Annotated in this window: 57 protein-coding genes and 1 pseudogene (1 of these 58 cut by a window edge); 26 read left to right on the top strand and 32 right to left on the bottom strand. The window is 68.7% G+C overall.

The features are described 5' to 3' along the window. On the bottom strand, nt 1-560 hold the 5' portion of the coding sequence (locus tag AC3WRN_RS04785) for a serine hydrolase (RefSeq protein WP_492622117.1). The gene continues 1,114 nt to the left of window position 1, outside the view; 560 of the gene's 1,674 nt are visible here — the first part of the coding sequence; the start codon lies at nt 558-560; its stop codon lies beyond the left edge, outside the window. A gap of 154 nt (nt 561-714) precedes the next feature. Here AC3WRN_RS04785 and AC3WRN_RS04780 point away from each other — a divergent pair, with 154 nt between their 5' ends. Beyond that, nucleotides 715-1,509: a phosphatase PAP2 family protein gene (locus AC3WRN_RS04780; RefSeq protein ID WP_492622116.1), complete on the top strand. Its 795-nt coding sequence runs from the start codon at nt 715-717 to the stop codon at nt 1,507-1,509. Next, nucleotides 1,506-2,339 (top strand): DUF72 domain-containing protein, encoded by an 834-nt coding sequence (locus tag AC3WRN_RS04775; protein ID WP_492622115.1) that lies wholly within the window; start codon nt 1,506-1,508, stop codon nt 2,337-2,339. Before AC3WRN_RS04780 ends, AC3WRN_RS04775 begins: the two co-directional genes overlap by 4 nt. A gap of 84 nt (nt 2,340-2,423) precedes the next feature. On the opposite strand, the pseudogene AC3WRN_RS04770 reads toward AC3WRN_RS04775, so the two are convergent. Next, a pseudogene (locus AC3WRN_RS04770) lies at nt 2,424-3,982 on the bottom strand (POT-type proton-dependent oligopeptide transporter). Between the two features lie 160 nt (nt 3,983-4,142). Here AC3WRN_RS04770 and AC3WRN_RS04765 point away from each other — a divergent pair. Genes AC3WRN_RS04765 through AC3WRN_RS04755 form a run of 3 tightly spaced genes read left to right on the top strand, consistent with a single transcriptional unit; the run spans nt 4,143 to nt 5,259 of the window. Beyond that, nucleotides 4,143-4,556 (top strand): guanyl-specific ribonuclease, encoded by a 414-nt coding sequence (locus tag AC3WRN_RS04765; protein ID WP_492622114.1) that lies wholly within the window; start codon nt 4,143-4,145, stop codon nt 4,554-4,556. Then, nucleotides 4,553-4,993 carry a barstar family protein gene (locus AC3WRN_RS04760; protein WP_492622113.1) on the top strand — a complete coding sequence of 147 codons (441 nt, stop codon included), beginning with the start codon at nt 4,553-4,555 and terminating at the stop codon, nt 4,991-4,993. Before AC3WRN_RS04765 ends, AC3WRN_RS04760 begins: the two co-directional genes overlap by 4 nt. 20 nt (nt 4,994-5,013) lie before the next feature. Continuing rightward, nucleotides 5,014-5,259 carry an RNA-binding S4 domain-containing protein gene (locus AC3WRN_RS04755; protein ID WP_492622112.1) on the top strand — a complete coding sequence of 82 codons (246 nt, stop codon included), beginning with the start codon at nt 5,014-5,016 and terminating at the stop codon, nt 5,257-5,259. Nucleotides 5,260-5,382: 123 nt separating this feature from the next. On the opposite strand, the gene AC3WRN_RS04750 is transcribed toward AC3WRN_RS04755, so the two are convergent. Beyond that, the gene (locus AC3WRN_RS04750) at nt 5,383-6,198 is read right to left on the bottom strand and encodes an arylamine N-acetyltransferase family protein (protein ID WP_492622111.1); all 816 of its coding nucleotides are present in this window, start codon (nt 6,196-6,198) and stop codon (nt 5,383-5,385) included. 130 nt (nt 6,199-6,328) lie between these two features. On the opposite strand from AC3WRN_RS04750, the gene msrA reads away from it, so the two are divergent. Next, on the top strand, nt 6,329-7,033 hold the full coding sequence (gene msrA, locus AC3WRN_RS04745) for a peptide-methionine (S)-S-oxide reductase MsrA (RefSeq protein WP_492622110.1): 705 nt from the start codon (nt 6,329-6,331) through the stop codon (nt 7,031-7,033). 112 nt (nt 7,034-7,145) lie between these two features. Then, nucleotides 7,146-8,993, top strand: coding sequence for an ABC transporter ATP-binding protein (locus tag AC3WRN_RS04740; protein ID WP_492622109.1), 1,848 nt, complete (start codon nt 7,146-7,148; stop codon nt 8,991-8,993). 104 nt (nt 8,994-9,097) lie between these two features. Here AC3WRN_RS04740 and AC3WRN_RS04735 read toward each other — a convergent pair whose 3' ends face one another. Genes AC3WRN_RS04735 through AC3WRN_RS04720 form a run of 4 tightly spaced genes read right to left on the bottom strand, consistent with a single transcriptional unit; the run spans nt 9,098 to nt 12,116 of the window. Continuing rightward, a complete protein-coding gene (locus AC3WRN_RS04735) occupies nt 9,098-9,934 on the bottom strand; it encodes a DUF3037 domain-containing protein (protein WP_492622108.1) in 837 nt (278 codons plus the stop codon). After that, nucleotides 9,931-10,674, bottom strand: a complete 744-nt coding sequence (locus AC3WRN_RS04730; protein ID WP_492622107.1) for a HipA family kinase — start codon at nt 10,672-10,674, stop codon at nt 9,931-9,933. Before AC3WRN_RS04730 ends, AC3WRN_RS04735 begins: the two co-directional genes overlap by 4 nt. Nucleotides 10,675-10,684: 10 nt before the next feature. Then, nucleotides 10,685-11,854: an AlbA family DNA-binding domain-containing protein gene (locus AC3WRN_RS04725; RefSeq protein WP_492622106.1), complete on the bottom strand. Its 1,170-nt coding sequence runs from the start codon at nt 11,852-11,854 to the stop codon at nt 10,685-10,687. A gap of 19 nt (nt 11,855-11,873) precedes the next feature. Then, on the bottom strand, nt 11,874-12,116 hold the full coding sequence (locus AC3WRN_RS04720; protein WP_492622105.1) for a hypothetical protein: 243 nt from the start codon (nt 12,114-12,116) through the stop codon (nt 11,874-11,876). Between the two features lie 318 nt (nt 12,117-12,434). On the opposite strand from AC3WRN_RS04720, the gene parE reads away from it, so the two are divergent. The 5 genes from parE to AC3WRN_RS04695 all read left to right on the top strand — a co-directional run bounded on the left by parE (nt 12,435) and on the right by AC3WRN_RS04695 (nt 17,040). Continuing rightward, the gene (parE, locus tag AC3WRN_RS04715) at nt 12,435-14,324 is read left to right on the top strand and encodes a DNA topoisomerase IV subunit B (protein ID WP_492622104.1); all 1,890 of its coding nucleotides are present in this window, start codon (nt 12,435-12,437) and stop codon (nt 14,322-14,324) included. A 104-nt stretch (nt 14,325-14,428) separates the two neighbouring features. After that, on the top strand, nt 14,429-14,986 hold the full coding sequence (locus AC3WRN_RS04710; protein ID WP_068090479.1) for a sigma-70 family RNA polymerase sigma factor: 558 nt from the start codon (nt 14,429-14,431) through the stop codon (nt 14,984-14,986). Further along, nucleotides 14,983-15,708, top strand: coding sequence for an anti-sigma factor (locus tag AC3WRN_RS04705; protein ID WP_492622103.1), 726 nt, complete (start codon nt 14,983-14,985; stop codon nt 15,706-15,708). Before AC3WRN_RS04710 ends, AC3WRN_RS04705 begins: the two co-directional genes overlap by 4 nt. A gap of 132 nt (nt 15,709-15,840) precedes the next feature. Then, complete coding sequence (locus AC3WRN_RS04700) at nt 15,841-16,419, top strand: fasciclin domain-containing protein (protein WP_407071420.1); 579 nt, start codon at nt 15,841-15,843, stop codon at nt 16,417-16,419. Nucleotides 16,420-16,518: 99 nt separating this feature from the next. Continuing rightward, nucleotides 16,519-17,040: a 3-hydroxyanthranilate 3,4-dioxygenase gene (locus AC3WRN_RS04695; RefSeq protein ID WP_492622102.1), complete on the top strand. Its 522-nt coding sequence runs from the start codon at nt 16,519-16,521 to the stop codon at nt 17,038-17,040. A 67-nt stretch (nt 17,041-17,107) separates the two neighbouring features. Here AC3WRN_RS04695 and AC3WRN_RS04690 read toward each other — a convergent pair whose 3' ends face one another. Beyond that, nucleotides 17,108-17,659, bottom strand: coding sequence for an NUDIX hydrolase (locus AC3WRN_RS04690; protein ID WP_492622101.1), 552 nt, complete (start codon nt 17,657-17,659; stop codon nt 17,108-17,110). A gap of 162 nt (nt 17,660-17,821) precedes the next feature. Here AC3WRN_RS04690 and AC3WRN_RS04685 point away from each other — a divergent pair, with 162 nt between their 5' ends. Further along, nucleotides 17,822-19,306, top strand: a complete 1,485-nt coding sequence (locus tag AC3WRN_RS04685) for an amino acid permease (RefSeq protein WP_492622100.1) — start codon at nt 17,822-17,824, stop codon at nt 19,304-19,306. Nucleotides 19,307-19,375: 69 nt separating this feature from the next. Beyond that, nucleotides 19,376-20,854 (top strand): amino acid permease, encoded by a 1,479-nt coding sequence (locus AC3WRN_RS04680; protein WP_492622099.1) that lies wholly within the window; start codon nt 19,376-19,378, stop codon nt 20,852-20,854. A gap of 411 nt (nt 20,855-21,265) precedes the next feature. On the opposite strand, the gene AC3WRN_RS04675 is transcribed toward AC3WRN_RS04680, so the two are convergent. Next, entirely contained in the window at nt 21,266-21,598 is a 333-nt protein-coding gene (locus AC3WRN_RS04675) for a high-potential iron-sulfur protein (protein ID WP_492622098.1), read from the bottom strand. A 165-nt stretch (nt 21,599-21,763) separates the two neighbouring features. On the opposite strand from AC3WRN_RS04675, the gene AC3WRN_RS04670 reads away from it, so the two are divergent. Genes AC3WRN_RS04670 through AC3WRN_RS04655 form a run of 4 tightly spaced genes read left to right on the top strand, consistent with a single transcriptional unit; the run spans nt 21,764 to nt 24,750 of the window. Continuing rightward, complete coding sequence (locus tag AC3WRN_RS04670) at nt 21,764-22,414, top strand: methylthioribulose 1-phosphate dehydratase (RefSeq protein WP_492622097.1); 651 nt, start codon at nt 21,764-21,766, stop codon at nt 22,412-22,414. Further along, complete coding sequence (locus AC3WRN_RS04665; RefSeq protein ID WP_492622096.1) at nt 22,411-22,974, top strand: 1,2-dihydroxy-3-keto-5-methylthiopentene dioxygenase; 564 nt, start codon at nt 22,411-22,413, stop codon at nt 22,972-22,974. The genes AC3WRN_RS04670 and AC3WRN_RS04665 overlap by 4 nt, the downstream gene beginning before the upstream one ends. Nucleotides 22,975-23,033: 59 nt before the next feature. Further along, nucleotides 23,034-23,720, top strand: a complete 687-nt coding sequence (gene mtnC, locus AC3WRN_RS04660) for an acireductone synthase (protein WP_492622095.1) — start codon at nt 23,034-23,036, stop codon at nt 23,718-23,720. A 19-nt stretch (nt 23,721-23,739) separates the two neighbouring features. Further along, on the top strand, nt 23,740-24,750 hold the full coding sequence (locus AC3WRN_RS04655) for a C13 family peptidase (protein ID WP_492622094.1): 1,011 nt from the start codon (nt 23,740-23,742) through the stop codon (nt 24,748-24,750). 6 nt (nt 24,751-24,756) lie between these two features. Here the strand turns inward: AC3WRN_RS04655 and hisIE are convergent, their stop codons facing one another. The 9 genes from hisIE to AC3WRN_RS04610 form a co-directional block, all read right to left on the bottom strand. Further along, the gene (gene hisIE / locus AC3WRN_RS04650) at nt 24,757-25,383 is read right to left on the bottom strand and encodes a bifunctional phosphoribosyl-AMP cyclohydrolase/phosphoribosyl-ATP diphosphatase HisIE (protein WP_492622093.1); all 627 of its coding nucleotides are present in this window, start codon (nt 25,381-25,383) and stop codon (nt 24,757-24,759) included. A gap of 104 nt (nt 25,384-25,487) precedes the next feature. Continuing rightward, nucleotides 25,488-26,357, bottom strand: a complete 870-nt coding sequence (hisF, locus tag AC3WRN_RS04645; protein WP_492622263.1) for an imidazole glycerol phosphate synthase subunit HisF — start codon at nt 26,355-26,357, stop codon at nt 25,488-25,490. Then, nucleotides 26,350-27,078 carry a 1-(5-phosphoribosyl)-5-[(5-phosphoribosylamino)methylideneamino]imidazole-4-carboxamide isomerase gene (gene hisA, locus AC3WRN_RS04640; protein ID WP_492622092.1) on the bottom strand — a complete coding sequence of 243 codons (729 nt, stop codon included), beginning with the start codon at nt 27,076-27,078 and terminating at the stop codon, nt 26,350-26,352. The genes hisF and hisA overlap by 8 nt, the downstream gene beginning before the upstream one ends. Further along, nucleotides 27,075-27,665: an imidazole glycerol phosphate synthase subunit HisH gene (gene hisH, locus AC3WRN_RS04635; RefSeq protein ID WP_492622091.1), complete on the bottom strand. Its 591-nt coding sequence runs from the start codon at nt 27,663-27,665 to the stop codon at nt 27,075-27,077. Before hisH ends, hisA begins: the two co-directional genes overlap by 4 nt. Before the next feature lie 109 nt (nt 27,666-27,774). Beyond that, nucleotides 27,775-28,839 (bottom strand): bifunctional histidinol-phosphatase/imidazoleglycerol-phosphate dehydratase HisB, encoded by a 1,065-nt coding sequence (hisB, locus tag AC3WRN_RS04630; RefSeq protein WP_492622090.1) that lies wholly within the window; start codon nt 28,837-28,839, stop codon nt 27,775-27,777. An 88-nt stretch (nt 28,840-28,927) separates the two neighbouring features. After that, on the bottom strand, nt 28,928-29,995 hold the full coding sequence (gene hisC / locus AC3WRN_RS04625) for a histidinol-phosphate transaminase (protein ID WP_492622089.1): 1,068 nt from the start codon (nt 29,993-29,995) through the stop codon (nt 28,928-28,930). Further along, nucleotides 29,992-31,290 carry a histidinol dehydrogenase gene (gene hisD, locus AC3WRN_RS04620; RefSeq protein WP_492622088.1) on the bottom strand — a complete coding sequence of 433 codons (1,299 nt, stop codon included), beginning with the start codon at nt 31,288-31,290 and terminating at the stop codon, nt 29,992-29,994. Before hisD ends, hisC begins: the two co-directional genes overlap by 4 nt. Before the next feature lie 28 nt (nt 31,291-31,318). Further along, a complete protein-coding gene (gene hisG / locus AC3WRN_RS04615) occupies nt 31,319-32,212 on the bottom strand; it encodes an ATP phosphoribosyltransferase (protein ID WP_068090511.1) in 894 nt (297 codons plus the stop codon). Then, nucleotides 32,209-32,544 carry a YerC/YecD family TrpR-related protein gene (locus AC3WRN_RS04610; RefSeq protein ID WP_068090512.1) on the bottom strand — a complete coding sequence of 112 codons (336 nt, stop codon included), beginning with the start codon at nt 32,542-32,544 and terminating at the stop codon, nt 32,209-32,211. Before AC3WRN_RS04610 ends, hisG begins: the two co-directional genes overlap by 4 nt. Before the next feature lie 289 nt (nt 32,545-32,833). On the opposite strand from AC3WRN_RS04610, the gene AC3WRN_RS04605 reads away from it, so the two are divergent. Then, a complete protein-coding gene (locus tag AC3WRN_RS04605; protein ID WP_492622087.1) occupies nt 32,834-33,847 on the top strand; it encodes a hypothetical protein in 1,014 nt (337 codons plus the stop codon). An 84-nt stretch (nt 33,848-33,931) separates the two neighbouring features. On the opposite strand, the gene AC3WRN_RS04600 is transcribed toward AC3WRN_RS04605, so the two are convergent. The 5 genes from AC3WRN_RS04600 to AC3WRN_RS04580 all read right to left on the bottom strand — a co-directional run bounded on the left by AC3WRN_RS04600 (nt 33,932) and on the right by AC3WRN_RS04580 (nt 36,490). Continuing rightward, entirely contained in the window at nt 33,932-34,093 is a 162-nt protein-coding gene (locus AC3WRN_RS04600) for a 30S ribosomal protein THX (protein WP_015447337.1), read from the bottom strand. Between the two features lie 65 nt (nt 34,094-34,158). Then, complete coding sequence (locus AC3WRN_RS04595; protein WP_492622086.1) at nt 34,159-35,103, bottom strand: cation diffusion facilitator family transporter; 945 nt, start codon at nt 35,101-35,103, stop codon at nt 34,159-34,161. Nucleotides 35,104-35,161: 58 nt separating this feature from the next. Further along, nucleotides 35,162-35,596: a MerC domain-containing protein gene (locus tag AC3WRN_RS04590; RefSeq protein ID WP_492622085.1), complete on the bottom strand. Its 435-nt coding sequence runs from the start codon at nt 35,594-35,596 to the stop codon at nt 35,162-35,164. Between the two features lie 97 nt (nt 35,597-35,693). Then, entirely contained in the window at nt 35,694-36,206 is a 513-nt protein-coding gene (locus tag AC3WRN_RS04585; protein WP_492622084.1) for a transcriptional repressor, read from the bottom strand. Further along, on the bottom strand, nt 36,203-36,490 hold the full coding sequence (locus AC3WRN_RS04580; protein ID WP_492622083.1) for a hypothetical protein: 288 nt from the start codon (nt 36,488-36,490) through the stop codon (nt 36,203-36,205). The genes AC3WRN_RS04585 and AC3WRN_RS04580 overlap by 4 nt, the downstream gene beginning before the upstream one ends. Before the next feature lie 101 nt (nt 36,491-36,591). On the opposite strand from AC3WRN_RS04580, the gene AC3WRN_RS04575 reads away from it, so the two are divergent. The 5 genes from AC3WRN_RS04575 to AC3WRN_RS04555 all read left to right on the top strand — a co-directional run bounded on the left by AC3WRN_RS04575 (nt 36,592) and on the right by AC3WRN_RS04555 (nt 44,671). Then, nucleotides 36,592-37,269: a response regulator transcription factor gene (locus AC3WRN_RS04575; protein ID WP_492622082.1), complete on the top strand. Its 678-nt coding sequence runs from the start codon at nt 36,592-36,594 to the stop codon at nt 37,267-37,269. Nucleotides 37,270-37,274: 5 nt separating this feature from the next. Beyond that, nucleotides 37,275-38,660: a HAMP domain-containing sensor histidine kinase gene (locus tag AC3WRN_RS04570; protein ID WP_492622081.1), complete on the top strand. Its 1,386-nt coding sequence runs from the start codon at nt 37,275-37,277 to the stop codon at nt 38,658-38,660. A 163-nt stretch (nt 38,661-38,823) separates the two neighbouring features. After that, nucleotides 38,824-39,990, top strand: coding sequence for an efflux RND transporter periplasmic adaptor subunit (locus AC3WRN_RS04565; RefSeq protein ID WP_492622080.1), 1,167 nt, complete (start codon nt 38,824-38,826; stop codon nt 39,988-39,990). A gap of 32 nt (nt 39,991-40,022) precedes the next feature. Then, the gene (locus AC3WRN_RS04560) at nt 40,023-43,214 is read left to right on the top strand and encodes an efflux RND transporter permease subunit (protein WP_492622079.1); all 3,192 of its coding nucleotides are present in this window, start codon (nt 40,023-40,025) and stop codon (nt 43,212-43,214) included. Beyond that, nucleotides 43,211-44,671, top strand: coding sequence for an efflux transporter outer membrane subunit (locus tag AC3WRN_RS04555; RefSeq protein ID WP_492622078.1), 1,461 nt, complete (start codon nt 43,211-43,213; stop codon nt 44,669-44,671). The genes AC3WRN_RS04560 and AC3WRN_RS04555 overlap by 4 nt, the downstream gene beginning before the upstream one ends. Nucleotides 44,672-44,683: 12 nt before the next feature. Here the strand turns inward: AC3WRN_RS04555 and gltX are convergent, their stop codons facing one another. The 3 genes from gltX to AC3WRN_RS04540 form a co-directional block, all read right to left on the bottom strand. Beyond that, on the bottom strand, nt 44,684-46,084 hold the full coding sequence (gltX, locus tag AC3WRN_RS04550; RefSeq protein ID WP_492622077.1) for a glutamate--tRNA ligase: 1,401 nt from the start codon (nt 46,082-46,084) through the stop codon (nt 44,684-44,686). A gap of 72 nt (nt 46,085-46,156) precedes the next feature. After that, on the bottom strand, nt 46,157-46,489 hold the full coding sequence (locus AC3WRN_RS04545) for a hypothetical protein (protein WP_068090539.1): 333 nt from the start codon (nt 46,487-46,489) through the stop codon (nt 46,157-46,159). A gap of 41 nt (nt 46,490-46,530) precedes the next feature. Further along, nucleotides 46,531-46,968: a DUF4399 domain-containing protein gene (locus tag AC3WRN_RS04540; protein WP_068090543.1), complete on the bottom strand. Its 438-nt coding sequence runs from the start codon at nt 46,966-46,968 to the stop codon at nt 46,531-46,533. 112 nt (nt 46,969-47,080) lie between these two features. Between AC3WRN_RS04540 and AC3WRN_RS04535 the strand changes: the two genes are divergently transcribed. Together AC3WRN_RS04535 and AC3WRN_RS04530 are read left to right on the top strand one after the other, a co-directional pair. Continuing rightward, entirely contained in the window at nt 47,081-48,241 is a 1,161-nt protein-coding gene (locus tag AC3WRN_RS04535; protein ID WP_492622076.1) for a glycosyltransferase family 4 protein, read from the top strand. Next, complete coding sequence (locus tag AC3WRN_RS04530; protein ID WP_068090546.1) at nt 48,210-48,773, top strand: phosphatase PAP2 family protein; 564 nt, start codon at nt 48,210-48,212, stop codon at nt 48,771-48,773. The genes AC3WRN_RS04535 and AC3WRN_RS04530 overlap by 32 nt, the downstream gene beginning before the upstream one ends. Nucleotides 48,774-49,199: 426 nt before the next feature. Here the strand turns inward: AC3WRN_RS04530 and accD are convergent, their stop codons facing one another. The 6 genes from accD to truA all read right to left on the bottom strand — a co-directional run bounded on the left by accD (nt 49,200) and on the right by truA (nt 54,608). After that, on the bottom strand, nt 49,200-50,069 hold the full coding sequence (gene accD / locus AC3WRN_RS04525) for an acetyl-CoA carboxylase, carboxyltransferase subunit beta (RefSeq protein ID WP_492622075.1): 870 nt from the start codon (nt 50,067-50,069) through the stop codon (nt 49,200-49,202). A gap of 51 nt (nt 50,070-50,120) precedes the next feature. After that, nucleotides 50,121-50,921 (bottom strand): tryptophan synthase subunit alpha, encoded by an 801-nt coding sequence (trpA, locus tag AC3WRN_RS04520; protein WP_068090550.1) that lies wholly within the window; start codon nt 50,919-50,921, stop codon nt 50,121-50,123. Next, nucleotides 50,918-52,129 carry a tryptophan synthase subunit beta gene (gene trpB, locus AC3WRN_RS04515; RefSeq protein ID WP_068090552.1) on the bottom strand — a complete coding sequence of 404 codons (1,212 nt, stop codon included), beginning with the start codon at nt 52,127-52,129 and terminating at the stop codon, nt 50,918-50,920. The genes trpA and trpB overlap by 4 nt, the downstream gene beginning before the upstream one ends. Nucleotides 52,130-52,195: 66 nt before the next feature. Next, nucleotides 52,196-53,200: a cupin-like domain-containing protein gene (locus AC3WRN_RS04510; RefSeq protein ID WP_492622262.1), complete on the bottom strand. Its 1,005-nt coding sequence runs from the start codon at nt 53,198-53,200 to the stop codon at nt 52,196-52,198. A 5-nt stretch (nt 53,201-53,205) separates the two neighbouring features. Then, nucleotides 53,206-53,829 carry a phosphoribosylanthranilate isomerase gene (locus AC3WRN_RS04505; RefSeq protein WP_492622074.1) on the bottom strand — a complete coding sequence of 208 codons (624 nt, stop codon included), beginning with the start codon at nt 53,827-53,829 and terminating at the stop codon, nt 53,206-53,208. After that, nucleotides 53,826-54,608 carry a tRNA pseudouridine(38-40) synthase TruA gene (gene truA, locus AC3WRN_RS04500; protein ID WP_068090558.1) on the bottom strand — a complete coding sequence of 261 codons (783 nt, stop codon included), beginning with the start codon at nt 54,606-54,608 and terminating at the stop codon, nt 53,826-53,828. Before truA ends, AC3WRN_RS04505 begins: the two co-directional genes overlap by 4 nt. Nucleotides 54,609-54,698: the final 90 nt, after the last annotated feature.

Raw genomic sequence — 54,698 nt, 5'->3', positions numbered from 1 at the left:
TGCGCCAGCCGCTCGACCACTTCCTTCGTGCTGTACGACGTCGGCGGCCAGTACAGCAGGTCGCCCGCGCCGAGGCTGAGGCCGCTGCGATGCGCCAGCAGGTCGCGGATGCGCATCTCGTGCGTCACGTACGGGTCGGACATGCGGAACCACGGCAGGTGATCGATCACCCGGTCGTCCATCTTCAGCTTGCCGGCGACCGCCAGCTGCTGCAGCGCGGCCGCGGTGAACGCCTTGGTGTTGGAGGCGATCGCGAACAGCGTGTTCGCGTCCACCGGCGCGGGCTTGCCGATCTCGCGCAGGCCGAAGCCCTGCTCCAGCACCACGTGGCCGTCCTTGACGATCGCCACCGCGATGCCCGGCACGTCGAAGGTCTTGCGTGCGCTGTCGACGTAGGCAGCGAAATCCTGCAGCTGCGCCGGCAGCAGCGGCCTCGCGAAATCGCCGGTCGAGACCGGCGGCGGCGACTTCGCGGCCGGCGCCTGCGCCGACACGGCGGTGGCGGAAACGAACAGCGCGCAGCACAGCGCCAGGCGCAGGGAGATGGGTCGCTGGGACATCGAAAGCTCCGCGGGTGGCAGTCGCGCCACTATCGCGGCAAACCGGGTGCGGGACCAGCGCTGGAAGTCATGGCCGGCTCGACGCCACGTGCGGCAACCCCGATCATGGCGCCATCGTGCCGCACACCACGGCCGCGCCCGACCGAGGAGACCGATGGATCCCACGCTGGAATGGATCGCCGCGCACGCCCTGCGGCTGTGGGCGCTGCTGCTGTTGCTGGTCCTGCTGGCCGGCGACCTCGCCTGGCGGCGCAACGCGCGCTGGCATCGCCACGCGCTCGCCCGCGGCGATGCGCCGACCGTGCTGCGCTGGCAGGTCGGGCTGATCCTGCTGCTGGCGCTGGCCCTGCTGTTCCTCGCCATCGCCTCCGCGGTCGCCGGGCAGCCGGCCGGCGAACTGGCGCGCTTCGACACCGGCCTGGCCGAGAACCTGCACGCGCAGTTGCCGTTGCCGGCGCTGCGCGGCATCGCCGTGGCCACCCATCTCGGCGACCTGCTGTGGGTGGCGCCGGCGGCGACGGTGGTGGCCCTGCTTCTGCTGTTGCGCCGGCACGGGCGGCTGGCGGGCATCTGGGCAGTCGCCCTGCTCGGCATCCTGCCGATCAACGGCGGCCTCAAGGCGCTGTTCCAGCGGGTGCGGCCGCTGCACGACCACGGCTACATCGTCGAGCGCGGCTGGAGTTTCCCCAGCGGCCATGCGTTCGGCTCCGTCGTGTTCTACGGCATGCTCGCCTACGTGCTGCTGCGCCTGCTGCCCCCGCGCTTCCATCGCGTGGTGATCGCCGCCGCGGTGCTGCTGGTCGGCGTGGTCGGGATCAGCCGCATCCTGCTGCAGGTGCACTATTTCAGCGACGTGGTGGCCGGCTACGCCGCCGGTGCGTCATGGCTGGTGCTGTGCATCGGCGCTGCCGAACACTTGGGCAAATCGACGACGGAGCGGCACGCATGAACGACCTGTTCGCCCCGACCCGCCGCGACGGCCCGCAGATCCGCGTCGGCATCGGCGGCTGGAACTACGCGCCGTGGCGCGACAATTTCTACCCGGCCAAGCTGGTGCAGCGGCGCGAGCTGGAATACGCCAGCCGCCAACTGCGCGCGATCGAGATCAACGGCACCTACTACGGCGCGCAGAAACCGGCCACCTACGCCAAGTGGGCGGCCGACACGCCAACCGGCTTCATCTTCTCGCTGAAGGCGCCGCGCTACATCACCGAAGGCAAGCGGCTGGCCGACACTGGCCACGGCATCCGCGGCTTCGTGCATGGTGGACTGGCCGAGATGGGCGACCGGCTGGGGCCGATCCTGTGGCAGTTGCCGCCGTCGCGGTCGTTCGACGCCGACGACCTCGCCGCCTTCCTCAACCTGCTGCCGCGCGAACTGGACGGCCAGCCGCTGCGTCACGTGCTGGAGGTACGCCACCCCAGCTTCATCGACGCACGCTACGTGGCACTGGCGCGCGCGCAGCGCGTGCCGACCGTGTTCACCGACTCGCCCGACTACCCCTCGCTGGCCGACCTCACCGGCGACTTCGCCTACGCGCGGCTGATGCGCAGCGAGGACGGCAACCCCGCCGGCTATGCACCCGCCGAACTGGACCGCTGGGCCGGCCACGCGCGCGCCTGGGCCGCGGGCAACGACATCGCCGAGTTGCCGCACGCCGCCGCGCTGCTACCGCCAGGGCCGCCGCGCGACGTGTTCGTGTTCTTCATCAGCGCCGCCAAGCACCGCAACCCGGCCGCGGCGATAGCCTTGCAATCGCGCGTCGACGCGCCTGCCTGATTGTAGGAGCGCACCCTGTGCGCGATGTTTTCCGTTACGCGGCGAAAAGCTATCGCGCACAGGGTGCGCTCCTACAAGTGATCGTCAGCCCGGGCGGTAGTTGTCCACCTCGCGATAGCGCCGCGCGTACAGGCCGAACGCCAGCGCGGCAAGCAACGCGAAGGCAGCGAAGAAGAACATCTGGAACGCGGTGACGCTGAGCCCCGAGCGCGCGATCGAGCCGGTTACCGCGTCGTTGCGCACCGCCGCGTTGGCCAGCAGTACCCACAAGTTGCCGACCGTGGTGGTGAGGTTCCAGAAACTCATCACCACGCCCTTCATCGAGGCCGGCGCCTGGCTGTAGGCGAACTCCAGCCCGGTCGCCGAGACCAGCACCTCGCCGAAGGTGAGCAGCGCGTACGGCAGCACCTGCCACACGATCGACAACGGGTCGCCGCCGTCGATCACCACCTGCAGGCCGCCCACCACGATCCAGGCCACGCCGCTGAACGCGATGCCCGCGGTCATCCGGCGCAGCGCGGTGGGCTCGTAGCCGAGGCGGCGCAGCAGCGGATACAGCACCAGGTTGTTGAACGGGATCAGCAGCATCACCAGCAGCGGGTTCAGCGCCTGCATCTGCGCGGGGTGGAACCACGCGGGCATGCTCATCTCGCCGCCCTGCACCACCCAGGTCGAAGCCTTCTGGTCGAACAACGAGAAGAACGGCGTGGTCAGCGCGAAGATCACCAGCACGCGCAGCACGTTGCGTGCGCCGTCCACCGCTGCGTCCGGATGCAGGCCGCGGGCCCGCTCCATCTGCAGCCAGGCACCGCCGCCGACGCCGCCGATCAGCGCCACCAGCGCGAGGCAGGCGACGATCACGAAGCCGAGCGAGCCGATCAGGCTGAAGCCGCCCAGCGCCACCAGCACGCCGGCGGCCGCGATCCACAAACCGGGCCGCGCCTGCCCGGGCCGGCGGGTCAGCAGTGCGGTGCGCAGCACCTGCGAGAACGCGTCGGGGTCCGGTGGCGGCGGCGACAGCATCACGTATTGCCGGCGGCCCAGCCAGAACACCACCGTGGCGATGAACATCAGGCCGCCGGGAATGCTGAACGCCACCGCCGCGCCGAAGTGGTGCAGGAACAGCGGCATCAGCAGCGAGGCGAAGAACGAGCCGAAGTTGATGATCCAGTAGAACGCGTCGAACACCACCTTCGCCAGGTGTTTGTTCGACCGGTCGAACTGATCGCCCATGAACGACGCCACCAGCGGCTTGATGCCGCCCGCGCCCAGCGCGATCAGGCCCAGGCCGGTGAAGAAGCCGAGGCGGTTGTGCTCGAAGATCGCCAGGCAGGCGTGGCCGAGGCAATACACCAGGCTCATCCACAGCACGGTGTGGTACTTGCCGAAGAAGCGGTCGGCCAGCCAGCCGCCGAGCAGCGGGAAGAAGTACACGCCGATCACGAAGGTATGGAACACGTCCTTCGCCGCCAGCGTGCGCTGCCCCTCGGGCATATACAGCAGCAAGGTGGTGATCAGGAACGGGGTGAGGATGTTGCGCATCCCGTAGAAGGAAAAGCGCTCGCAGCCTTCCCTTCGTTGCCGATGATGTACGCGATCTGCCGCGGCAGGCGGCCCGCGGTGCGCTCGGGGTTGGTGTTCATGCTCGACTCCGGATCGGGGCGACGCGGTCTCGGCGTCACGCGACCCCGCAGTGTGCGCAATTTCTTGCGATCGCGGAACCCCGAAACCTCAGCCCGATCGCACCGCCGGCCGCCGTCGCCCTGCTAAGCTCGCGCCGCATCCATCCACCTACGAGTCTGCATGCGCCCACTCAAGCCGCTGATCCTGCTGGCAATCATCATCGTTGCGTTGGCGCTCTGGAACCGCCACGGCAGCACGCCGCAACCCGGGATCGCGCCCACCGCCAGCGCGTCCAGCCAGGCATCGGCCACGGCCTCCCCGGCGGACGCGTTGCCGCCCGAGGCGCACGACACGCTGGAGCGAATCGCCCGCGGCGGCCCGTTCGAGCACAGCCAGGACGGCGCCGTGTTCGGCAACTATGAAGGCCTGCTGCCGAAACAGCCGCGCGGCTACTACCACGAATACACGGTGGCCACGCCGGGCGCGCGCAACCGCGGCGCGCGGCGCATCATCACTGGCGGCACGCCGCCGGTGGTGTGGTACTACACCGACGACCACTACCGCAGCTTCCGCCGCCTCGAGGCGGCCCGATGAACGCGCACGGCTTCGACCTCGACCTGACCCGCTCCAGCCAGAACGGGGTGTACTTCGTCGGCACCGACGACCTGGACCGGCTGGCCCGCGCCGCCGCGCGCGAGGAACTGCGCGTGTGCCGCACCGACCTGGCCGGCTGCCACGGCAAGGACGAACTGCTGCGCCGGCTCGCCGCATCGCTGCAGCTGCCCGCCACGTTCGGCCACAACTGGGACGCGCTGGCCGACTGCCTGCGCGATCTCGGCTGGATGCCGGCCTGGGGCTACGTGCTGCTGTTCGACCATGCCGACCAACTGCTGCAGGCTGCGGAGGCGGACTACAACACCCTGCTCGGCATCCTCGACGACGCCGCCACCTTCAGCGGCGAGCGCGACCTGCCGTGGTTCGCGTTCCTGGCGCTGCCCGACAGCGCTTTCGACGAACACCTTGCCGCCTGATTCCCGCACCCCGGACACCCATGCAAACCATCGACTTTGAACTGGAAGGCGACTACGTCGAACTCAACATGCTGCTCAAGCTGGTCGGCCTGTGCGACAGCGGCGGCGCCGGCAAGGCGATCGTGGCCAGCGGCGCGGTGCGCGTCGACGGCGCCATGGAGCTGCGCAAGACCTGCAAGATCCGCGCGGGCCAGGTGGTCGGCATCGACGACGTGGAGATCCACGTGCTGGCTGATCCCCACCCTGCCGACACGCGCCTCGGGTAGGAGCCCGCTCGCGGGCGATGCCCTGCTTTTGCGAATCCCGGCTTTCAACAGACGAATGTCTGGTCATCCCGGCTGCAAGAGCATCGCCCGCGAGCGGGCTCCTACCTTTCCCGGCGATACGGGTCAGCCCGGCAATTGACCCAGGCGCCGGTCCAGCGCCTCGCCGGGCGGCAGGCGCAACAGGAACTCTTCTTCCAGCGCGTGGCGGATGTCGGCCACGCCATCCAGTACGTACCGCTCGGGCTCCTGGCCGAGCCGGCGCACGGTGTACTCGTGGTTGAGCAGGCTCATGCGCCGGTCGGCGGTGGTGCGCGCCACGATCAGGTTGCTCGGGAAGCGCGACGCCGGGTGCGTGGACACGTAATGGTTGGCCACCACGTAGTCGATCATCCGGCTGGGCCGCAGGTCGAAACGGTACAGCGTCAGCCACTGTCCACGCACCAGCGACTGCAGGCGCCAGTCGCCGTCGCGCACGACCAGCCGGAACGGTTCGTGGCCGGTCGGCTGCTCGATGTCGGCCTGCAGGCGCAGGGCGCCGGTCAGCACCTGGTTGCCGAAGCCGACGTCCGTCAGCCAGCTTTCGCCGCCCAGATCGACGCGCAGCAGCATGTGGGTCTGCGCGGTGACGGCATCTTCCGGGTGCTGCCACAGCACGCGTGCGATCAGCCCCGACACCTCGAAGCCGATCGTCCGCAGCGCCGCGGCGAACAGCAGGTTCTGCTCGAAGCAGTAGCCGCCGCGGCCGTCGTGCACCAGTTTCCGCTCCAGCGCCGGCGTATCCAGTTCGACCGGCAGGCCCAGCAGCGGGTTGAGGTTCTCGAACGGGATCGCGGCCACGTGCGCCACCGCCAGGCCGCGCAAGGTGGCCACGTCGACGGCAACGTCGCCGCGCCAGCCGATACGCCCCAGATAGGCGCCCAGGTCGATGGAACCGTGCATTCCGTGCTCCTTGAAGGTCGACTGGCCGTGATGGTACCGGGCCGGTCGATGCGGTACAGGTAACCGGTGGCACACGGCCGGCGAAGGACAGGTATCGGACCACCCGATGACCATTCCGGCGAGGCGCAGCATGATCCGTCGCAGCACATTCCAGGTCCTGTCGCTGGCCGCCCTGCTGATGCTGGGCGCGAGCGCGTGCCAGCCGGTGTCCGCCGCCAGCGGCGCGCTCCCGGCGCCGACGGTCGATGCCCCGAAGGCCACCGTCCACGGCGAGCAGGTCGCGGTGCTGGCCGGCGGCTGCTTCTGGGGCGTCGAAGCGGTGTTCGAGCACGTCAAGGGCGTGCATGAAGTGATCGCCGGCTACTCCGGCGGCAACGCCGCCAGCGCGCATTACGGCGAGGTCAGCGACGGCGATACCGGCCACGCCGAATCGGTGCAGGTGCACTACGACCCGGCCGAGGTCAGCTACGGCACGCTGCTGCAGGTGTTCTTCTCGGTCGCGCTCGACCCCACCGAACTGAACCGGCAGGGCCCCGACGTGGGCAGCCAGTACCGCTCGGTGATCTTCTACGGCAACGACGAGCAGAAACGCATCGCCGGCGCGTATATCGCGCAACTCGCCGCGGCCAAAGCCTTCCCCGCGCCGATCGTGACCCAGCTGGTGCCGCTGCAGGCGTTCTACCCGGCCGAGGCGTACCACCAGCACTATTTCCAGCACCACCCGGACAACCCGTACATCGTTTTCAACGACGCGCCAAAGGTGGCGCGCCTGCAGCGCTTGTTCCCGACGCTGTACCAGCCGGACCGGCAGGTCGTGGAAGTCCGGCTGCACTGACTTGCCCGCACCGACATGCCCGGGGCGACACGCCCCGTCTTGCGCGAAGCGGCACAGCCCCCATCTCGGGAGTTCCGCGCAAGCTGCGCCGACGACCTGACGACGTCACCACGTGCCGCCCCACCATTCCGCCGAACCCGCCGAATCGACCGAACTCACCCGCAGTTTCCTGGGCGTGTTCCGCTACAGCGGGCGCGCGCTGGAACTGGTGTGGAGCACCAGCCAACCGCTGACCATCGCGCTGGCGCTGCTGACCCTGGTGGCCGGCCTGCTGCCGGCCGGCGTGGCGTACGTCGGCGCGCACATCGTCGATGCGGTGGTGAATGCCAGCAAGGCATGGACCGCCAGCGGCCGTGCCTCGTTGCGGCCGGTGTTCGAATGGGTGGCGCTGGAAGGCGTGCTGGTGGCCGCGCTGGCCGGTGCGCAGCGCGGGCTGTCGATGTGCCAGTCGCTGCTGCGCGCGCAACTGGGGCAACGCGTCAACGTGATGATCCTGGAGAAGGCGCTGACCCTGCAGCTGGCGCACTTCGAGGATTCGGAGTTCTACGACAAGCTCACCCGCGCCCGCCGCGAGGCGTCCAGCCGGCCGCTGTCGCTGGTGACGCGCACCTTCGGGCTGGGCCAGAACGCGATCTCGCTGCTCAGCTACGGCAGCCTGCTGCTGCAGTTCTCGCCGTGGGCGGTGGCCGTGCTGCTGCTGGCCGGGCTGCCGGCATTCTTCGCCGAGACGAAATTCTCCGGCGACGCGTTTCGGCTGTTCCGCTGGCGCTCGCCGGAAACGCGCATGCAGCTGTACCTGGAAACCGTGCTGGCGCGCGAGGACCACGCCAAGGAAGTGAAGCTGTTCGGCCTCGGCCCGCTGCTGCTGGGCCGCTACCGCGGCATCTTCGACAAGCTCTACCGCGACGACCGCGACCTCACCGTGCGCCGCGAGAGCTGGGGCTTCGGGCTGGGCCTGCTCGGCACGCTCACGCTGTACGGCGCGTATGCGTGGATTGCCGCCAGCACCGTTGTCGCGCGCATCACGCTGGGCCAGATGACGATGTACCTGATGCTGTTCCGCCAGGGCCAGTCGGCGGTGTCGGCGATGCTGTCGGCGATCGGCGGCATGTACGAGGACAATCTGTACCTGTCGACCCTCTACGAATACCTGGAAACCCCGGTGCCGCCTTCGCTGGGTGTCGCGCAACGCGGCGCAAAACCCGACGACGGCATCCGCTTCGAGCATGTCGGCTTCACCTACCCCGGCGCGAGCGAGCCCACGCTGCACGACATCAACCTGCACATCCGCCCCGGCGAATCATTGGCCCTGGTCGGCCAGAACGGCTCGGGCAAGACCACCTTGATCAAGCTGCTGACCCGGCTGTACGCGCCGGACAGCGGCCGCATCCTGCTCGACGGCACCGACCTGCGCGAGTGGGACGAGGCCACGCTGCTGCAGCGCATCGGGGTGATCTTCCAGGACTTCGCGCGCTACCAGATGCGCGTGGGCGAGAACGTGGGCGCCGGCGACGTCAGCCACTTCGAGGACGCAGCGCGCTGGCGCGAGGCCAGCGACAAGGGCATGGCCAGCGAGTTCATCGACAGCCTGCCGGCCGGCTTCGAGACCCAGCTCGGCAAGTGGTTCCGCGACGGCCGCGAACTGTCCGGCGGGCAATGGCAGAAGATCGCGCTGGCCCGCGCCTTCATGCGCTCGCGCGCCGACATCCTGGTGCTGGACGAACCCACCGCAGCGATGGACGCCGCCGCCGAGGCGACCATCTTCGAACACTTCCGCGAACTGGCCGGCAACCGCATCGCGATCCTGATCTCGCACCGCTTCTCCACCGTGCGCATGGCCGACCAGATCATCGTGATCCAGGACGGCCGCATCGTCGAGCACGGCAGCCACGAGCAGCTGATGGCGCTGGGCGGCCACTATGCGCAGCTGTTCTCGCTGCAGGCGCAGGGCTACCGCTGAGACCTCAGGTCGAACCCGCCATTGGCGGGCCCCACCGCAATGTACCGCATGCAATAGCTGGGGCTCAGCGTGACAGGAATGCAGGACGAACGTTGGTATCAGCCTCAGTTTTCAACCGCACCAGTGGCAAACGCTGTGATGGCGGCCGTGTCCAAGATCGCAGCAGTCTTCATCCCGTTCTTGTGCAGGTCGCCAATAATTTCGTCGGCGGCCGTACGAGCACGATCAACCCTTGCGTCCGGCATCTTCACCGCGAACAACATGGCATCAGGAAGCAGGTTATGCCGTTGCATGCGCTGCACCCGATCCACCCAGCGGCCACCAACCTCGTACACAAGATTCGGCACATCCTTGGCGAGATCGATGGGCTTGATGGCTAGCTGTGCTCGCCCTTCGCGCTTATGCACAAAGGGTACGTGGATGTGTAGATCCTCGTTGCCGATGTCGCCTTCCTGGAAATACTCCCGCAGGTTTGCCTTACGCAGTGTTTCGCGAACACCACGAATCAGTATCTGATCGTGATATGCCTTGTTGGCAAAATCTCTTTCCACCACAGTAGCGAACAGCTGGTTCAAGGTGTCCACAGGCTGCTCGGCAAGAATCACTCGGGTCTCGCCAAAGCGCAGCAGTGCCTCACGTGGCCGAGTTAACCCTGCAAAAGTTTGTTGCACGAAACTCTGGTTTCCCGTACCTCGCTCTTGTACCAGCTCGCTAAGGCGATCCAACTCATCTTTCAGATAACCCATCGCCTCGCGGTAGATGCGTCGATCCAACTGTTCAAAGAACCCGGTGATGCGACCGGTCTTCTTGACCGGCATCAGACGCGCACCGAAGTAGCCCGTCGCCGGGCATGCCAACACCACGCCGACATTGGCGAACTCGCCCGTTTCTGCATAGGGCAGAAAGCGGATGATCGCGTATTGGCAGGCGAACCTGTTCATGGTGCTAGCCTCCAGAAATCTTCGTGTCTGCAGCGGTTCAGTGACGCCAGTACGGCGTCTGGGTCGAAGTTTGTAGGAACCGTGCGTTCCTCATCTGCGAACCACCACTCGTCAGGGACATTCTGGCAGGCAGCGGGCCAAGCTGCCAGCGCCGCATGCAGTCGCTCGGCATACGACAATCGCTCCACAAGGTCTTGAAATACCTTCGGAACCTCTTGGTGAAACACATGCGTCACGCTGAACGACTGAACGCTGAATTCATGATCGAACGCCACATTGTGGTCGATCACCACCAGCTGCTTCGTATCGGCGTCCCACAATAGATTCGGGTTGCCACTGAGAGAAGTCAGCGTTCGATCCGAATTGCGCACCCACCAGTCAAACATCAGCACGTCACGCTGCAGCTGCGCAGGCACGTCGCCAAGATGCGACATCGACAATTCCTGTGTATGCGCCACAACCCGCGAACCAAAGGCTGGTTCCGCACCAAGCTCCCCTCCTTCCGAAAAAAGTTCGACCAATGATTGCGGTGCCTCCACGATGGCGAATGGCGGCACCGGCAGACCAAACGCCAGCGCCAGATGCCCCGCCAACCACTCGCACAGCAAACTGCTTCGTCCAGCGCCACGACCCTTCACGTAGTACAAGTTGCCGTCATCACAGCGACACAGAAACGGGCGTGTCACGCCTTGCTCGCTGCGCTCCAATATCTCGACAACTTGCAACGGTTCGATAGACATGGCCTGAATCTCAGCGCCCAAACCAGCGGCCATGCTGATCGTAGTTAAAGGATCGCTCGTAGCCGAAGGCGTTCCAGACCATGTCGAATATCGGCCGCATGGCCTCGGCGGGATCCACTACCCAGTCTTCGAGCAAAATCTCTGGGATAACTAGCGCATCGCGGTCTGCGTATTGATCTCTGTCCACTCGTCGATTCACTGCAAACCGATGGCCCGTAACTCCTAGAAGCGTAAGGAAGACATAAGCAGGCGGCGCTATCCCGAGTCCCTGCATGGCTGGGAGGTAGGCCTTCAGTGCGTCAAGGATGTCCTTCTCGTAGTCAACGCTCGGAATGACTTTTTCGCCTTCCCACTCCTCCCAGACCTGGACAGCCTCAACGATACCGCTGTGGAATAAGAGCGTATGCGCATCTACTTTTCCATCGTGCACAGGCCTGTAGGTAAGACGCCCATCGAGATTGAATCGCTGACTGAAACCACCACCTCCTGGGGGCGCAAATTGCTGCAGCAACTGCAGCTGCTGTTGCGAGCGTGATGTCACGTCGAGGCACACATCACTCGTCAGGCTTTGCAACGGCACTACGTGCAAAACGACCCGCGCGCCATCCGCTAGTGGGACGGGCGCATCCCCACTGCCCAGCAGCAAGAGTCGCCCTGCTCGAAAGGAGCGTATGCGCTCAGCTACTGATTCAGAGAGCGTGAACGCCCGCCGCAGTTCGCTGACATCCAACGGATAGGCACCGGCCGCATTTCGCCCATAAAAGTGGGCATGTCCGCCCACCGCAACTCTATGCGGAGCGTTCCAACTCTTGGCGACGCGCACGACCAACGCGTGGTTGCCTTCGGCTATTGAAACGAACTTGTACCGGATGCCCATCAGCCTCGGCTCGACACCATTGGCGCACAGCTGCTCCAGACGCTGCAGCACGAGGTCGGTGGAAGCGATCGTCAAAGGAACGAGTTGCGTCGGGATACCCTCCGGTGCGTCCATGCCGTAGATCAATTCGCCACCTTGTGTATTGGCAAAAGCAGTTACCGCCCTTAGAAACTTCTTGGCCCCGCTATCATTCGCTTCTGGCAGCTCCCGCTTGTACTCAAGCTGCCTGCTCTCGGGCGCGCCCGCTTCGATCAGCTGCCGCAAATCCGTCTCGGTAACTTCGTCGATAGGTTTGCCGATCACGGAGTGGCTTCCTTGGGAGTCAGACAAACAGGCGTTCGAGGGTGGAGGGCAGCAAGGCGGCGTTGGCTGCACAAATGGCAGTGGCGTAGGCAAAACGCAGCCCCGGCATCTCCGCATACTCGCGCGCCTGCTGAACACCATTCTCGGCCGGCAGGCCGATTTTCTTGGCTTCGACTATGGCAATCGGGAAGTTCCGGCGCAGGTAAAGGATGTAATCCGCTCGCCGCCGCTTGCCGCAACGAGGCTTGCCGCCGACCAACACGATGCGCCCGGAAGTGATGGCGCGCTGTTCGCCAATGGCGTGCGGGGACGTACCACCCTGACCGCTGCAGGCCCGGGGTCACGTACTCACGGCAAGTATCTGCCTCAGTCACTACCGGATTCAGCTTTTCTTCCATGCTCATCGCTCCGCCCGCACCAGGACTTGTGTTTGCGCAATTCCTGGGCCAACGCCCCATTTGCAGTGCTGGAACTCTGTCACGTAGGTCAATGGATCGCAACTTGAGAGACAGCCCGCGGCTTGACCCTGCCTGCCCGCGCGCCCCATGCTTCGCCGTCTTGAACCATCCGAAACACACGCATGAGCAGTCGCTACAACGCCGCCGATATTGAAGTCCTCTCCGGCCTGGATCCGGTCAAACGCCGCCCCGGCATGTACACCGACACCACCCGTCCGAACCACCTGGTGCAGGAAGTGGTGGACAACTCGGTGGACGAGGCGCTGGCCGGCCACGCGAAAACCATCGAAGTGGTACTGCACGACGACGGCTCGGTGGAAGTGAGCGATGACGGCCGCGGCATGCCGGTGGACATCCACCCGGAAGAAGGCGTCTCCGGCGTCGAGCTGATCATGACCCGGCTGCATGCGGGCGGTAAGTTCAGCGGCAAGAACTACAACTTCTCCGGCGGCCTGCATGGCGTCGGTGTGTCGGTGGTCAACGCGCTGTCCGACCGGGTCGAGGTGACGATCCGCCGCGACGGCTCCGAATACCGGATGGTGTTCGCTCACGGCGACAAGGTCAGCCCGCTGGAAGTGATCGGCACGGTGCCGAAGCGGCGTAGCGGCACCACCCTGCGCTTCTGGCCGGAAGCGAAGTATTTCGACTCGCCGAAGATCTCGCTGCCCAAGCTCAAGCACCTGCTGCGCGCCAAGGCGGTGCTGTGCGCGGGCCTCAACGTGAAGCTCACCGACGCGGCCTCGGGCGAAGTCGTCGAGTGGCACTACGAGGACGGCCTGCGCGACTACCTGCGCGGCGAACTCGACGGCATCGAGGCGCTGCCGAACGAGCTGTTCGTGCACCACATGGCGCGCGACGTCGAAGGCCTGGAGGTGGCGCTGGCTTGGCTGCCGGAAGGCGAGCTGGTGCAGGAGAGCTACGTCAACCTGATCCCCACCGCGCAGGGTGGCACCCACGTCAACGGCCTGCGCTCGGGCCTCACCACCGCGGTCCGCGAGTTCTGCGACATCCGCAACCTGCTGCCACGCGGCGTGAAGCTGGCGCCGGAAGACGTGTGGGAGCGGCTGTCGTTTGTGCTGTCGGCGCGGTTGCAGGATCCGCAGTTCGCCGGCCAAACCAAGGAGCGGCTGTCCTCGCGGCAGACCGCCGGCATGGTCGAGAACGTCATCCACGATGCCTTCAGCCTGTGGCTCAACCAGAACGTGGAGATGGGCGAGCGGATCGCCCAGCTGGCGATCGAGCGCGCCAGCGCGCGGCTGAAGGCCGCCAAGCAGGTCGTCCGCAAGAAGATCACCCAGGGCCCGCAACTGCCCGGCAAGCTGGCCGACTGCACCGCCACCGACCTCAGCCGCACCGAGCTGTTCCTGGTCGAGGGCGATTCGGCCGGCGGCAGCGCCAAGCAGGCGCGCGACAAGGAGTTCCAGGCGATCCTGCCGCTGCGCGGCAAGATCCTCAACACCTGGGAAGTCGAATCGACCTCGGTGCTGGCCTCGGAGGAAGTGCACAACCTGGCCGTGGCGATCGGCTGCGACCCGGGCAAGGACGACCTGTCCGGCCTGCGCTACGGCAAGGTGATCATCCTCGCCGACGCCGACTCCGACGGCCTGCACATCGCTACCCTGCTGTCCGCGCTGTTCCTCAGGCATTTCCCGAAGCTGGTCGGCGAGGGCCACGTGTTCGTGGCGATGCCGCCGCTGTTCCGCGTCGACGTGGGCAAGCAGGTGTTCTATTGCCTCGACGAAAGCGAGAAGGAAGCGATGCTGCAGCGGATCGAGCGCGAGAAGATGAAGGGCGCGATCAGCACCACCCGCTTCAAGGGCCTGGGCGAGATGAACCCGCCGCAGCTGCGCGAGTCCACCATCCATCCCGACACCCGCCGGCTGGTGCAGCTCACCGTGGACGACGGCGACGGCACCGCGCGCATCATGGACCTGCTGCTGGCGAAGAAACGCGCCGGCGACCGCAAGTCCTGGCTGGAAGAAAAGGGCGACCTGGCGACACTGGAAGTCTGAATGACCGGGCCGCTTGCCGCCGTCCCACGCAGCCCTCATGCTGACGGCATGACGCTCCCCGCCCAGCCTGCCCATGGCCTTCCCGAAAGCGGGGCCGCAAACCCGTGAGCGCCGGCAGCCCCGCCGCACGCGAGGAACTCAACGAGCTGTTGATTCGTGCGGGCCGCGGCGACCAGCAGGCATTCGCGGCGCTGTACCAACGCACCTCGTCGAAATTGTTCGGCGTGTGCCTGCGCATGCTGCGCGAACGCGGCGAAGCCGAAGAAGTGCTGCAGGAAACCTATATCGCGGTGTGGCGCCGCGCCGCCAGTTTCGACGACGGCAAGGCGAGCGCGATCACCTGGCTGGTAACGCTTGCGCGGAACAAGGCGATCGATCGGCTGCGCCAGCATCGCGAGGAACAACTGGACCCGCTGCAGCTGGAAGAAACCGCCGACGGCCAACCCACGCCGGCCGCCGACGCCGAAACCAGCCAGGAGCACCAGCGCCTGCAACGATGCCTGGATGCGCTGGAGCCGCGCCAGCGCAGCGCCGTGCGTGAAGCCTTTTTCACCGGCGCGACGTATAACGAACTGGCGGCGCGCTGCCGGATACCGCTGGGCACCATGAAAAGCTGGATCCGCCGCAGCCTGCTGCAATTGCGCACGTGCCTGGAGCAATGAACACACCCGCCGACCACCGCGACGACGACCTGCGCCATGCCGAGTACGTGCTCGGCGTGCTGGATGCCGCTGCGCGCGCAGCGGTGGAGCGGGAAATCCGCGACGACCCGCAGGCCGCCGCCGCGGTCGCCGCGTGGCAACGCCGTCTGGCGCCGCTCGCCGACGAAGTCGAGGCGAGCACTCCGGCACCTTATGTCTGGGCACGGATCCACGATGCGCTGCAGCTCGCCGCGCCGGCGGCGCCACGACCGCGCCCCAGCCTGTGGAACAACCTGCACCTGTGGCGCTGGCTCGGCCTCGGCGCCAGCGTGGTGGCGGCGGCCAGCGTGGTGGTCATGCTGGTGCAACCGCACCGGGCGGCCGTGCCAACCACGACCCGTGCCGGCTACATGGCCGCTGCCATCGAACAGGACAACGGCGTCACCGGCTGGACCGCCACGATGGACCTGCAGCACGCAAGGATGATCGTGGTGCCGGCCACACCGGTTGCGCTTGCGCCGGGACGCACGCCCCAGTTGTGGCTGATCCCGCCGGGGGAGAAGCCCATTTCGCTGGGGGTGATCGCGCGCGACAGACCCACGTCCATCGCGTTGCGCGCCGATCTGCTCGCGCGCCTCGATACCAGGGCCCTGCTGGCCGTTTCGGTGGAACCGAGCGGCGGCTCACCCACCGGCCAGCCCACCGGCCCGGTGGTGGCCAAGGGCGCGATCGGCGGCGCCTGACCTCACGGTTGCGCACCGGGCCGTCGCCGGCTGCGTCTTTTTTCGTTCCGCCTGCATCCGGCGACATCGCCGCCCCGTATCTCCATGCGCTTCCGATCCGCGAAGCGGACACCACTGGAGAACACAATGAAGATCCAACAGCACATGCACACCCTTGCCATCGGCCTGGCGCTGGCATTGACCGCGGCGGCCGTGACGCCGATCGCCATGGCCGGCCCGATGAGCATGGAGAAAACCGTCATGGTCGGTGGCGCGGCCATGTACCCGTCGAAGAACATCATCCAGAACGCGGTCAACTCGAAGGATCACACCACCCTGGTCGCCGCGGTGAAGGCCGCCGGCCTCGTCGACACGCTGTCGGGCCCCGGTCCGTTCACCGTGTTCGCGCCGACCGACGAGGCGTTCGCCGCCCTGCCCGCCGGTACCGTCGACAACCTGCTGAAACCGGAGAACAAGGCCACGCTCGCCAAGATCCTCACCTACCACGTCGTGGCCGGCCGCCTGACCGCGCACGACCTGGCGGCCAAGGTCGCCGCCAGTGGCGGCAAGGCCAGGCTGAAGACCGTCGAGGGCGACTGGATCACCGCGAGCAGGGACGGCGACGGCTGGGCGCTCACCGACGACAAGGGCAACGTCGCCCACGTCAGCATCGGCGACGTGATGCAGTCCAACGGCGTGATCCACGTGATCGACAAGGTACTGATGCCGTAGGCCCGGCATGTCGCCAGCCGCCCGGCTTCCCGCCAGGGCGGCTTTTTTTGCAGTTGCGGCAGCGCTATGGTGTTCGCCACTTTTCCGGGAACCGCCACCATGGCCTTGCTGCCGCCCATCGACCTGCAGCGCTGGATCGACGAGCACCGCCACCTGCTGAAGCCGCCGGTGGGCAACAAGTGCATCGTCGACGGCGACTTCATCGTCATGATCGTGGGCGGTCCCAACGCGCGTAGCGACTACCACCACGACGAAGGCCCGGAGTTCTTCTACCAGATCGAGGGCGAGATGGTGCTGAAGGTGCAGGACGAGGGCCACGCGCGCGACATCCCGATCCGCGCCGGCGAGATGTTCTACCTGCCGCCGCGCGTGCCGCATTCGCCGCAGCGCATGCCGGCGTCGATCGGGCTGGTGATCGAGCGCCGCCGCACCGCCGGCGAAAAGGACGGCCTGCTGTGGTTCTGCGAGCGCTGCAACCACCAGCTGTACGAGGAATACTTCGTGCTCGACAGCATCGAGCACGATTTCCCGCCGGTGTTCGACCGCTTCTACGGCTCGCGCGAATCGCGCACCTGTAGCGCCTGCGGCCACCTCAACCCCGCGCCGGCGAAGTACCTGTAGGAGCGCAGCCTGTGCGCGATGCTCTTGGCTCTGATCAACATCAGAGCATCGCGCACAGGGTGCGCTCCTACAGCAAGCGCCCCAGCCACTTGCGCGCCATGCGCCGCAACGAGGGGTCGAGGCCGTCGTCGGCAGCCACGTCTCTCACTGCCCGCCACGCCAGCGCACGGGATTCCTGGTTGATCGTGAAGCGCTCGTCCGCTCCCGCGCGCACCACATGACGCACGTCGTAATGCCAGTGTCCAGGTTCGTTCGCACGGGCCGCGATGCGGTGCCGGTCGAGGTCGAAGACGCCGCCTTCGATGCGCAGGCCGGCCACGCCGGTTTCCTCCTGCGCCTCGCGCAATGCCACCCGCGCCAGGTCCGCGTCGCCATCGGCATGGCCGCCCGGCTGCAGCCAGCGATCCAGCTTGCGGTGGTGCATCAGCAACACGCGCTCGCCATCCGCACTCACCAGCCAGGCCGAGCCGGTGAAGTGGCCCACGGCATGGCTGCGTTCGAACACCGCTGCATGCGAGGCGAGGAAAACATCGAAGTCGGCAACCACCTCGAACTCCTCCGGATGGCGTGCGAGATAGTCGTCCAGCGCAGCGGCAAGTGGGGGAAGAAAGGGAGGCATGACTTGTGGCAGGGGCTGCGGGGAACCTCGCCTATTCTAGCTGCATCGCAACTTGTACCCCTCCAGACGCTCCGCTATGGTTGGCCGTCCGTCGGCTCTCGCGTCCATCTTCGTCGCGTTTTCGTTCGAGCGCGACGTCGTCGTTTCCCGGGGAGCCACTGCATGCTGTTCAAGCGCATCAAGCCGATCGATCAGATCATCGCCACGGCCGAGAAGAAGAGCCTCACCCGCCAGCTCGGCGCCTTCCAGCTCACCATGCTCGGCATCGGCGCGATCATCGGCACCGGCATCTTCGTGCTCACCGCGGAAGCGGGCCAGAAGGCCGGCCCCGGCATGATGGTTTCCTTCGTGATCGCGGCGGTGGTCTGTGCGCTCGCCGCGCTCGCCTACGCCGAGCTGGCTTCGATGGTGCCGGTGGCCGGCTCGGCCTACACCTATACCTACGGCGTGCTCGGCGAGAGCGCCGCCTGGGTGGTGGGCTGGGCGCTGGTGCTGGAATACACCATCGCGGCGAGCACGGTCTGCGTGGGCTGGGCCGGCTACGTCAACGGACTGCTGGCCCATGCCGGCTATGGCCTGCCCACGTTCCTGCGCGTGGGACCCATGGACGGCGGCAGCTTCAACCTGCTGGCCTGCCTGATCGGCCTGGCCGTCACCTTTCTGCTGGTGATCGGCACCTCGAAGTCGGCCAAGGTCAACACCGTGCTGGTGCTGATCAAGATCACCGCACTGATCGTCTTCATCTTCATCGCGCTGCCGGCGGCGAAGGATCCGAACTTCAAGCCCTTCGTTCCCAATGGCTGGGGCAGCCCGATGGGTGGCCTCGGCGTGCTCGGCGCAGCAGCCTCCATCGTCTTCGCCTACATCGGTTTCGATGCCGTCTCCACCGCGGCCGAGGAAACCAAGAACCCGAACCGCAACATCCCGATCGGCCTGATCGGCTCGCTGGGCGTGTGCACCGTGTTCTACCTGCTGGTGAGCTACGCCGCGGTGGGATCGGTGGGGGCGCAGCCCATGCTGGGCCCGGACGGCGTGGCGCTGCAGCCCGGCACCCCGGAATTCGCGGCAGCCTGCCAGAGTTCGCAGGCACTGGTGTGCAGCAAGGAGGCGCTGGCCCACGTGCTGCGCCTGCTCCATCACGACCAGCTGGGCAACCTGATCGGCTTCGCCGCCAGCATCGCTCTGCCGTCGGTGATCCTCACCATGACTTACGGCCAGACGCGCATCTTCTTCACCATGGCGCGCGACGGCCTGCTGCCGAGTTCACTGGCGAAGATCCATCCGCGCTTCCATACACCCCATGTCATCACCCTGATTACCGGCACCTTCGTGTCGCTGTTCGGCGCGCTGTTCCCGGTGGGCATCCTGGCCGACATCACCAATTCGGGCACGCTGTTCGCGTTCATGATGGTGGCGCTGGGCGTGCTGATCCTGCGCCGCACCCAGCCCGACCGCCCGCGCCCGTTCCGCACCCCGCTGCCGTGGTTGGTTTGCCCGCTGGCCGTGATCGGCTGCCTGCTGCTGTTCCTCAACCTGTCCGAGAAGGCCATCACCACCTTCTTCGTGTGGGGCACCATCGGCCTGGTGGTCTACCTCCTGTACGGCTACCGCAAGAGCAACCTGGCCCGCGGTATCGAGTCGGACTGATGTTGCGCCCGTGAACCGCCACGCCACCGGCACGACGCGTGTCGTGCCGGCTTCACGCCCGGAAGCCCCATGCTCAAGCAACTGCTCGCCCGCAAGACCGATTTTAACGAACCCGACGACGCGCACGGCCCCACCCTGCGCCGTACCCTCGGGCCCTGGGGCCTGACCGCCCTCGGCATCGGCGCGGTGATCGGCGGCGGCATCTTCGTGATCACCGGCCAGGCGGCGGCCGACCATGCCGGGCCGGCGGTGATCCTGTCCTTCATCCTGGCGGCGATCTGCAGCACGTTCACCGCACTGTGCTACGCCGAGTTCGCCACGCTGATCCCGGTTTCCGGCAGCGCCTACTCCTACGCCTATGCCACCCTGGGCGAGCTGATGGCCTGGTTCATTGGCTGGAACCTGGTGCTGGAGTACGGCGTGTCCGCCTCCGCAGTGGCGGTGAGCTGGACCGGCTACTTCCTCAGCCTGCTCGACCACATCGGGCATGCGTTCAACATGGACCTGAGCCTGCCCTCGGCGCTGACCCGGGCGCCGCTGGCGTTCACCGCCGACCACCACCTGGTTGCCACCGGGGCGCTGTTCAACCTGCCGGCGGTGGTGCTGATCATGCTGCTGACCTGGATCTGCTACGTCGGCATCCGCGAGTCGAGCCTGGCCAACGCCGCGATGGTGGCGCTCAAGGTCGGCCTCATCACCCTGGTGATCGTGGTCGGCTGGCGCTACGTCGACCCGTCCAACTGGCACCCGTTCGTGCCCGAGTCGCAGGGCCACTACAAGTACGGCTGGGACGGCGTGCTGCGCGGCGCGGCGATGGTGTTCTTCGCCTACATCGGCTTCGAAGCCACCTCGGTGGCCGCGCAGGAGTCGCGCAACCCGCAGCGCGACCTGCCGATCGGCATCCTCGCCTCGCTGGCGATCTGCACCGTGCTGTACATCGCGATGGCCGCGGTGATGACCGGCCTGACCTCGTACACCCTGCTCGGCACCGACGAGCCGGTGGTGACAGCCCTGCACGGGCACCCGCAACTGGAATGGCTGCGCTGGCTGGTGGAGGTCGGCGCGCTGCTCGGCCTGTCGTCGGTGGTGCTGGTGATGGTCATCGCGCAGCCGCGCATCTTCATGATCATGGGCCGCGACGGCATGCTGCCGAAGGTATTCACCCGGATCCACCCGCGCTACCGCACGCCGCACCTCAACACGCTGATCACCGGTGCCGGCATCTCCCTGCTCGCGGCGGTCTTTCCGCTGGACGTGCTGGGCGACCTGGTGTCGATGGGCACGCTGATCGCGTTCATCGCCGTCTGCGCCGGCGTGTGGATCCTGCGGCATACCCGGCCGGAGCTGCCGCGCACCTTCCGCGTGCCGTTCGCGCCGGTGATCTGCACGCTCGGCATCCTCAGCTGCCTCGCCCTGCTGTCCACCATGGCCTGGTACAACTGGACGCTGATGGTGGTCTGGACGTTCATCGGCCTGCTGGTCTATTTCGGCTACAGCCTCCGGCACAGCCACCTGCGCGGCGCGGCAACGGACGCTACCTCGCCCTGACGCATAATTTCGTCGAATATCGTCGAAAAAACGCCATTTACCGACAGGTGTCGGGGATGATGCTTATCCGCAGGAACTGCAAAAATTTTTGGGAAATCTCGAAATCAATGGAATATTTCTTTATATTTCAATGTGTTAACGAGAATTTTCCAAGAGAAATCCCGGGATCGGTCGCCCATTCGGCGAACTCGGGAGTATCATCCTCAGTCCGCGGGTTGATCACTTGGCAGTGGGCCCCGGATCGCGGCTCGGCGCGTCAGGTGGGTAGCTCCTCGACCTGATGTGTCCGGGCCGCACTTTTGTCTGCGCACCGGACTGCATCACGCCCCACCAGGCCGCCTCTTCCGGAACACGACAACAAAAAGGCCGGCGATGAGCCGGCCTTTCCATGTGATTCACGGCAAGGTGTGATCAGGCTTTCTTCGGCGTGTGCGACACGCACCAGCCCTTCGCGTTCACCGACTTGCCCGGGAACAGCTGGCACGAACCGCGACCGGTGGCACCGCCCGTGTAGAACTGGCAATTGGCGCAGTCGTCGCCGGCCTTGTACTTCGCGTTGGTGGTCTTGGTGGCGTCTTCCACATAGCCCAGTGCCTTCGCGGTCGGATCCGACTCGCTCACCGGCGGCAGGTCCGCCGCCCGCGCAAAGCGCGGCAAACCACCCATCACCACGGCTGCCGCCGTGGTGCCGGCGGCCACCTTGAGGAACCGGCGACGCGATTCGACATCTTGTTCTTTCGACATGGGCAAGCCTCCGTCGTGATCTGTCCGGCACACCCTGCACCGGATTCGCGCCGATGTTACGCCCGTCATGTCAATTTTTCCTGACTTGCGAGAATGGCTCTCATTCCTGTCGGGCCGCAGATCGGCGCATGGTATAGTCCAAGCTCATTTGGACGTCCAAACTGCATGAGCCAGACCCTGCCCTCCGCCGTTCCCGCCAGCCTGTTCGAGCAACGCGCCGACGCCATCGCCGAGGCCGCACGCGAGTTGTCGGCGCTGGGCTGGACGCCGGCAACCAGCAGCAACTTCTCGATGCGGGTCGATGCCGATCACGCGGCGATCACCGTCTCGGGCAAGCACAAGGGACGGCTGGGCCGCGACGACATCATGCTGATCGACCTGGACGGCAATCCGGTCGGCACCGACGCCCGCCCCAGCGCCGAAACGGCGCTGCACACCCAGATCTACCGGCGCTGGCCGGAGGTGAACGCGGTGCTGCATACCCATTCGCACGTGCAGAGCGTAGCCTCGCGGCTGTTCGCCGGCGACGGTGTGATCCGGCTGCAGGGCTGGGAGCTGCAGAAGGCGATCACCGGCTACCACACCCACGAGAGCGTGCTGGAGATCCCGGTGTTCCCGAACACCCAGCGCATGCCCGAACTGGTGGCCCGGGTCGACGCCTGGCTGGACGCGGGCAAGCCGTTGCACGCCTACCTGATCGACGGCCACGGCATCTACACCTGGGGCCGCGACATGGCCGAGACCCGGCGCCACCTGGAAGCACTGGAGTTCCTGCTCGGCTGCGAACTTGACCTGAAAAGACTGAGGGCATCATGAGCCGATTGCGCATCTTCGACGAAACCCGACCGCAATCGCCGCTGGCGGCGATCGACGAGCACGCCGCGATTGCCGCCGAACTGGGCAAGGTCGGCGTCCGCTTCGAACGGTGGGAAGCGAGCCAGCCGATCGCGCCGGGCGCCAGCCAGGACGAGGTGATTGCGGCCTACCGCGGCGACATCGACCGCCTGATGCGCGAGGAAAGCTACCAGGCCGTGGACGTGATCAGCCTCGCCCCGGATCACCCCGACCGCGCCACGCTGCGCCAGAAGTTCCTCAGCGAGCACACCCACAGCGAGGACGAGGTGCGCTTCTTCGTCGCCGGCGCCGGCCAGTTCACCCTGCACATCGGCGGCAAGGTCTACGACGTGCTGTGCGAGCAGGGCGACCTGATCGGCGTGCCGGACGGCACCCGCCACTGGTTCGACATGAGCGAATCGCCCTACTTCGTGGCGATCCGGCTGTTCACCAACAAGGAAGGCTGGGTGGCGAACTTCACCGGCGACGACATCGCACAGCAGTTCCCGCGGATGCAGCCGCACCAGGCTACGCCGGGCTGATAACGGCCACCGACGCGCCATTCGTTTATGCTGGCCAGCCCACCCACGCCACCGTCGCCATGATCGAAATCCGCGCCATCGTCACCGACATCGAGGGCACCACCAGCTCGATCGACTTCGTGCGCGACGTGCTGTTCCCGTACGCGCGCAAGCGCCTGCCGGCTTTCGTCGAGACCCACGGCGACAAGCCCGACGTGCAGCACTGGCTGCACGAAGCGGCCATGGAAGCCGGGCTGGTGGAAGCCCGCCGCCAGGACATCATCGAACTGCTGCTGCAATGGATCGACCAGGACCGCAAGTCCACCGCGCTGAAGGCGCTGCAGGGCATGATCTGGAAGGATGGCTACGAGGCCGGCGACTACCGCGCGCACGTCTATCCGGAGGTGGCCGCGCGGCTGCGCGAGTGGCGCGCCGACGGGCTGCGCCTGTACGTCTACTCCTCCGGCTCGGTGCCGGCGCAGAAACTGTTCTTCCGCCACAGCGAGGCCGGCGACCTGGGCGCGCTGTTCGCCGGCTACTTCGACACCGAAACCGGCCCGAAACGCGAGTCCTCCTCCTACCGGCGCATCGCCGAGGCGATCGGCGAACAGCCCCGCCACCTGCTGTTCCTGTCCGACATCGTGGAGGAACTCGACGCCGCGCAGGCGGCCGGCTTCCACACCGGCTGGCTGGTGCGCGAGCCGCAAGCCCTGCCCGAGTCGCCGCGCCACACCGTCTACCGCGACTTCGACGCGATCGCGCCGTGAATCCGCACGCGTATCCCCCATGCGCCACGCCCTGACCACCCTGCTCGCATTCGCCGCCGGCGTGCTGCTGGCCCTCTGGTGGCCGGGCCATCGGCCGGCGCCGGCAGCCGCCGACCACCCCGCACCGGCGACATCCGCCAGCATGGAGGAGCTCGCGGGATCCGACGCCGACATCGCGCTCGACAACTGGCCCGGGCAGGGGCCGACCCCGGAGCAGGTCCTGTACGCGCAGCCGCGGATGATGCGCGAAGCGCTGGCCGGGCTCGGTCCGCGCGTGCCCGGCAGGCCGAACCTCTACCTGGTGGCCTTCGCCGGCGACGGCACCGAGGACGTGTTCCGCAACGAGGCCGAGTACGCCGCGCAACTGTTCGCGCAGCGCTTCGGCGCCAGCGCCCACAGCCTGGTGCTGGAGAACAACCCGGCCACGCTCGCCACCCGTCCGCTGGCCAGCTGGAGCAACCTGGAAACCGCGCTCGAGGGCCTGGGCACGACGATGCAGCCGGACCAGGACATCCTCCTGCTGTACCTCACCAGCCACGGTGACGAGGAACACAACCTGCTGCTCGACATGGACCCGCTGCCGCTGGACCCGATCGGCGCCACCGACCTCGCCGGCATCCTGGCGATGCACCCGTTCAAGTGGAAGGTGGTCGTGGTCAACGCCTGCTACTCCGGCGGCTTCATCCCGCCGCTGAGCAGCCCTGGCACCCTGGTGCTCACCGCCGCCCGCGCCGACCGCAGCTCGTTCGGCTGCGGCAGCGACTCGGACATCACCTACTTCGGCAAGGCGTGGCTGGTCGATGCGCTGAACCGCACCGACAATTTCGCGGACGCCTTCAAGCAGGCCAGCGGCGAGATCCGCCGGTGGGAACAGCAGGACAAGCTCACTCCTTCCGAGCCGCAGATCGACATCGGCAGCGGCATCAGCGGGCAGCTCGCCTTGTGGCGCAAGGGCATCACGCCCGGACCGGCGCTGCCGTTCAAGCCGGCAATGCCAGCCGGCAACGCGTCCGTCGCCACTCCCCGATAGCCCGATTCAGCCGCGTCCCGCGTGCCGGTCGGCCAGCACGCGGACGACATCGACCAGCCCAAGCCCGCGCGCGCGCAGCGCCACGGTGAGATGGAACACCAGGTCCGCCGCCTCGCCCAGCAGCTCGGCGTCGTCCTGCGCCACCGCGGCCAGCGCAGTCTCCACGCCTTCCTCGCCCACCTTCTGCGCGATGCGGCGAATGCCGCCGTCGAACAACCTGGTGGTGTAACTGCCTGCCGGACGCTCCGCGTGGCGTTGCGCGACCAGCGCGTCGAGCTCGGCGAGGAAACCGAGCGGCGGGCGCTGGTTTTCGCCGAAGCAGCTGGAGGTGCCGAGGTGGCAGGTCGGGCCATGCGGCTCGGCCTGGACCAGCAAGGTATCGGCGTCGCAATCGACGCGGATCGACTTCAACGCCAGCACGTGACCGGAGCTTTCGCCCTTGGTCCACAGGCGTTGCTTGCCGCGGCTGTAGAACGTGACCTGGCCGCTGGCCTGCGTCTGCGCCAGCGCCTCGGCATTCATGTAGCCGAGCATCAGCACCTCGCCGCTCAGCCAGTGCTGCACGATCGCCGGCAGCAGGCCACCGCCCTTGGCCCAGTCGAGGCGGGAGATGTCAGTGTTGGCGTCAGACATGGGACAACTCATTGGCAGGAGTGAGTGGAGAGAAGTGAGCAGAGAAAGAATGCAAAAGCGAGAGGCCACAAGCGTGCAGGCTTTCTCTCACCTCTCACTCCTCTTCACTCACTCCTCACTTGTACGCCTTCGGCTTGCAGATAGCGCTTCAACGCGGGAATCGCGATCGCTCCCGAATGGAACACGCTGGCCGCCAGCGCGCCGTCCACGTCGGCCTCGACGAAGGCATCGCGGAAATGTCGCGGTTCGCCGGCGCCGCCGGAGGCGACCAGCGGCACGCGGCAGAGCGCGCGGGCCGCGGAGAGCTGCTCCAGGTCGTAGCCGCGGCGCACGCCGTCGCTGCCCATGCAGTTGAGCACGATCTCGCCGGCGCCGCGCCGTTGCGCCTCGACCATCCAGTCCAGCGTGCGGCGCGGCAGCGCCCGGGTCTTCGCGGGGTCGCCGGTGTACTGGCGCACGCGCCACTCGCCGTCGGCGTCGCGCAGCGAGTCGATGCCGACCACCACGCATTGCACGCCGAACGCGGCGGCCAGCTCGTCGATCAGCGCGGGACGCTCCAGCGCCGGCGAGTTCACCGAGATCTTGTCGGCGCCCGCATGCAGCACCGCGCGCGCCTCGTCCACCGAGCGGATGCCGCCGGCGACGCAGAACGGAATGTCGATCACCCGCGCCACCCGCTCGACCCAGCCGCGGTCCACGCTGCGCCCTTCCGGGCTGGCGGTGATGTCGTAGAACACCAGCTCGTCGGCGCCCTCGTCGCGATAGCGCAGGGCCAGTTCCACGATCTCGCCCATCACCACGTGGTCGCGAAAGCGCACGCCCTTGACCACCTGGCCATCGCGCACGTCCAGGCAGGGAATGATGCGGCGGCTCAGCATAAGGCACGCCCCACGCACTCTCCCTCCCCTGCTTGTCCCTTTGGGGCATGCAGGGGGAGGGGCAACATCGACCTGTGTAGCAAATTTTTCATGCAGCCAACGCCTCCGCCACGGTGAAGCGCCCTTCCAGCAGCGCGCGGCCGAGGATCACGCCCCGCGCGCCGGCTTCGCGCGCGGCGCGGATGTCGTCCAGCGAGCGCACGCCGCCGGAAGCCTGCACGGCCAGCGCCGGCACCGTGGCGGCGAGGTGGCGATAGAGATCGAGGTTGAAGCCGGCCAGCATGCCGTCGCGGTCGATGTCGGTGCACAGCAGGTGGCGCGCGCCGCGCGCGGCGTACCACGGCGCCAGCTCGTCCAGCGTGCGCGCCTCGATTTCGGTCCAGCCGGCGCTGGGCAGGCTCCAGCGGCCACCGAGGCGGCGCGTATCGAGCGCGAGGGTCAGCCGTTCGGCACCGTACCTGCCCAGCCAGCCAGCCACGAGTTCGGGATCGCGGATCGCCACGCTGCCCAGCACCGCGCGCTGCACGCCGGCGTCGAACAGCCGGCGCAAGTCGTCTTCGCCGCGTACGCCGCCGCCGGCCTGGATCTGCATGCCATCGGCCGCGATCGCCTGGATCACGGCGAGATTGGCGAGGCTGCCCGAGCGCGCGCCGTCCAGGTCGACCAGGTGCAGCCAGCGCGCACCTGCCTCGGCATAGCGCCGCGCCAGCGCGCGCGGATCGGCGGCATAGGTGGTCTGCTGCGCGTAGTCGCCCTGCTTCAGGCGCACCACCTGGCCGCCACGCAGGTCGATCGCGGGAATCACGTTGAAGTTCATAGTTCGAGGAAGTTCTTCAGCAGCCTCGCGCCGACGGCGGCCGAGCGTTCGGGGTGGAATTGCATGCCATGGAAGTTGCCATGCGCGATCACCGCCGAGAACGCGCCGCCGTAGTCGGCCGTGGCCAGGGTCCAGTCGCCCACCGGTACCGCATAGCTGTGCACGAAGTAGGCCTGCTCGCCGTCGTCCAGGCCGGCCAGCAACGGATGTTCCCGCCGGATCGACAAGCCATTCCAGCCCATATGCGGCACGCGCAGGCCCGGCGCTTCGACGAAGCGGCGTACCGGCGCGGGAATCAGACCCAGACACTCGGTATCGCTCTCTTCGGAATGCGCGCACAGCAATTGCATGCCCAGGCACACGCCGAGCACGGGCTGTTCCAGCGAACGCAGCACGTCGACCAGGCCCAGCTCGCGCAACCGCGCCATGCCGGGGCCGGCGGCGCCCACGCCAGGCAGGATCACCTTGTCGGCGGCGCGGATCGCCGCCGCGTCCGCAGTGAGCGCGGCATCCGCGCCGAGGCGCTGCAGCGCGTAGCGTACCGAGCCGATATTGGTGCCGCCGGCGTCGACAAGGACCACCATCACACGTACCTCGCACGCAGGAGCACACCTTGTGCGCGATGCTTTCCATCGCGTGGCGAAGAGCTAACGCGCACAGGGTGCGCTCCTGCGCCGATGTGCATTGATCGCCACATTACAGGCTTCCCTTGGTGCTGGGCAGTTCGCTGCCGGAGCGGGCGATCGCCAGGCGCAGCGTGCGCGCCACCACCTTGAAGCAGGCCTCGACCATGTGGTGCGCGTTGTCGCCGCGCACGCTCAGGTGCAGGTTCGCGCCCAGCGTCTCGCACAACGAACGGAAGAAATGCGGCACCAGTTCGGTCGGCACCTCGCCCACGCGCTCGCGCGGAAAACTGCCCTCGAACACGAAGTACGGCCGGCCGGACAGGTCCAGCGCGGCGCTGGCCTGCGCCTCGTCCATCGGCAAGGTGAAGCCGTAGCGGCCGATGCCGCGCTTGTCGCCCAGCGCCTGCTTCAAGGCGCTGCCGAGCGCCAGCGCGCAATCCTCGATGGTGTGATGCTCGTCGATGTGGGTGTCGCCGTCGCAGTCGAGCTTCAGCGCGAAGCCGCCGTGCTTGCCGATCTGCTCCAGCATGTGGTCGAAGAAGCCGAGCCCGGTGTGCGCCTGCGGTTCGGCCACCTTGTCCAGGTCCACGCTGACCGTGATGCGGGTTTCCTTCGTGTTGCGCACCACCGTGGCCACGCGCGGCGCATCGAGCAGCTGGTGGGCCAGTTCCTCCCAGCCCACGCCCTGCGCGCCGACGCGGAACCCGCGCACGCCCATGTTCGCGGCGAACTGCAGGTCGGTTTCGCGGTCGCCGACCATCGCCGACGCCGCACGGCTCCAGCCGTCGTCGGCCAGGTAGTGGCGCAGCATGCCCACGCCGGGCTTGCGCGTGTCCCTGTCCTCGTGCGGGAAGCTGCGGTCGATCAGCACTTCGCGGAAGCGGATGCCCTGCGAGGCGAGGATGCGCATCAGCAGTTCGTGCGGCCCGGTGAAATGCGGCTCCGGGAAACTGTCGGTGCCCAGGCCGTCCTGGTTGGTCACCATCACCAGCTCGTAGCCGGCGGCGACGAAGCGCTGCAGCGCGGCGATCACGCCGGGCAGCAGGGCCAGCTTCTCGTAGCTGTCGATCTGTTCGTCGGCCGGCTCCTCGATCAGGCAGCCGTCACGGTCGACAAAGAGGATCTTGCGGCTCACGCAAACCTCCCGTAGGAGCGCACCCTGTGCGCGATCCGCGTAACGACTTCACCAACCGGTTTTCGCGCACACGGTGCGCTCCTACGGTTCAGGCACATGGCACGACCTCCCGCAGCACAGCCAGCACCCGATCGTTCTCCGCGGGGGTGCCGATGGTGATGCGCAGCGCGTCGCCGAGGTTCGGGTAGCGGCGCACGTCGCGCACCACGATGCCGGCGGCAAGCAGGCGCCGGTAGGCGGCGCCGGCATCGTCGAAGCGTACGGCGAGGAAGTTCGCCTGCGACGGCAGCACCTCGCGCACCCCGGGCGACCGGCGCAGCGCCACCTGCATCCGTGCGCGCTCCCCGCGCACGATGCCGATGCGCTCGCGCGCGTTCGCCTGGCCCCAGCCGGACAGCGCCAGCAGCGCCGCATCCACGCTCGGCAGCGGCAGCGGGTACGGCGCCATGATCCGGCGCAGCAGCGCGATCACATCGGCGTTCGCCAGCAGGCTGCCGATACGCACGCCGGCCAGCGCCCAGGCCTTGGACAAGGTACGCAGCACGGCAAGGTTGTCGTAGCGGTCGATCAGGTCGGCCGCACTGCCCCGCTCGGCGAATTCCACATAGGCCTCGTCCACCACCAGCAGCGCACGGCCGGCCAGCGCCTGCGCCAGCCGTTCGACATCGGCACGCGGCACCAGCTGGCCGGTGGGATTGTTCGGCGTGCAGATGAAGACCAGCTTCACCGCCGGGGTCAGCGCGGCCAGCACGGCATCCGCGTCCAGGGTGAAATCCGCCGCCAGCGGCACCTCGACGATGCCCGCGTCCTGCACCCGAGCGCACACCGCGTACATGCCGAACGTGGGCGGCTGGATCAGGATCGCGTCGCGGCCGGCGCGGCAGAACGCGCGCACCAGCAGGTCGATCGCCTCGTCGCTGCCGCGGCCGACCAGCAGCTGTTCGCGCCGCACGCCGTAGAGCGCCGCCAGCGCCTCGAGCAGCGCCGCCGGCTGCGGCTCGGGGTAGCGGTTGCAGCCGAGGCCGCCGTCGCCCACCGGCGTCCACGCCGATTCGTTGGCGTTGAGAAAGACCTCGCCGCCGCTGGCCTCCATTCGCGCCGAGGAGTACGGCTGCATCGCGCGGATCTCCGGCCGCGCCAGATCGAGCACGCTCATGCCAGGGCCTCCAGGCGCAGGGTCACCGCACGGCGGTGCGCCTCCAGCTGCTCCGCCGCCGCCAGCGTGGCGGTGCACGGGCCGATATTGCGCAGGCCGTCGGCGCTGACTTCCTGCACGCTGATCTGCTTTTGGTAACTGCCCACCGACACGCCGCTGTAGCTGCGCGCGTAGCCGTAGGTCGGCAGCACATGGTTGCTGCCGCTGCAGTAGTCGCCCACCGATTCGGGCGTCCACTGGCCGAGGAAGACCGAGCCGGCGCTCTCGATGCCGTCGAGCAGCGCTCGCGGCGCGGCCACCTGCAGGATCAGGTGTTCGGGCGCGTAGCGATTGCTCACTTCCACCGCCTGCGCCAGCGAATCGACGGCGATCAGCCGGCTCTGCGCCAGCGCCCGGCCGGCGATCGCCCCGCGCGGCAATTCGGCGCACTGGCGTTCGACCTCGGCCGCCGCCCGGTCGAGCAGGCCGGCGGACGGGCTCAGCAGGATCACCTGCGAATCCGGCCCGTGCTCGGCCTGCGACAGCAGGTCGGCGGCGACGAACACCGGGTTCGCCTCGGCATCGGCGATCACCAGCACTTCCGACGGGCCGGCCGGCATGTCGATAGCGACGCCGTCCGGGTCGGACGACACCTGCAGCTTCGCCTCGGTGACCCAGGCGTTGCCGGGGCCGAACAGCTTGTCGCACTTCGGCACGCTGGCGGTGCCGTAGGCCATCGCGGCGATCGCCTGCGCGCCGCCCAGCTTGAACACTTTGTGCACGCCGGTGAGGCGCGCGGCATACAGCACCGCCTCGTCGCAGCGGCCGTCGGCGCGCGCCGGCGAGCACAGCACCACCTCGCGGCAACCGGCGATGTGCGCCGGCACGCCCAGCATCAAGGCGGTCGACGGCAAGGGGGCGCTGCCGGCCGGCACGTACAGGCCGACCCGGCCGATCGGCCGCAGCATGCGCTCCACCCGCACGCCGGGCGCGGTATCCACCGCCACCGGCTGCAACGCCGCCGCGCGGTGGAATAGCTCGATGCGCGCCGCCGCTTCGCGGATCGCCGCCTTCAGGGCCGGATCGAGGGAAGCCTCGGCCGCGGCGAATTCGGCCTCGCCCACCGCGATCGCGTCAAGTGCGCAGCAGTCGTATTTCGCGCTCAGTTCGCGCAGCGCCGTGTCGCCGCGTTCACGCACGGCAGCGATGATCCGCTCGACGCCGCGACGCAGTTCATCGGCACGCGACTGCGCGGGGCGCGCCAGCGCTTCGCTGCGCGCCGCTTCATCCAGGGCGTTCCAGTCCAGACGTTTCATGCGAACCTGCTCTTCATGCCAACCTGACTCATGCCAACATTTTCTCCACCGGCAATACGAACATCTCGCGCGCCCCGGCCTTCTTGATCTCTTCCAGCTGCCGCCAGCTCACCTCGCCGGCACACAGCGCCTGCAGCATCAATTGATCCGGCTGGCCGGCCACCGGCAGCAGGGTCGGCTGCGGGCCGCCCGGCAGCAGCCGGGTCACCGCCTCCAGCGAGTGGCGCGAGGTCTGCAGCAGCAGCAGGCGCGACTCGCGCACCTGGATCACCCCGTCCAGCCGCTTCAGCAGCAGCTCCAGCAGGTCGCCGCGTTCGTCCGCCGGCAGCGCCAGCGGGCCGGCCAGCACCGCCTCGCTCTGCAGCAGCACGTCGGCTTCGCGCAGCTGGTTCGCCACCAGCGTGCCGCCGCTCTGCACCAGGTCGCAGATCGCATCGGCGGTACCGAGCTTCGGCGCGATCTCGACCGAGCCGGCCAGGGTCACCACGCCGGCATCGACGCCCTGCGCGCGCAACCATTCACCGAGCAGGCCGGGATACGAGGTGGCGATGCGCCGCCCCTGCAGCTGCCGCGGCTCGCGGTAATCCAGCTCCTGCGGCACCGCGATCGACAGCCGGCAGCGGCCGAAGCCGAGCGGGCGCAGCTCGGCCAGCGGCTCGGCCTCGCGTCCGCCGGTGAGCTGGAATTCGCTGAGCACGTTGCGCCCGACGATGCCGAGATCGCACACGCCCTGCGCGATCAGGCCGGGGATGTCGTCGTCGCGCACCAGCAGCAGATCCACCGGCTCGCCCTCGCCGAAGCAGAACAGCTTGTCGCGGCTCTGCCGGAAGGTGAGCCCGCAGCGGGTCAGCAGGTCCAGCGCCGGCTCGGTGAGCCGGCCGGATTTCTGCATCGCGATGCGCAAACGGTCGCGCGGCTTCATGCCTTCTTCCTCGTGGTTTGGGCCTGCCGCCGCGCCGCGCGGGCCGCAGCGGCCAGGTAGCCGCCGTTGCCCTGGTTGAGATAGCGCGCGACCCGGCCGATGGTGGTGATGCTGACCGCCGTGTGCTCGTGGATCTCGCGGTACGGCACGCCATCGAGCAGGAACGGCACTACCCGCCAGCGGTCCACCAGTACCTCGAGCTCGGCCGGGGTGCACAGGTCGCCCAGGAAGGCAGCCATCTCCTCGACGTTCTTCAGCGACAGCAGCGCCTCGCACAGGCTCTGCTCGGCGGACTCGGCCGGGGTCTCGGGATCGCGCGATCGACGCTTCATAACGTACTAATGCATTAATACAATGGTGCGCATCATACATGGCATGCGGCACCGCCGCAAACCGGGCAGCCGGCACGGATCGAGCCACCATTCAGTTTGGCCGGCGTGCACTCCGACGCAGCATGCGGCAGGCCTGCCGCGCGGCGCGGACCGGCGGGAACCTGTCCGCCTGCCGACGCATCCAACCCGCGTCCGGCCCTGGGTCAGCCGGTTGCGGCGTCACGCCGCAACTGGCGCAGCCGTCGCGGTGGGACAATGACGAAGTCAATCCAGCCCATCGAGAGCGCACGTGGAACATCCGGACTCATACCAGTCGCACATCGGCTCCCGGTCGCCGCGGCCGTGCGCACGCCATCGACGCCTCGCCGCCGCCACGCTGTTCGCGGTCGCACTGGCCCCGGCGCTGGCGAACGCCTGCTCCACCTGCGGCTGCTCGCTCAACTCGGACTGGTCCAGCCAGGGCTACGCCACCAGCAGCGGCCTGCACCTCAGCGTGCGCGAGGACTACTTCGACCAGTCGCGGCTGATGCACGGCACCGATACCGTCAACCGCTCGGCATTCCAGTACCCCGCCGACGAGGAGGTGCAGCGCAAGACCATCAACCACACCACCCTGCTCGGCGCGGACTACAACTTCTCGCGCTACTGGGGCATCTCGGCCCAGTTGCCGTACACCGACCGCCACCACCAGACCATCGCCGCCGGCGACACCGACATCTCCACTTCCGATGCGCGGGGCATCGGCGACCTGCGCCTGCTCGCGCGCTACCAGGGCTTCAGCGAGGATGCCGGCCTCGGCATGCAGTTCGGCGTGAAACTGCCCACCGGGCGCTTCACCCAGAACTTCGCGGCCGGCCCGCAGGCCGGCCAGCCACTCGACCGCGGCCTGCAACTGGGCACCGGCACCACCGACGCGCTGATCGGCGTGTACAAATTCGGCTACCTCAGCGATGCGCTGGCCTACTTCGGCCAGGCCATGGCGCAGGTTCCGCTGGACGCGCGGAGCGGTTTCCGGCCCGGCAATTCGCTGAATATCGACTTCGGCGTGCGCTATCTCGGCATGAAGCGCATCACCCCCCAGCTGCAGCTCAACATCCACAGCGAGCGGCGCGAAAGCGGCCCGCAGTCCGACCGCCCCAACAGCGGCGCGACGTTCGCCTACCTCAGCCCGGGCATCAGCGTGAAGCTCGGTCCGCGGCTGAACGCGTTCGCTTTCGTCCAGCTGCCCGTCTGGCAACGCGTCAACGGCCTGCAGCTGGAGCCGCGCCAGCTGTGGTCGGTGGGCGCGCAGTACCGTTTCTGACCCGCGACCGCCTGCCACGCGGCGCGGTCCGCCCACAAAAAAGCCCCGCCGAGGCGGGGCTTTTTTTGCTCGATGCAAACCGGCTCAGGCCGACTTCTTCTTTGGCGCGGCCTTCTTGGCGGCGGCCGGCTTGGTCACGGTCGGCTTGGCGCCGACCACGGCCGGCAGCACGCCGTGCGCACGGGTATTGCCGTAGCTGCCGCGATAAGTCTTGCCGCGGCGGGTCTTGCGATCGCCCTTACCCATGGGAACTCCTTGATTTATCGGATGAACGGCCGGTGATCATAGCAGTGTCGGACCGCTGCGTCATGTCAACGGTGCGCGTGCCCGGCGCAGTCCCCGCTGGCGTCGAAGCACTCGCCCGGATCGATCTGCACGGTCACGTGCTGGATCCCGAAACGCTCCGCCAGCATCCGGTTGATCGCCTGCAGGGCTCTCGCGCCATCGGCATGCTCGCCCAGTTCGGCATGCAGGGTCGCCATGCGCGAACCGGATGCCAGCTGCCACACATGCAGGTGGTGGATGTCGCGGATGCCCGGATCGGCGGTGCGCAGCGCCGCCTCCACCTGGGCGCTGTCCATGCCGTCGGGTACGCCTTCCAGCAGGATGTGCGCGGACATCCGCAGCAATCGCCACGCGCTGCCCAGGATCAGCAGCGACACCAGCAGCGACAGCAGCGGATCGGCCCAGAGCCAGCCGAACCAGCGGATCGCCAGCGCCGCCAGCACCGCCGCCAGCGAGCCGAGCAGGTCACCCAGCACGTGCAGGCTGGCGCTGGCCAGGTTGACGTCGTCGTGCGCATGCCCGTACAGGATGCGCAGCACCAGCACATTCACCAGCAGGCCCACGATCGCCACCACCAGCATCACCCCGGACAGGATTTCCCCAGGGTGCAGCAGGCGCGCAACCGCTTCGTAGACGATCCAGCCGACCAGCACGAACTGGCTCAGCGCATTGACGAAACCCGCCAGGACCTCGATGCGGCCGTAGCCATAGCTGCGCCGCGCATCGGCCGGCCGGGTCGCCATCCAGGCGCCGACCACCGCCAGCAGCAGGGCCAGCGCATCGACCATCATGTGGCCGGCGTCGGCGAGCAGGGCCAGCGAGCCGGACCACATGCCGCCGACCACCTCGGCCACCATCATCAGGACGGTCAGCACGAACGCGAACAGCAGCTTGCGCGCGCGCCCGCCAACCGCCGCGGCGTGTTCGTGCGGATGCGCATGATCATGGTGGTGGGCGTGCGTGGCGTTCACGCGCGCATGCTAGGAACGACGGTCGCCGTTACACAATCACGAGGGGCCGCGGCGCGGCTCAATGCGCGCACTGCGGGCCGTGCACGTGATCGCGGGCATAGCGCCGATCACGGCGCAGGTTGACGAAATGCGCGCCGGCCAGCAGCAGGCCGCCGGAAGTCACCAGCACGCCGTGCAGGGCGGTCGCATACCCCTCGGCATAGGTGACCCCGAGCAACAGCAGGGCCAGCCCGGGAATCGCCAGCAGCAGCGGCAGTGGTTGCTCGTGGCGGCGAAAGCCGCGGACCAGCGCCACCAGGGCCAGTGCACAGGCGAACATCACGAAGCCGCGCTCGAAGCGATGGTCGGCCAGGAATTCCAGGCCCACCAGCGGCAGCACCGCCAGCACGAACGGCAGCAGCGCGCAGTGGATCGCGCACAGGAACGACGCCGTCGCGCCTATGCGATCGGCCGCGTGCCACCAGCGCGTTTTGCCTGTCTGCTCGGAATCCATCGGCCCGTGCCGGCGTCGCCAGACGTGGCGACTCTGTACCCGGTCGGCACAATGTTACTTTATAACATCACAAAACGCCAGATCCCGGTACCGCCGCTCAACCCTTGCGGCAATGCCTGCAGGTGCCGTGCACCTCCAGCGTCTGCGCCTGCGGCCGGAAACCGAGCGCCCTGGCCTGCGCCTCGATGAGTTCGGCCACCCGTTCGTCGCAGACCTCCTCCGCGCTGGAACAGGTATCGCAGATCAGGAACGGCACCTGGTGCGCCTCGGCCGGGTGGTGGCAGGAGACGAAGGCGTTGATCGACTCCAGCTTGTGGATGAAGCCGTTCTCGAGCAGGAAATCGAGCGCACGGTAGACCGTGGGCGGCGCCGCATTGCCATGCCGCTCGCGCAACTGGTCGAGCAGATCGTAGGCCTTGATCGGCTTGTCCGCGGCGGCGACCAGCTCCAGCACCTCGCGGCGCAGCGTGGTCAGGCGCAGGCCGCGCTTCTCGCTGGCGAGTTCCACCGCCGCCACGAACCCCCTGGGGTCGTCGTGGTGATGATGGTGATGCGGGTGCGGCTTGGCGGAGATGGCAGTCGTCAATGGGGTCACCTCGGCAGTGATCATACACCCCTGCCACGCCCCCGCCCGGGCAGCGGCGGCGGCACGCGACGCGGCCGGGCCAGCACCGCCAACCAGCCCAGCGGCCCCAGCAGCGCGGCCCACACGATGCCCTCGACCAGCCGTCCCCGCCACCAGCCGAGCAGCGCGCCGACCAGGACAAACAGCAGGCTCCACCAGAACAGCGCCGCCCACGGCACCAGCCGCATCAGGTTGAGGAAGATCTGCCAGAAGGCATCCGGTGCGGCGGGGTCGATTCCCGCGGCCGCCCTGTCCAGCCATTCGTTCATGCGATGCGCACGCCTGCCGTTAGGATAGGCGCGATGCTGTCCGCAGGCGGGGCCCGCACGCAAGAGGGCGCCGCCGTCGAGCCCACGAGGAACCATCGCCCATGCGCTGCCTGCTGATCGAGGACGACCTGGCGACCGCCGAGCTGGTCCGCCATGGGCTGGAGCGGGCCGGCCATGTGGTGCAGGCATGCCACGAAGGCGATACCGGATTGCGCCTGGCGCTGGACCGCAGCTGGGACGTGGTGGTGCTGGACCGCATGCTGCCCGGCGGCGTGGACGGCCTCGGCGTGCTCGCCGCGTTGCGCAGCCACGGTGTCGCCACGCCCGTGATCGTGCTGAGCGCGCTGTCCAGCCTGGACGAGCGCGTGCGCGGCCTGCGCAGCGGCGGCGACGATTACCTGGGCAAGCCGTTCGCGTTCGACGAGCTGCTGGCGCGGATCGAGGCGCTGGCGCGGCGCGCGGTGCAGCGCGGCGAACCGGACGTGATCGAGATCGGCGACCTGCGCGTGGACACCCGCAACCGGCGCGTGCACCGCGGCACCCAGGCCATCGCGCTGCAGCCGCGCGAATACCAGTTGCTCGAATACCTGGCACGCCACCAGGGCATGGTGGTTACCCGGCGGATGCTGCTCACCGCGGTGTGGGGCTATCACTTCGATCCGGAAACCAACGTCATCGACGTGCAGATAAGCCGGTTGCGCAACAAGGTGGACCGCGACTTCCCGGCGCCGCTGATCCACACCGCACGCGGGGTCGGCTATACCCTGCGCGCCGAATGAGTGCCATGGGCGGCGGCCTGCGCCATTCCGTCGTGCTGCGCATGGCGCTGGGCTACGGCCTGCTGCTGCTGGTCTCGGTCGCGGTGGTTTCGGCGATCTTCTACATCGGCACCGCCGGCCTGCTCGCGCGCAACATCGACAAGCAGCTCGAGCTGGGGGCGCGCCGGCTGGTGCAACTGCACGACCACCAGGGGCTGCCCGCGCTGCGCCAGGAGATCTTCGGCCTGCTCAACGACGACCAGGACGTCAACACCGAGATCTACCAGCTCGACGCCCCCGACGGCGGCGTGCTGATCGGCAACCTCGACCGCTGGCGCGCCACCGGCACCGCCACCGGGGAACTGCTGGAGCAGCAGGTGCGGCGGCGCGGCCAGGACACCGTGGGACGCCTGCTCGTGCACCGCTTCCCGGACGGTGCGGTGCTGGTGGTCGGGCGCGACCTGCAGGACCAGCGCGACCTCGAACGCATGGTGCTGGCCGCGCTGGCCATGGGCGGCCTGATCGCCTTCGCGCTGGCGGCAGGCGGCGCGCTGCTGGTGCGGCTGCAGCTGCAACGCCAGCTCAAGGCGATCCACCGCACCACCGAGGAAGTCGCCGCCGGGCGGCTGGACCGGCGCATCGCGGTCGGCCGTTCGCGCGACGAGTTCGCGATGGTGGCGCGCGACGTCAACCGCATGCTCGACCAGATCGAGCAGCTGATGGACAGCGCCCGCGACGTCTCCAACGCGATCGCGCACGACCTGCGCACGCCGCTGGGCCGCATCCGCGCCGTACTGGAGGACGCGCTGCATCCGCAGCAGCCGCCACAGGCCCTGCGCGAAGGCGCGGCAAGCGCGATCGACGAGATCGACGCGGTCACCCGCCTGGTGGACAAGCTGCTGCAGATCGCCGAGGCGGAAGCCGGCGTGCGCCGCCAGAACTTCGAACCGGTCGCGCTGCGCGAACTGGTCGGCGACATCGTCGAGCTGTACCAGCCGGCGGCCGAGAACGAGGGCATGACGCTCACGCTGGCGGTCGAGGGCGAGCCGCAAGTGGAGGCCGACCGCGACCTGCTGGCGGGCGTGCTCGCCAACCTGCTCGACAACGCGCTCAAGTATGCCGGCCATGGCACCGTGGTGCGGGTCGACGTGCGCGCCGCGGCGGAAGGCGTGCGCATCGAGGTGGCCGACAACGGCCCCGGCATTCCGCCCGGGCTGCTGGGCCGGGCGACCGAGCCGTTCTTCCGCGCCGACGCCAGCCGCTACCAGCGCGGCAACGGCCTGGGCCTGTCCATCGCGGCGGCCGTGGTCGCCCTGCATCGCGGGCGGCTTCGGCTGGAGGATGCGGCCCCCGGCCTTCGCGTGGTCATCCGGCTGCCGCGCGGGAGCGACGACAACCTTTCCGGACGGTAACTGTTCCCTTCCGGGTCGCGCGACTAACTTAGCGCCGCCCAGCACGCGTAGCGCCGCCCGGCACGCGGCCTTCCGCAGCGGTCCACGCCGAGGCGGCGGCCTCGCCCCGCACGCGGCCCATTGCCGCGCGACCTGCGCATGCCCCCGCCCCAAGGAATGCGTGATGCATGACCTCATCCGAACGGTGCGCCCGGCGCTGCACCCGTGCCTGCTCGCGGCACTGCTGGCCGCCCTCGCCGCCTGCGGCCGCCGGGCCGACCCGCCCGCCGCCGCGGCCCGGCCCGGCGACAGCGTCACGCTGACCGAGCGCCAGGCGCAGCAGGTGGCCGTGCTGCCGTCCCAATGGCGCGCGTTCGACCGTCGCCTCCAGGCCGTCGGCTACATTGACTTCGACCAGGACCGCCTGGCCCAGGTGTCCTCGCCTTACCAGGGGCGCGTGCGGCAGGTGCTGGTGCAGGTCGGCGACCGCGTGGCCAGGGGGCAGGTGCTGTTCACCGTCGACAGCGCCGACCTCACCCAGGCCGAATCGAACCTGGTCGCCGCCACCGGCATGCGCGCCCTGGCCGGCCATACCCTCGAACGCGCGCACCATCTGTTCGACATCCAGGCCAACGCCGGCAAGGACCTGGAACAGGCCGTCGCGGACCAGCAGACCGCCGAGGCCAGCTACCGCTCGGCACGCACGGCGCTGCGCCTGCTCGGCCTGACCGACGCGCAGATCGACCGCATCGCCGCCCGCCGCGCCATCGACGGCGAGCTGCGCGTGACCAGCCCGATCGCCGGGCGGGTGGCGACGCGCGCGGTGGCTCCGGGCGATTGGCTGCAACAGGGCGGCGCCGCGCCCATCAGCGTGGCGGCCGACGATGCCCTGTGGATGGTGGCCACCGTGCCGGAAGACGAGATCGCCGAGATCCGTCCCGGCGATCCGGCCAGCGTGCGGGTGGACGCGCTGCGGGGGCTGACGTTGCAGGGCCGGGTCGACCTGGTCGGCAGCAGCGTCGATCCGGCCACCCACCGCGTGCAGGTGCGCACGGTGCTGCACGGCGCCGACGCACGGCTGCGCCCGCAGATGCTGGCCAGCATGGAGGTGCGCACCGCGCCGCCGGCGCAAGCCGTGGCGGTGCCGGCGGACGCGGTGGTGCGCGAGGGCGACGGCACCATGACGGTGTACGTCACCACCGACGGCCGCCGCTTCACGCGGCGCCCGGTGGAACTGGGCCGGCAGCAGGACGGCCAGGACGAGATCGTCGCCGGCCTCGCCGCCGGCGAGCGCGTGGCCGGCACCGGCGCGCTGTTCCTGAGCAATGCGCTGGCGCTGCAGTCGCAGTAACCGCCGGCAGCCCACCCGCAAGGAAACGGATCGTGCTCAGAGGCATCGTCGCATTCGCGCTCAATCGCCGCTCCATCGTGCTGATGGCGCTGCTGGCGTTCCTGATCGCCGGCCTGGTGGCGTATTCGAAGCTCAACATCGAGGCCTATCCGAACCCGGCCCCGGTGATCCTGGAAATCACCGCGCAGGCACCCGGCCTGTCGGCCGAGGAAATGGAGCGCTCCTACACCCGCCCGATGGAACTCGGCCTGGCGACCACGCCTGGGGTGGACACGATCCGCTCCACCTCGTTCTACGGCCTGTCCTTCGTGCGCGTCACCTTCAAGTACGGCGTCGGCTACTACCAGGCGTACACGCAGGCCGCCCTCAACCTGCAGCAGAACGTGAGCCTGCCCAATGGCGTGCAGCCGCAGATCCAGGCCTCCAGCCTGGTCGGCGAGATCTACCGCTACCAGCTGGTCGGCCCGCCGCACTTCGGGTTGACCCAATTGCGCACGCTGCAGGATTGGGTGGTCAGCCACCGCCTGCTGTCGGTGCCCGGCGTGGCCCAGGTGGTCACCTGGGGCGGCACCACCAAGGCCTACGAGGTGGACGCCGACCTGCACCGGCTGCAGGGCTACGGCATCACCTTGCCCCAGCTGATCGCGGCGATCGGCAATGCCAACACCAACGTCGGCGGGCGCACGATCAACATCGGCCAGCAGTCGGTGAACATCCGCGGCATCGGCCTGATCCGCGACACCCGGGACATCGGCGACATCGTGCTGGCGCAGTCGCACGGCACGCCGGTGCTGGTGAAGGACGTCGCCCGGGTCTCGGTCGGCCACGTGCCGCGCCTGGGCCAGGCCGGCCGCGACGACCAGGACGACGTGGTGACCGGCATCGTGGTGATGAACCGCACCGAGAAGACCAGCGACGTGGTGGCTCGGGTCAAGGCCGAGGTCGACAAGCTGAACAGCGACGGCACCCTGCCCGCCGGCGTGCATCTCGCGCCGATCTACGACCGCTCCACCCTGGTCGCGGTCACCACCCGCACGGTGCTGCACAACCTGCTGTTCGGCTGCCTGCTAGTGTTCCTGATCCAGTGGACCTTCCTCGGCGACCTGCGCAGCGCGGTGATCGTCAGCGCCAACATACCGGTGGCGCTGTTCTTCAGCATCATCCTGATGGTGGCGCTGGGCGAGTCGGCCAACCTGCTCTCGGTGGGCGCGGTGGACTTCGGCATCATCGTCGACTCGGCGGTGATCCTGATCGAGAACATCTTCCGCAACTTCCAGAAGAGCGCCGACGAGCGGCAGGAACTGCTGCACGAGCACGCGCAGAACGAGTTCGCCATGTACGCCCGCGGCGGCGCCGCGCACAGCTGGAAGGAGCGCCTGCGCCTACTGTTCATCAGCGCGATCCAGGTCGACCGGGCGGTGCTGTTCTCCTCCGCGATCACGGTAGCCGCCTTCATTCCGCTGTTCACCATGCAGGGCGTGGAAGGCCAGATCTTCAACCCGATGGCGCGCACCTACGCCTACGCGCTGTCCGGCGCGCTGATCGCCACCTTCACGGTGACGCCGGTGCTGGCCTCGCTGCTGCTGCCGCGCCATGTCGCGGAAACGGAGACCTGGTTCGTGCGCGCGATCCGCCGGCTCTACTCGCCGGTGCTGTGCTGGGCGCTGCGCCGGCGCCGGCTGACCGTGCTGATCGGCCTTGGCTTCCTGCTGGTCGCCGGGCTGCTGGTCACCCGCATCGGCACCGAGTTCATGCCGACGCTGGAAGAAGGCAACCTGTGGATCCGCGCCACCATGCCCACCACCATCTCGCTGGAGGCCGGCGAGGCCCAGGCGGGCCGCATGCGGCGCCTGATCAAGGCGCATCCGGAGGTGATCACCGTGGTTTCCCAGCATGGCCGCCCGGACGACGGTAGCGATGCCTCGGGCTTCTACAACGTCGAGCTGTTCGTGCCGCTGAAGCCGCAGGACGAGTGGCCCGCCGGCGACACCAAGGAGAAGCTGGTGGATGCGCTGCAGCGCGAGTTCGAGCAGGCCTTCCCCGGGGTGCAGGTCAACTTCTCGCAGTACATCCAGGACAACATCGAAGAGGGCCTGTCCGGCGTGAAGGGCGCCAACTCGGTGAAGATCGTCGGCCCGGAACTGCCGGTGCTGGAGAAGCTGGCCGACCAGGTGATGGAGCAGATGCGCCGGGTGCGCGGCGTGGAGGACCTCGGCGTGTTCCACGTGCTCGGCCAGCCCAACCTCGACATCACCATCGACCGCGCCAAAGCGGCGCGCTACGGCCTCAACACCGGCGACATCAACAGCGTGATCCAGGCGGCGGCCGGCGGCACCCAGGCCACCACGGTGATGGAGGGCGACCGCCAGTTCCCGCTGACCGTGCGGCTGGCGCCGCAGTACCGCTCCGACGTGCAGGCGATCGGCGGCATCCAGGTCGGCTATGCCGCACCGAACGGCGCCACGGCCTACGTGCCGCTGCGCGACGTGGCGGACATCTCGCTCGACACCGGCGCCTCCTACATCTACCACGAGCGCAACGAGCGCTTCATCCCGGTGAAGTTCAGCGTGCGCGGCCGCGACCTCGGCGGCACCGTGGCCGAAGCGCAGCGGCGCATCGCCGAGCACGTCGAGCTGCCGGCCGGCTATCACCTGGCATGGGCGGGCGAGTTCGAGGACATGCAGCAGGCCAAGGCGCGCCTGGCGGTGGTGCTGCCGATCGCCGTCGGCCTGATCCTCGCCCTGCTCTACACGCTGTTCAACTCGCTGCGCGACAGCCTGCTCACGCTCGCCGCGATCCCCTTCTCGATCGCCGGCGGCCTGATCGCGCTGTACCTGACGGGGCTTAACCTGAGCGTGTCGGCCGCGATCGGCTTCATCTCGCTGTTCGGCGTGTCGGTGATGAACGGCATCCTGGTCATCACCCACTTCAACCACCTGTTGTTCGAGGGCCAGCCGCCGGCGGAGGCGATGCGCCTGGCGGCCGAACAGCGCATGCGCCCGATGCTGATGACCGCGCTCTCGGCCTGCATCGGCCTGCTGCCCGCGGCACTGTCCAGCGGCATCGGCAGCCAGGTGCAGCGCCCGCTGGCCACGGTGGTGGTGGGCGGCATGCTGCTCGGGCCGGTGATGCTGCTGGTGGTGGCGCCCGCGCTGCAGGTGCTGGTGGTGGAGTGGTCGCAACGGCGGAGCCGGCGCCGCGCCGCGGCGGAGGCTGCGCCGTGAACGCGCGCACGATCCGTTCCGTCACCTGCTTCGCCGCCGCGGTGCTCGTCGCCGGCTGCGCGGTCGGCCCCGACTACCGGCGCCCGGCGTTGCCGGCAGCGGACGCCTACCTGCGCGGACCGTTGCCGGCGACGGTGGGCAGCCACGGCGACAACCAGCGCCTGGCACTCGGCACCGATGATGCCGGGGCATGGTGGCAGGCCTTCGGCTCGCCACCGCTGGATGCCTTGGTGCGTCGCGCGCTGGCGCACAATCCGTCGATCGACGGCGCACAGGCCGCGCTGCGCGTGGCGCAGGAAAACCTCGCGGCGCAGCGGGCGGCGTTCCTGCCGAACGTGCAGCTCGGCTACTCGGCCAGCCGCCAGCAGAACGCGGTCGGCACGATCTCGCCCACGCTCGCTTCCGGCCAGCCGATGTACACGCTGCACACGGCACAGCTCACGGTGGGCTACGCGCCGGACGTGTTCGGGCTGAACCGGCGCACGGTCGAGTCGCTCGCCGCGCAGGCGCAGGCGCAGCGCCTGCAGCTGGAAGCCGTGCGGCAGGCGCTGGCCGCGAACGTGGTGGCGGCGGCCATCCAGGAAGCCTCGCTGCGCGCGCAGATCGAGGCGACCGAAGGCATCGTCGCGGACGCCACCCGCGCGCTCGCGCTGGTGCGCCGGCAGGCGGAACTGGGTGGCGCTTCCGGCCTCGACGTGGCGGCGCAGGAAACCGCCCTGGCGCAGGCCCGGTCCAGCCTGCCCGTGCTGCAGAAGCAGGAGGAACAGAACCGCGACCTGCTCGCGGTGCTGGCCGGCGAGCCGCCCGCGCAGGCGAGCGATCCGCCGTTCGCGCTGGACGGGCTGCAGCTGCCGCGCGAGGTGCCGGTGGCGCTGCCCGCCACGCTGGTCGAGCGGCGCCCGGACGTGCGCGCGGCCGAGGCCCAGGTGCATGCCGCCAGCGCCCAGGTCGGCGTGGCCGTGGCCAGCCGTTTCCCGCAGTTCTCGCTGTCCGCGCAGTACGGCGGCAGCGCCACTGCCTTCGGCCGGATGTTCGCCTCGGGCAACACGTTCTGGAGCCTGACCGGCGGCGTGGCGCAGACCGTGCTCGACTTCGGTGCGCTGAAGCATCGCCAGCGCGCCGCCGAAGCCGCCCTGCAGCAAGCCGTGGCGCAGTACCGCGGCGCCGTGCTGGTCGCGTTCCAGAACGTCGCCGACGCGCTCTACGCGCTGGAAGCGGACGCCCGCGCGGCCGAGGCCGCCACCGCCGCGGCAGCCGCGGCGCAGCGCACGCTGGAACTCACCCGCCGGCAGCAGCAGGCGGGCCAGGTGGGCGGGCTGGCCGTGCTCGCGGCGGAACAGGCCTGGCGACAGGCGCGCATCGCCGCGGTGCAGATGCAGGCGGCGCGCTACGCCGATACCGCGGCGCTGTACCTCGCGCTCGGCGGCGACTGGTCGGATGCCACGCCGAAGCCATGATCCGCGCGGGGCTCAGCCCTGCGCGCGGGCTCGTGCGTCGTCGAGGCGCCGCAGCGCCTCGCTGCGGCCGGCCAGGTAGACGGTGTGGTCGATCGAGGGCGACACCTGGGTGCCGGTCATCGCCACCCGCAGCGGCTGGGCGATCTTGCCCATGCCCAGGCCGAGCTTGGCGGCGAGCTGCTCCACCGCCTGGTGGATCGCCTCGGGAGTCCACGCACACTCGGCCAGCAGCGCCTTCGCCTCGCCCAGCACGGCCGGTGCGCTGTCGCTCTTCAGGTGCTTGGCGACCGCCTTGTCGTCCCACTCGGTGATCGGGCCGTACCAGATCTTCGCGCGCTCGGCCATTTCCTTCAGCGTGTGCACGCGGTCGCGCAACGCCACGATCACGTCGACCGGCTTCGGGCCAGGCGCGAAGTCGATGCCGGCCCGCTGCAGGTGCCACTCGAATTCGGCGGCCAGCGACTGCGGGGCGTCGGTCTTCAGGTAGTGCTGGTTGAGCCAGGCCAGCTTCTCGGTGTCGAAGCGCGAGGCGGCCTTGTTGACGTCGGCGATGTCGAACAGCGCGATCATCTCCTCGCGCGAGAAGATTTCCTGGTCGCCGTGCGACCAGCCCAGCCGCACCAGGTAGTTGAGGATCGCGTGCGGCAGGAAGCCGTCGGCGCGGTACTCCATCACGCTGACCGAGTTGGTGCGCTTGGAGAGCTTCTTGCCCTCCTTGTCGAGGATCATCGGCAGGTGCGCGAACTCCGGCACCGGCGCGCCCAGCGCGTGGTAGATGTTGATCTGCCGCGGCGTGTTGTTGACGTGGTCATCGCCGCGGATCACCTCGGTGATGCCCATGTCGATGTCGTCGACCACCACGGCGAAGTTGTAGGTGGGCCAGCCGTCGGAGCGGAAGATCACCAGGTCGTCCAGCTCGCTGTTGGCGATCTCGATACGGCCCTTCACCTTGTCGTCGAACACCACCGAGCCTTCGCTCGGGTTGCGGAAACGGATCACGCGATTGGGATCTTCACGGAAAGATTCGTTGCGATCGCGGTAGTGGCCGTTGTAGCGGGGCTTCTCGCCCTTCGCCATGGCGGCCTCGCGCATCGCCTCGATCTCTTCCTTGCTCTCGTAGGCGTAGTAGGCCTTGCCCGCGGCGACCAGCCCGTCGGCGACCTGCCTGTACCGCGCCAGCCGCTGCGTCTGGTAGAACGGGCCCTCGTCGGCGTCGAGGTCGAGCCAGTGCATCGCATCGAGGATCGCCTGCACCGCCTCGTCGGTGGAGCGCTCGCGGTCGGTATCCTCGATGCGCAGGATGAACTGGCCGCCGCGCCGGCGCGCCTCCAGCCAGCAGTACAGCGCGGTGCGCGCCCCGCCGATGTGCAGGAAACCGGTGGGGCTGGGGGCGAAGCGGGTGCGGACGGTCATGGGATTCTTCGGACGGACGTCAAACCGCGCATTTTAGCCGAACCCACCCGGCCCGCGGCATGGACGGGACGCTCAGTGGGCGCCCCGGCATCCCCAACTGCTGCACACGTACATGTTGGGATCGCGAAAAACAGTGCCCAGCGGCACGACCGGCCACTGCCCGCCCGACAGCGGCACGGCATGGATCGCCGCCCGGCCATCGCCCGGATCGAGCCGGGGGACGTCCTTCGCCTCCGGCGGCGCGTCCACCAGCACGTACTTGACGATGAACAGCGGCTGGTGGGGCCTGGCCGGGGTGGCGGGCGTGCCGGGCTCGGCCGCCCGCCGTTCCTGCAGCATGGGCGTCGCGGAGGCCATCGCGGCCAGCGGCATGGACAGGGCGAACGCGAGGATCGGCAGTTTCATGGCAACGCTCCGGAAGGATCCGGCGCCATCGGCGCACCGGCCTACCTGACGTGGATGGTGATCTTCCTCGACACCACGGCCGGCTCGAACGGCACGTGGTTCTCGTCGCCCAGTTCCAGCTGCAAGGTGTGCGTGCCGGGCTTCAGCTTCAGCGTGGTCTCGGTCTGGCCGCCGCCGAAGTGGAGATGGTCGTCGTCCTTCGCGATCGGCTGGCCGGCGGGCGGCAGCTCCTTCACGTCGACCAGCAGGTGGTGGTGGCCGGTATGCTCCCGAGCCACGCCCGCCGGCGCTACGCCCATGCCCTTGAGGCCGAAGCGCACGGTGACCTCCCGGCCCACGGTGGCGCCGTCGACGGGCGAGATGATGTAGACCCCGGCGCCAGCGGGGGCCGGCGTGACCGGCAAGCCGGCGGGGACATCGGCGGCGATCGCGGCACCGGCCAGTCCGGTCAGTGCCAGGGCGAGCAGGATGCGTTTCATCGTCGGGCTCCGGCGCGGGAAGAATGGCCCAGTGTAAGCGCAGCGTCATGCGCCCGCCACGCCAGCGCAACGCCGCCCCGCGAAGCTGCGCCAAGCCAGCACGGGTATCCGCATGCGCATCGGCATCGTCAGCGAAACCTATCCACCGGAAATCAACGGCGTCGCGCTGACCGTACATAGCCTCGCCGCCGGACTCGCCGCCCGCGGCCACAGCATCGACCTGATCCGCCCGCGCCAGTCGCCGCCGCACCGCGACGAACCCGGCATCGCCGCGCTCGACGTGCGCGGCGGTGCGCTGCCCCGCTACCCGGGGCTGCGCTTCGGCCTGCCCGCCGGCCGCACGCTGCGCGAACACTGGTCGCGGCAACGCCCCGACGCGGTCTACGTCGCCACCGAAGGCCCGCTGGGCTGGTCGGCCGTGCGCACCGCCAGGCGGATGGGCATTCCGATCAGCAGCGGTTTCCACACCCGTTTCGACCAGTACGCCGGCCATTACGGCGTGGGCCTGCTCACGCCGCTGGTGCGCGGCTACCTGCGCCGCTTCCACATGCGCGCCGTCGCCACCCTGGTGCCGACCAACGCACTCGCACTGGAGCTGCACGCCATGGGCATTTCCAACGCACGCCTGCTGCGTCGCGCGGTGGACACGCAGCTGTTCCATCCCAGCCGGCGCGACGAGGCGCTGCGCGCGAGCTGGGGCGCCGACGCCGCCACGCCGGTGGTGCTCTACGTGGGTCGCATCGCCGCGGAAAAGAATCTGGAGCTCGCGGTGCAGGCGTTCCAGGCGGTCCAGCAGCAGGTGCCGCAGGCGCGCTACGTGTGGGTCGGCGACGGTCCCGCCCGCGCCGCGCTGCAGGAAGCCCACCCGGATTTCATCTTCGCCGGGATGCAGCGCGACGAGGCGCTGGCGCGGCACGTCGCCAGCGCCGACCTGTTCCCGTTTCCCAGCCTCAGCGAAACCTTCGGCAACGTGATCATCGAGGCACTGGCCGCCGGCCTGCCGGTGGTGGCGTACGCCGAGGGCGCGGCGCGCGAGCACCTCGTCGACGGCGTCAACGGCTGCTGCATCGCCTCGGGCGACCAGGCGGCCTTCATCGACGCCACCGTGAGGCTGGCCAGCAACCCGGCGCTGATCCGGCACATGGGCCGCGCGGCGCATGCCGGCGTGGCGGGACTCTCGCCGGAATCGGTGATCCGCGATTTCGAAAACCTGCTGCGCGAAATGGCCGAGGAGAACCTGCATGAACACGCCTCCGTCGCTGCCCACGTCTGAACTCCTGCCCGGGCCGCGTTTCGCGCTGGACCGCCGCGTCTGCGTGATCGCCAACCATTGGGGCGCCCGCCGCGTGGTGGGGGCATTCTTCGGCATGGTCAGCCGGCTCGGCGACGGCGTGTTCTGGTATGCGCTGATGGCGGCGCTGGCGGCGTTCGGCGGCCGGCACGGGCTGGTCGCGGCCGCGCACATGGCGGTCACCGGACTCGCCGCGCTGCTGCTGTACCGCCTGCTCAAGCGCTGGACGCGCCGCCCGCGTCCGTACCGCGCCTGTCCCGGCGTGATCGCGCACGTGCCGCCGCTGGACGAGTTCAGTTTCCCGTCCGGGCATACCCTGCAGGCGGTGGGCTTCACCATCGTGGCGCTGGCCTGGTATCCGTCGCTGGCGCCGCTGCTGCTGGGCTTCACCGCGCTGGTCGCCGCGTCGCGGGTGATCCTCGGCCTGCACTACCCCAGCGACGTGCTGGCCGCCATCGTGATCGGCGGCGGCCTCGGCAGCGCCTCGATCTGGTTGATCGCGGCGCCGCTCTGAACACGCCGCTGCGCAACTTCTGCGCACGCCGTCGGCGTTGCCTTTGCGCTCAGGCAGATAGCCTACTTGTCCACAGGCTTTGCCGCGCGCGTTCCACAACCGCTGTGGAGAACTTCGCGCCGCTGCGCAAAAAAACCGCAGCGCGTGACAAGTGCCTGTCGACAAAGGCGCGCGCCGCGCTTGTCCACAGGCTTGTACAGAAGACACCCACCATCGCTGTGGAAAAAAACGCATGCCGACCGCCTGCGCAGCCGGCAGCGCTGCGCAACCCCTGCGCAACGCGTAGCAAGTGCCTGACGGAAAAGCGCCGCACGACGCTTGTCCACAGGCTTTGCCGATGCGCTTCCACAGCGTCTGTGGAAAACCCGACCGCGAAAACGGCGATGCCGCCCGCAGGCGGCATCGCATCGTCGTGGCGACCCCGGATCAGGCCGCGCGCGGCGCCTTCATCAGGATGCCGAGCAGGTCGGCCAGCTTGTCGCGCATCTCGCGGCGGTCGACGATCAGGTCGATCGCGCCGTGATCGAGCAGGAACTCCGAACGCTGGAAGCCTTCCGGCAGGGTCTCGCGCACGGTCTGCTCGATCACGCGCGGGCCGGCGAAGCCGATCAGCGCCTTCGGTTCGCCGATGTTGATGTCGCCCAGCATCGCCAGGCTGGCGGAGACGCCGCCGGTGGTCGGGTTGGTCAGTACGCTGATGTACGGCACGCCGGCGTCGCGCAGGCGCGCCAGCGCGGCGGAGGTCTTGGCCATCTGCATCAGCGAGAACAGCGCTTCCTGCATGCGCGCGCCGCCGGTGGCGGAGAAGCACACCAGCGCGCTCCGGTCGGCCAGCGCACGCTCGGCGGCGCGCGCGAACTTCTCGCCGACCACCGAACCCATCGAACCGCCCATGTAGGCGAACTCGAACGCCGTCGCCACCAGCGGGCGGCCCTTGAGCCGGCCGCTCATCGCGACCATCGCGTCCTTCTCGCCGATCTTCTTCTGGGTCGCGACGATGCGGTCGCGGTACTTCTTGGAGTCGCGGAACTTCAGCGGGTCGGTCGGCTCCAGGCCGGCCCACAGTTCCTGCGCCGAACCTTCGTCGAGCAGCGCATCGAGCCGCGCACGCGCGCTGATGTAGTGGTGATGGCCGCACTTGGGGCAGACCATCAGGTTGCGTTCCAGCTCCGGCTTGTACAGCACTGTGCCGCAGCCGCCGCACTTCTCCCACACGCCTTCGGGCACCGAGCCCTTGCCGCCGTTCGAGGCCTGCGGGCGGGTGCGCGGGTTCATGATTTTCTGCAGCCAATTCATTGCATCACCCTGACTGTTCGTGAGCGCGCCGCCATCCGGCGGTGCGTGCTCTCAATGTGCATCCAGCGCGGCGCGGATCGGCGCCAGGAACGCCTGCGTGCGTCGGACGATTTCCTCGGCATCCGTCGCCCCGGCCAGCCGATCCACCAACGCGCTGCCGATCACCACCGCGTCGGCGAAGCCGGCGATCGCCTGCGCGCTCGCCGCGTCGCGGATGCCGAAGCCCACCGCCACCGGCGCCTTCGCCCGGGTGCGGATATCCGCCACGCGCGCGGCGATGTCGCCGGTGCTCAAGTGTGCCGCACCGGTGATGCCGGCGAACGAGACATAGTACAGGAAACCCTCGGCCGAACCGCACAGCTGCGCCATACGCGAGGGTTCGGTGGTGGGCGCGGCGAGCAGGATCTGCTGCAGTCCGGCGTCGCGCAGCGGCTGCAGCACGGCGGACTCCTCCAGCGGGCAATCGACCAGCAGCAGGCCGTCGACGCCGGCCTGCACGGCCTCCTGCGCAAAGCGCGCGTAGCCGTGGATCTCGACCGGATTCAAGTAGCCCATCAGCACGATCGGCGTGTCCGCATCGCGCCGGCGGAACGCGGCGACCCAGCCCAGCACGTCGGCCAGGCCCACGCCCTTCGCAATCGCCCGCTCGCTGGCGTGCTGGATCACCGGGCCGTCGGCCATCGGGTCGGAGAACGGCACGCCCAGTTCGATGAGGTCGGCGCCGGCGTCCACCAGCGCGTGCATCAGCGCCACCATGTGCTGCGGCGACGGATCGCCGGCGGTGACGAACGGGATCAGGCCGGTGCGGCCGGCGGCTTTCAGCGCGGCGAAGCGACGGTCGATGCGGCTCATACCTCGACTCCTTCGCGCGCGGCGATCGTGTGCACGTCCTTGTCGCCGCGGCCGGACAGGTTGCACAGCACGATGCCGTCCTTCGGCATGCCACGCGCCAGCTTGATCGCCTGCGCCACCGCGTGGCTGGATTCCAGCGCGGCCAGGATGCCTTCGGTGCGCGCCAGCAGGTGGAACGCCTCCAGCGCCTCGTCGTCGGTGACGCCGACATAATCGGCGCGGCCGGTGTCCTTCAGGAACGCGTGCTCGGGGCCGACGCCGGGATAGTCGAGGCCGGCCGAGACCGAGTGCGTCTCGGTGATCTGGCCGTTGTCGTCGCACAGCACGTAGGTGCGGTTGCCGTGCAGAACGCCGGGGCGGCCCGCGGCCAGCGAGGCGGCATGATGTCCCGTCGCGATGCCCTCGCCCGCCGCCTCGGCGCCGACGATGCGTACGCCTTCGTCGTTGAGGAACGCATGGAACAAGCCGATCGCGTTGGAGCCGCCGCCCACGCAGGCGGTCAGCACGTCGGGCAGACGGCCGTACTGCTCCAGCATCTGCGCGCGCGCCTCGCGGCCCACGATCGCATTGAAATCACGCACCATCATGGGATACGGATGCGGGCCGGCCACCGTGCCGATGATGTAGAAGGTGTCGGCGACGTTGGTGACCCAGTCGCGCATCGCTTCGTTCAGCGCGTCCTTCAGCGTCTTTGAGCCGGAGGTCACCGGCACCACCTCGGCGCCGAGCAGCTTCATGCGGTAGACGTTGATCTTCTGCCGCTCGATGTCGACCGCGCCCATGTAGACCACGCACTTCAGGCCCAGCCGCGCGGCCACCGTGGCGCTGGCCACGCCATGCTGGCCGGCGCCGGTCTCAGCGATGATGCGGGTCTTGCCCATGTTGCGCGCGACCAGCGCCTGGCCCACGGTGTTGTTGATCTTGTGCGCGCCGGTGTGGTTCAGGTCCTCGCGCTTGAGCAGGATACGCGCGCCGCCGACATGCTGCGACAGCCGTTCGGCGTGATAGATCGGACTCGGTCGGCCAACGTAGTGCTTGAGGTCGCGGTCGAGTTCGGCGATGAACGCCGGATCGTCGCGCAGGCGCAGGTACGCCTCGGTCAATTCCGCCAGCGGCGCCATCAGGGTCTCGGCAACGTAGCTGCCGCCGTAGTTGCCGAAACGGCCGTGCGCGTCGGGGTAAGCGTTGTAATCCACGATCTTGCTCATGTCCTCACTCGGTAGCATGCCGCACTGCGGCAAGCGATCATCTTAGCGGCAAGCCCGCCTGATGGGTCACAGGTAACGCCGGATGGTTTCCCTCAGCCCGGCCAGCTGCTCGGACGTCAGCGGGCCGAGTATCCCGCGCCGGTCGGCGGGGATATGCGCGGCGGGATCCTCGTCGTCGAATACGTAGTAGTCCAGCAACGTCTTCCACGCGGCCCGCTCCGCGGGCGGCAGCGAGCGGAAGGTGAGGATGCAATGCATCAGGCAGCCCAGCGCCGTGTCCGGTGCGTAGCCGCCGGCAGGCACGGGTTTCCACCAGTAGTTCACCAGCGCGTTGATGCGCTCCAGCGACTCGACGTGGTGCCACCACATCGGCGGGATGTAAATCGCGTCGCCGGGGTGCAAATCAGCCACCTGTGCCTCGGCCAGGGCCAGCTTCAGCCGAGGGAAGCGCGGATCGTCGGGGCGGTCGAGCCGGGCGATGCCGATCGCCGCGCCGGTGGGCGCGAAATCCAGTGGCCCGACGTACAGGTTGCGCGCCTGTTCCGGCGCGAACAGGGTGAAGCGCCTGGCGCCGCATACCACGCAGGCGACGTTGTGGTACTCGTCGAAATGCGCCGGCGTGGTGACCCGGTTGCCGATCCAGATGCGCGGCTGGATGCTGCGGTCGAGGAAGGGCAGCGCGTGACCGTCCAGCAACCCCGGCAGGCAGGCGGAGATCAGCGCGCTCTGCATCGCCAGGCCCGGCGCATCCGGCTGGCGGCTGTACTGCGCCAGCCGCTGCAGGCCCTGGCTGATCGAGACGCGGTGATGCGTGTAGTTGAAGCCGTCGAACGCCGCGTTGTAACCGATCTCCCCGCCCCCGCCCGGCGGCATCAGCAGCGCGTCGACCTCGCTGCCGTTGTCCAGCCGCGCCAGCTCCCGGGCGAATGCGGTGTCCGACTGCCGCGCCCACGCCACCATCGGCCAGTCGCGGCACAGGCCGCGGATGACCAGCGGTCGGCCGCGACCGACCAGGTCGGCGAGTGCGAGGGGGTGGCCGGTATCCTGATGTTCCTCGATCGCGATGGGCATGCCGCTCACGCCGCGTCCGCCGCGCGCACCGCACGGATGAAGGCTCCCAGCCGGGCCGGATCCTTGATTCCCGGCGCCGACTCCACCCCGCTGGCCACGTCCACCGCCCACGGACGCGCCGCGCGCACGGCGTCGCCCACGTTGCCGGCGTGCAGGCCGCCGGCGAGGATCAACGGCTGCGCCAGCCCGCGCGGCAGCAGTGACCAGTCGAAGGTCCTGCCGCTGCCGCCGGCCTCGCCCGTCGCATGGCCGTCCAGCAGCAGGCCGGCAGCCCGCGGGTACTCCCGCAGCCGCGACAGCGCCGCCGTGCCCCCGCCCATCGCGATGGCCTTCAGGAACGGACGGCCGAACTGCGCGCACCAGTCGTCGCTCTCGTTGCCGTGGAACTGCAGCAAGGTGGGCCGTACTTCATCGAGCACCTGTTGCACCAGGCTCGCCTCGTCATCCATGAACAAGGCGACGGTGGCCACGAACGGCGGCAATGCCGCCACGATCTCGCGCGCCCGCGCCAGCGTTACCTGCCGTCTGCTGCGTGCGGTGAACACCAGCCCGATCGCATCGGCGCCGAGCTGCGCGGCGAGCAGCGCGTCCCCGGTCCGGGTCATGCCGCAGCACTTGATGCGGGTCATTGGCCGGCTCCCGCCAGGCAGACTTCCGCCGGCAAGCCCCAATGCACCTCGTAGCGCGGCCCGACGAAGGTCAGCCCGGAAGCCGGCGCGGTCGGCCCGGCCACCTGACGGTCGCGGCCGGCCAGCAGTTCGGCCATCCATTCGACCGGCTGCTCGCCGCGGCCGATCAGCAGTAGCGAGCCGACGATGTTGCGCACCATGTGGTGCAGGAACGCATTCGCCTCGATGTCGACGAACAACTGCCCGTCGTCGCGCCGCACGCCCACCGCCAGCACGCTGCGGCGCGGGTGCGCGGCCTGGCAGGACAAGGCGCGGAACGCGCTGAAATCGTGTTCGCCCAGCAGCGCCTGCGCCGCCGCATGCATGCGCGCGGCATCCAGCGGCAGGCGCTCCCAGGTGACGTAGCGCGCGTCCAGCGCCGCGCGCACCGGCCGGTTGAGGATGTGGTAGCGATAGCGCCGGCTGCGCGCTGCGTAGCGCGCGTGGAAACTGTCCGGCACCGGCTGCGCCCACAGCACCGCCACGCTGGGGGGGAGGTTGGAGCAGCCGCCGAGTACCCAGCCGCGCATGTCGCGGCGGGCCTCGGTGTCGAAATGCACCACCTGGCAGCGACCATGCACGCCGGCGTCGGTGCGCCCCGCGCAACTGACCTCGACCGGATGGTCGGCGACCTTCGACAACGCCTGCTCCAGCGCTCCCTGCACGCTGGCCTCGTCCTTCAGGCGCTGCCAGCCGCTGAAGTCGGTGCCGTCGTATTCGATGCCGAGAGCGATGCGCATGGGGTCGTGCGGGATTCCACGTGAAAACGGAAAGATTAGCAGGCCGCAACGGCATCGGGGGGGGGGGGGGGGGGGGAGGGGGGGGGGGGG

The organism is Rhodanobacter sp. FW101-FHT13A11, from assembly GCF_058790335.1.
This window is presented reverse-complemented; position numbering and strand designations above follow the sequence as displayed.

Excerpts from the sequence above, each read along its gene's own strand:
- AC3WRN_RS04780 (WP_492622116.1), top strand. The coding sequence starts at position 715 with ATGGATCCCACGCTGGAATGGATCGCCGCGCACGCCCTGCGGCTGTGG.
- AC3WRN_RS04775 (WP_492622115.1), top strand. The coding sequence starts at position 1,506 with ATGAACGACCTGTTCGCCCCGACCCGCCGCGACGGCCCGCAGATCCGC.
- AC3WRN_RS04765 (WP_492622114.1), top strand. The coding sequence starts at position 4,143 with ATGCGCCCACTCAAGCCGCTGATCCTGCTGGCAATCATCATCGTTGCG.
- AC3WRN_RS04760 (WP_492622113.1), top strand. The coding sequence starts at position 4,553 with ATGAACGCGCACGGCTTCGACCTCGACCTGACCCGCTCCAGCCAGAAC.
- AC3WRN_RS04755 (WP_492622112.1), top strand. The coding sequence starts at position 5,014 with ATGCAAACCATCGACTTTGAACTGGAAGGCGACTACGTCGAACTCAAC.
- AC3WRN_RS04750 (WP_492622111.1), bottom strand. The coding sequence starts at position 6,198 with ATGCACGGTTCCATCGACCTGGGCGCCTATCTGGGGCGTATCGGCTGG.
- msrA (WP_492622110.1), top strand. The coding sequence starts at position 6,329 with ATGATCCGTCGCAGCACATTCCAGGTCCTGTCGCTGGCCGCCCTGCTG.
- AC3WRN_RS04735 (WP_492622108.1), bottom strand. The coding sequence starts at position 9,934 with ATGAACAGGTTCGCCTGCCAATACGCGATCATCCGCTTTCTGCCCTAT.
- AC3WRN_RS04730 (WP_492622107.1), bottom strand. The coding sequence starts at position 10,674 with ATGTCTATCGAACCGTTGCAAGTTGTCGAGATATTGGAGCGCAGCGAG.
- parE (WP_492622104.1), top strand. The coding sequence starts at position 12,435 with ATGAGCAGTCGCTACAACGCCGCCGATATTGAAGTCCTCTCCGGCCTG.
- AC3WRN_RS04705 (WP_492622103.1), top strand. The coding sequence starts at position 14,983 with ATGAACACACCCGCCGACCACCGCGACGACGACCTGCGCCATGCCGAG.
- AC3WRN_RS04695 (WP_492622102.1), top strand. The coding sequence starts at position 16,519 with ATGGCCTTGCTGCCGCCCATCGACCTGCAGCGCTGGATCGACGAGCAC.
- AC3WRN_RS04690 (WP_492622101.1), bottom strand. The coding sequence starts at position 17,659 with ATGCCTCCCTTTCTTCCCCCACTTGCCGCTGCGCTGGACGACTATCTC.
- AC3WRN_RS04685 (WP_492622100.1), top strand. The coding sequence starts at position 17,822 with ATGCTGTTCAAGCGCATCAAGCCGATCGATCAGATCATCGCCACGGCC.
- AC3WRN_RS04680 (WP_492622099.1), top strand. The coding sequence starts at position 19,376 with ATGCTCAAGCAACTGCTCGCCCGCAAGACCGATTTTAACGAACCCGAC.
- AC3WRN_RS04675 (WP_492622098.1), bottom strand. The coding sequence starts at position 21,598 with ATGTCGAAAGAACAAGATGTCGAATCGCGTCGCCGGTTCCTCAAGGTG.
- AC3WRN_RS04670 (WP_492622097.1), top strand. The coding sequence starts at position 21,764 with ATGAGCCAGACCCTGCCCTCCGCCGTTCCCGCCAGCCTGTTCGAGCAA.
- AC3WRN_RS04665 (WP_492622096.1), top strand. The coding sequence starts at position 22,411 with ATGAGCCGATTGCGCATCTTCGACGAAACCCGACCGCAATCGCCGCTG.
- mtnC (WP_492622095.1), top strand. The coding sequence starts at position 23,034 with ATGATCGAAATCCGCGCCATCGTCACCGACATCGAGGGCACCACCAGC.
- AC3WRN_RS04655 (WP_492622094.1), top strand. The coding sequence starts at position 23,740 with ATGCGCCACGCCCTGACCACCCTGCTCGCATTCGCCGCCGGCGTGCTG.
- hisIE (WP_492622093.1), bottom strand. The coding sequence starts at position 25,383 with ATGTCTGACGCCAACACTGACATCTCCCGCCTCGACTGGGCCAAGGGC.
- hisA (WP_492622092.1), bottom strand. The coding sequence starts at position 27,078 with ATGAACTTCAACGTGATTCCCGCGATCGACCTGCGTGGCGGCCAGGTG.
- hisC (WP_492622089.1), bottom strand. The coding sequence starts at position 29,995 with ATGAGCGTGCTCGATCTGGCGCGGCCGGAGATCCGCGCGATGCAGCCG.
- hisD (WP_492622088.1), bottom strand. The coding sequence starts at position 31,290 with ATGAAACGTCTGGACTGGAACGCCCTGGATGAAGCGGCGCGCAGCGAA.
- hisG (WP_068090511.1), bottom strand. The coding sequence starts at position 32,212 with ATGAAGCCGCGCGACCGTTTGCGCATCGCGATGCAGAAATCCGGCCGG.
- AC3WRN_RS04610 (WP_068090512.1), bottom strand. The coding sequence starts at position 32,544 with ATGAAGCGTCGATCGCGCGATCCCGAGACCCCGGCCGAGTCCGCCGAG.
- AC3WRN_RS04600 (WP_015447337.1), bottom strand. The coding sequence starts at position 34,093 with ATGGGTAAGGGCGATCGCAAGACCCGCCGCGGCAAGACTTATCGCGGC.
- AC3WRN_RS04590 (WP_492622085.1), bottom strand. The coding sequence starts at position 35,596 with ATGGATTCCGAGCAGACAGGCAAAACGCGCTGGTGGCACGCGGCCGAT.
- AC3WRN_RS04585 (WP_492622084.1), bottom strand. The coding sequence starts at position 36,206 with ATGATCACTGCCGAGGTGACCCCATTGACGACTGCCATCTCCGCCAAG.
- AC3WRN_RS04580 (WP_492622083.1), bottom strand. The coding sequence starts at position 36,490 with ATGAACGAATGGCTGGACAGGGCGGCCGCGGGAATCGACCCCGCCGCA.
- AC3WRN_RS04575 (WP_492622082.1), top strand. The coding sequence starts at position 36,592 with ATGCGCTGCCTGCTGATCGAGGACGACCTGGCGACCGCCGAGCTGGTC.
- AC3WRN_RS04570 (WP_492622081.1), top strand. The coding sequence starts at position 37,275 with ATGGGCGGCGGCCTGCGCCATTCCGTCGTGCTGCGCATGGCGCTGGGC.
- AC3WRN_RS04565 (WP_492622080.1), top strand. The coding sequence starts at position 38,824 with ATGCATGACCTCATCCGAACGGTGCGCCCGGCGCTGCACCCGTGCCTG.
- gltX (WP_492622077.1), bottom strand. The coding sequence starts at position 46,084 with ATGACCGTCCGCACCCGCTTCGCCCCCAGCCCCACCGGTTTCCTGCAC.
- AC3WRN_RS04545 (WP_068090539.1), bottom strand. The coding sequence starts at position 46,489 with ATGAAACTGCCGATCCTCGCGTTCGCCCTGTCCATGCCGCTGGCCGCG.
- AC3WRN_RS04540 (WP_068090543.1), bottom strand. The coding sequence starts at position 46,968 with ATGAAACGCATCCTGCTCGCCCTGGCACTGACCGGACTGGCCGGTGCC.
- AC3WRN_RS04535 (WP_492622076.1), top strand. The coding sequence starts at position 47,081 with ATGCGCATCGGCATCGTCAGCGAAACCTATCCACCGGAAATCAACGGC.
- AC3WRN_RS04530 (WP_068090546.1), top strand. The coding sequence starts at position 48,210 with ATGAACACGCCTCCGTCGCTGCCCACGTCTGAACTCCTGCCCGGGCCG.
- accD (WP_492622075.1), bottom strand. The coding sequence starts at position 50,069 with ATGAATTGGCTGCAGAAAATCATGAACCCGCGCACCCGCCCGCAGGCC.
- trpA (WP_068090550.1), bottom strand. The coding sequence starts at position 50,921 with ATGAGCCGCATCGACCGTCGCTTCGCCGCGCTGAAAGCCGCCGGCCGC.
- trpB (WP_068090552.1), bottom strand. The coding sequence starts at position 52,129 with ATGAGCAAGATCGTGGATTACAACGCTTACCCCGACGCGCACGGCCGT.
- AC3WRN_RS04510 (WP_492622262.1), bottom strand. The coding sequence starts at position 53,200 with ATGCCCATCGCGATCGAGGAACATCAGGATACCGGCCACCCCCTCGCA.
- AC3WRN_RS04505 (WP_492622074.1), bottom strand. The coding sequence starts at position 53,829 with ATGACCCGCATCAAGTGCTGCGGCATGACCCGGACCGGGGACGCGCTG.
- truA (WP_068090558.1), bottom strand. The coding sequence starts at position 54,608 with ATGCGCATCGCTCTCGGCATCGAATACGACGGCACCGACTTCAGCGGC.